This is a genomic window from Collinsella sp. SGI.178, from assembly GCF_050313495.1.
Taxonomy (GTDB): domain Bacteria; phylum Actinomycetota; class Coriobacteriia; order Coriobacteriales; family Coriobacteriaceae; genus Collinsella.
The window spans coordinates 1-47,724 of record NZ_JBNPLM010000017.1; the positions used below are offsets into that span (position 1 = coordinate 1).

50 protein-coding genes and 1 riboswitch are annotated in these 47,724 nt (G+C 58.7%); of the genes, 24 read left to right on the top strand and 26 right to left on the bottom strand.

Annotation, left to right across the window (positions count from 1 at the left end; genetic code table 11):
• Positions 1–231: 231 nt before the first annotated feature.
• Together bsh and ACQRAQ_RS06020 are read right to left on the bottom strand one after the other, a co-directional pair.
• Positions 232–1,197 carry a choloylglycine hydrolase gene (gene bsh, locus ACQRAQ_RS06015; protein ID WP_427719772.1) on the bottom strand — a complete coding sequence of 322 codons (966 nt, stop codon included), beginning with the start codon at positions 1,195–1,197 and terminating at the stop codon, positions 232–234.
• 244 nt (positions 1,198–1,441) lie between these two features.
• Positions 1,442–1,861, bottom strand: a complete 420-nt coding sequence (locus tag ACQRAQ_RS06020) for a peptide deformylase (RefSeq protein ID WP_427794243.1) — start codon at positions 1,859–1,861, stop codon at positions 1,442–1,444.
• 193 nt (positions 1,862–2,054) lie between these two features.
• Between ACQRAQ_RS06020 and ACQRAQ_RS06025 the strand changes: the two genes are divergently transcribed.
• Both ACQRAQ_RS06025 and ACQRAQ_RS06030 read left to right on the top strand, forming a co-directional pair.
• Positions 2,055–3,365, top strand: a complete 1,311-nt coding sequence (locus ACQRAQ_RS06025; protein WP_427794244.1) for an NCS2 family permease — start codon at positions 2,055–2,057, stop codon at positions 3,363–3,365.
• Positions 3,366–3,501: 136 nt separating this feature from the next.
• Positions 3,502–4,167, top strand: coding sequence for an alpha/beta hydrolase (locus ACQRAQ_RS06030; protein WP_427794245.1), 666 nt, complete (start codon positions 3,502–3,504; stop codon positions 4,165–4,167).
• 59 nt (positions 4,168–4,226) lie between these two features.
• Here ACQRAQ_RS06030 and ACQRAQ_RS06035 read toward each other — a convergent pair whose 3' ends face one another.
• The 4 genes from ACQRAQ_RS06035 to ACQRAQ_RS06050 all read right to left on the bottom strand — a co-directional run bounded on the left by ACQRAQ_RS06035 (position 4,227) and on the right by ACQRAQ_RS06050 (position 8,781).
• Complete coding sequence (locus tag ACQRAQ_RS06035) at positions 4,227–5,561, bottom strand: uracil-xanthine permease family protein (protein WP_427794246.1); 1,335 nt, start codon at positions 5,559–5,561, stop codon at positions 4,227–4,229.
• Between the two features lie 122 nt (positions 5,562–5,683).
• Complete coding sequence (locus tag ACQRAQ_RS06040; RefSeq protein WP_427794247.1) at positions 5,684–6,817, bottom strand: 5-methyltetrahydropteroyltriglutamate--homocysteine S-methyltransferase; 1,134 nt, start codon at positions 6,815–6,817, stop codon at positions 5,684–5,686.
• Positions 6,818–6,965: 148 nt separating this feature from the next.
• Positions 6,966–7,862 (bottom strand): LysR family transcriptional regulator, encoded by an 897-nt coding sequence (locus ACQRAQ_RS06045; RefSeq protein WP_427747880.1) that lies wholly within the window; start codon positions 7,860–7,862, stop codon positions 6,966–6,968.
• 10 nt (positions 7,863–7,872) lie between these two features.
• Complete coding sequence (locus ACQRAQ_RS06050) at positions 7,873–8,781, bottom strand: HAD-IIB family hydrolase (protein WP_427794248.1); 909 nt, start codon at positions 8,779–8,781, stop codon at positions 7,873–7,875.
• Positions 8,782–8,942: 161 nt separating this feature from the next.
• Positions 8,943–9,053: riboswitch (TPP riboswitch) on the top strand.
• A gap of 51 nt (positions 9,054–9,104) precedes the next feature.
• Between ACQRAQ_RS06050 and thiM the strand changes: the two genes are divergently transcribed.
• Genes thiM through ACQRAQ_RS06065 form a run of 3 tightly spaced genes read left to right on the top strand, consistent with a single transcriptional unit; the run spans position 9,105 to position 10,981 of the window.
• Positions 9,105–9,944 carry a hydroxyethylthiazole kinase gene (gene thiM / locus ACQRAQ_RS06055; protein WP_370450622.1) on the top strand — a complete coding sequence of 280 codons (840 nt, stop codon included), beginning with the start codon at positions 9,105–9,107 and terminating at the stop codon, positions 9,942–9,944.
• 3 nt (positions 9,945–9,947) lie between these two features.
• Positions 9,948–10,289 carry a thiamine-binding protein gene (locus tag ACQRAQ_RS06060; RefSeq protein WP_427719764.1) on the top strand — a complete coding sequence of 114 codons (342 nt, stop codon included), beginning with the start codon at positions 9,948–9,950 and terminating at the stop codon, positions 10,287–10,289.
• On the top strand, positions 10,286–10,981 hold the full coding sequence (locus tag ACQRAQ_RS06065; RefSeq protein ID WP_427794249.1) for a thiamine phosphate synthase: 696 nt from the start codon (positions 10,286–10,288) through the stop codon (positions 10,979–10,981). The genes ACQRAQ_RS06060 and ACQRAQ_RS06065 overlap by 4 nt, the downstream gene beginning before the upstream one ends.
• A 356-nt stretch (positions 10,982–11,337) precedes the next feature.
• Here the strand turns inward: ACQRAQ_RS06065 and ACQRAQ_RS06070 are convergent, their stop codons facing one another.
• On the bottom strand, positions 11,338–12,207 hold the full coding sequence (locus tag ACQRAQ_RS06070) for a patatin-like phospholipase family protein (protein ID WP_427794250.1): 870 nt from the start codon (positions 12,205–12,207) through the stop codon (positions 11,338–11,340).
• A gap of 258 nt (positions 12,208–12,465) precedes the next feature.
• Here ACQRAQ_RS06070 and ACQRAQ_RS06075 point away from each other — a divergent pair, with 258 nt between their 5' ends.
• The 4 genes from ACQRAQ_RS06075 (at position 12,466) to ACQRAQ_RS06090 (ending at position 15,530) form a co-directional block, all read left to right on the top strand.
• The gene (locus ACQRAQ_RS06075; RefSeq protein WP_427728306.1) at positions 12,466–13,089 is read left to right on the top strand and encodes a flavodoxin family protein; all 624 of its coding nucleotides are present in this window, start codon (positions 12,466–12,468) and stop codon (positions 13,087–13,089) included.
• Positions 13,090–13,273: 184 nt separating this feature from the next.
• Positions 13,274–13,615 carry an arsenate reductase family protein gene (locus ACQRAQ_RS06080; RefSeq protein WP_427794251.1) on the top strand — a complete coding sequence of 114 codons (342 nt, stop codon included), beginning with the start codon at positions 13,274–13,276 and terminating at the stop codon, positions 13,613–13,615.
• A gap of 86 nt (positions 13,616–13,701) precedes the next feature.
• Positions 13,702–14,832, top strand: coding sequence for a GTP-binding protein (locus ACQRAQ_RS06085; RefSeq protein WP_427747510.1), 1,131 nt, complete (start codon positions 13,702–13,704; stop codon positions 14,830–14,832).
• Between the two features lie 98 nt (positions 14,833–14,930).
• Positions 14,931–15,530, top strand: coding sequence for a tRNA (cytidine(34)-2'-O)-methyltransferase (locus ACQRAQ_RS06090; protein ID WP_427794252.1), 600 nt, complete (start codon positions 14,931–14,933; stop codon positions 15,528–15,530).
• A gap of 130 nt (positions 15,531–15,660) precedes the next feature.
• Here ACQRAQ_RS06090 and ACQRAQ_RS06095 read toward each other — a convergent pair whose 3' ends face one another.
• The 7 genes from ACQRAQ_RS06095 to ACQRAQ_RS06125 all read right to left on the bottom strand — a co-directional run bounded on the left by ACQRAQ_RS06095 (position 15,661) and on the right by ACQRAQ_RS06125 (position 25,206).
• On the bottom strand, positions 15,661–16,722 hold the full coding sequence (locus ACQRAQ_RS06095; protein ID WP_427794253.1) for a hypothetical protein: 1,062 nt from the start codon (positions 16,720–16,722) through the stop codon (positions 15,661–15,663).
• 9 nt (positions 16,723–16,731) lie between these two features.
• On the bottom strand, positions 16,732–17,403 hold the full coding sequence (locus tag ACQRAQ_RS06100) for a DUF4230 domain-containing protein (protein WP_427794254.1): 672 nt from the start codon (positions 17,401–17,403) through the stop codon (positions 16,732–16,734).
• A 214-nt stretch (positions 17,404–17,617) separates the two neighbouring features.
• A complete protein-coding gene (locus tag ACQRAQ_RS06105) occupies positions 17,618–18,433 on the bottom strand; it encodes an FxLYD domain-containing protein (RefSeq protein WP_427794255.1) in 816 nt (271 codons plus the stop codon).
• 193 nt (positions 18,434–18,626) lie between these two features.
• Positions 18,627–19,229, bottom strand: a complete 603-nt coding sequence (locus tag ACQRAQ_RS06110; protein WP_427794256.1) for a recombinase family protein — start codon at positions 19,227–19,229, stop codon at positions 18,627–18,629.
• Between the two features lie 255 nt (positions 19,230–19,484).
• Complete coding sequence (locus tag ACQRAQ_RS06115) at positions 19,485–21,998, bottom strand: excinuclease ABC subunit UvrA (RefSeq protein ID WP_427794257.1); 2,514 nt, start codon at positions 21,996–21,998, stop codon at positions 19,485–19,487.
• Positions 21,991–23,109, bottom strand: coding sequence for an AAA family ATPase (locus ACQRAQ_RS06120; RefSeq protein WP_427747512.1), 1,119 nt, complete (start codon positions 23,107–23,109; stop codon positions 21,991–21,993). Before ACQRAQ_RS06120 ends, ACQRAQ_RS06115 begins: the two co-directional genes overlap by 8 nt.
• Positions 23,110–23,202: 93 nt before the next feature.
• Positions 23,203–25,206: a GTP-binding protein gene (locus ACQRAQ_RS06125; RefSeq protein WP_427794258.1), complete on the bottom strand. Its 2,004-nt coding sequence runs from the start codon at positions 25,204–25,206 to the stop codon at positions 23,203–23,205.
• Between the two features lie 245 nt (positions 25,207–25,451).
• On the opposite strand from ACQRAQ_RS06125, the gene mscL reads away from it, so the two are divergent.
• Positions 25,452–25,877 (top strand): large conductance mechanosensitive channel protein MscL, encoded by a 426-nt coding sequence (gene mscL / locus ACQRAQ_RS06130; protein WP_154517006.1) that lies wholly within the window; start codon positions 25,452–25,454, stop codon positions 25,875–25,877.
• Between the two features lie 117 nt (positions 25,878–25,994).
• Here the strand turns inward: mscL and ACQRAQ_RS06135 are convergent, their stop codons facing one another.
• Entirely contained in the window at positions 25,995–26,483 is a 489-nt protein-coding gene (locus ACQRAQ_RS06135) for an N-acetyltransferase (RefSeq protein WP_427794259.1), read from the bottom strand.
• Between the two features lie 77 nt (positions 26,484–26,560).
• Here ACQRAQ_RS06135 and ACQRAQ_RS06140 point away from each other — a divergent pair, with 77 nt between their 5' ends.
• Positions 26,561–26,857 carry a hypothetical protein gene (locus ACQRAQ_RS06140; protein WP_427794260.1) on the top strand — a complete coding sequence of 99 codons (297 nt, stop codon included), beginning with the start codon at positions 26,561–26,563 and terminating at the stop codon, positions 26,855–26,857.
• A gap of 48 nt (positions 26,858–26,905) precedes the next feature.
• Here the strand turns inward: ACQRAQ_RS06140 and ACQRAQ_RS06145 are convergent, their stop codons facing one another.
• Positions 26,906–27,610, bottom strand: a complete 705-nt coding sequence (locus ACQRAQ_RS06145; RefSeq protein ID WP_427794261.1) for a class I SAM-dependent methyltransferase — start codon at positions 27,608–27,610, stop codon at positions 26,906–26,908.
• A 440-nt stretch (positions 27,611–28,050) separates the two neighbouring features.
• Here ACQRAQ_RS06145 and ACQRAQ_RS06150 point away from each other — a divergent pair, with 440 nt between their 5' ends.
• Complete coding sequence (locus tag ACQRAQ_RS06150) at positions 28,051–28,452, top strand: hypothetical protein (RefSeq protein ID WP_427794262.1); 402 nt, start codon at positions 28,051–28,053, stop codon at positions 28,450–28,452.
• Between the two features lie 129 nt (positions 28,453–28,581).
• Here ACQRAQ_RS06150 and ACQRAQ_RS06155 read toward each other — a convergent pair whose 3' ends face one another.
• Positions 28,582–29,397, bottom strand: a complete 816-nt coding sequence (locus ACQRAQ_RS06155) for a putative RNA methyltransferase (protein ID WP_427794263.1) — start codon at positions 29,395–29,397, stop codon at positions 28,582–28,584.
• Between the two features lie 178 nt (positions 29,398–29,575).
• Here ACQRAQ_RS06155 and ACQRAQ_RS06160 point away from each other — a divergent pair, with 178 nt between their 5' ends.
• Positions 29,576–30,958: an MATE family efflux transporter gene (locus tag ACQRAQ_RS06160; RefSeq protein ID WP_427794264.1), complete on the top strand. Its 1,383-nt coding sequence runs from the start codon at positions 29,576–29,578 to the stop codon at positions 30,956–30,958.
• 27 nt (positions 30,959–30,985) lie between these two features.
• Here ACQRAQ_RS06160 and ACQRAQ_RS06165 read toward each other — a convergent pair whose 3' ends face one another.
• Positions 30,986–31,291, bottom strand: a complete 306-nt coding sequence (locus ACQRAQ_RS06165) for a LysR family transcriptional regulator substrate-binding protein (RefSeq protein ID WP_427794265.1) — start codon at positions 31,289–31,291, stop codon at positions 30,986–30,988.
• A 61-nt stretch (positions 31,292–31,352) separates the two neighbouring features.
• On the opposite strand from ACQRAQ_RS06165, the gene ACQRAQ_RS06170 reads away from it, so the two are divergent.
• Positions 31,353–32,078, top strand: a complete 726-nt coding sequence (locus ACQRAQ_RS06170) for a uracil-DNA glycosylase (protein WP_427794266.1) — start codon at positions 31,353–31,355, stop codon at positions 32,076–32,078.
• A 50-nt stretch (positions 32,079–32,128) separates the two neighbouring features.
• Here ACQRAQ_RS06170 and ACQRAQ_RS06175 read toward each other — a convergent pair whose 3' ends face one another.
• The 3 genes from ACQRAQ_RS06175 to ACQRAQ_RS06185 all read right to left on the bottom strand — a co-directional run bounded on the left by ACQRAQ_RS06175 (position 32,129) and on the right by ACQRAQ_RS06185 (position 35,311).
• Complete coding sequence (locus ACQRAQ_RS06175; RefSeq protein WP_427794267.1) at positions 32,129–32,809, bottom strand: SDR family NAD(P)-dependent oxidoreductase; 681 nt, start codon at positions 32,807–32,809, stop codon at positions 32,129–32,131.
• A gap of 9 nt (positions 32,810–32,818) precedes the next feature.
• The gene (locus ACQRAQ_RS06180; RefSeq protein WP_427794268.1) at positions 32,819–33,541 is read right to left on the bottom strand and encodes a VUT family protein; all 723 of its coding nucleotides are present in this window, start codon (positions 33,539–33,541) and stop codon (positions 32,819–32,821) included.
• 156 nt (positions 33,542–33,697) lie between these two features.
• Positions 33,698–35,311, bottom strand: a complete 1,614-nt coding sequence (locus ACQRAQ_RS06185; RefSeq protein WP_427794269.1) for a peptide chain release factor 3 — start codon at positions 35,309–35,311, stop codon at positions 33,698–33,700.
• 471 nt (positions 35,312–35,782) lie between these two features.
• On the opposite strand from ACQRAQ_RS06185, the gene ACQRAQ_RS06190 reads away from it, so the two are divergent.
• From ACQRAQ_RS06190 to ACQRAQ_RS06215, 6 genes are all read left to right on the top strand, one after another.
• Positions 35,783–36,163 (top strand): GntR family transcriptional regulator, encoded by a 381-nt coding sequence (locus ACQRAQ_RS06190; RefSeq protein WP_370450620.1) that lies wholly within the window; start codon positions 35,783–35,785, stop codon positions 36,161–36,163.
• A gap of 23 nt (positions 36,164–36,186) precedes the next feature.
• Positions 36,187–37,068 (top strand): ABC transporter ATP-binding protein, encoded by an 882-nt coding sequence (locus ACQRAQ_RS06195; protein WP_427794270.1) that lies wholly within the window; start codon positions 36,187–36,189, stop codon positions 37,066–37,068.
• Positions 37,065–37,763 carry an ABC-2 transporter permease gene (locus ACQRAQ_RS06200; protein ID WP_427794271.1) on the top strand — a complete coding sequence of 233 codons (699 nt, stop codon included), beginning with the start codon at positions 37,065–37,067 and terminating at the stop codon, positions 37,761–37,763. The genes ACQRAQ_RS06195 and ACQRAQ_RS06200 overlap by 4 nt, the downstream gene beginning before the upstream one ends.
• A 450-nt stretch (positions 37,764–38,213) precedes the next feature.
• On the top strand, positions 38,214–39,089 hold the full coding sequence (locus ACQRAQ_RS06205) for an EamA family transporter (RefSeq protein WP_427794272.1): 876 nt from the start codon (positions 38,214–38,216) through the stop codon (positions 39,087–39,089).
• Positions 39,090–39,346: 257 nt separating this feature from the next.
• Positions 39,347–39,892, top strand: a complete 546-nt coding sequence (locus tag ACQRAQ_RS06210) for an SAM-dependent methyltransferase (protein ID WP_427794273.1) — start codon at positions 39,347–39,349, stop codon at positions 39,890–39,892.
• 14 nt (positions 39,893–39,906) lie between these two features.
• Entirely contained in the window at positions 39,907–40,086 is a 180-nt protein-coding gene (locus ACQRAQ_RS06215) for a hypothetical protein (RefSeq protein ID WP_427794274.1), read from the top strand.
• An 83-nt stretch (positions 40,087–40,169) separates the two neighbouring features.
• On the opposite strand, the gene ACQRAQ_RS06220 is transcribed toward ACQRAQ_RS06215, so the two are convergent.
• The 3 genes from ACQRAQ_RS06220 to ACQRAQ_RS06230 form a co-directional block, all read right to left on the bottom strand.
• A complete protein-coding gene (locus ACQRAQ_RS06220; protein WP_427794275.1) occupies positions 40,170–41,474 on the bottom strand; it encodes a chloride channel protein in 1,305 nt (434 codons plus the stop codon).
• Positions 41,475–41,599: 125 nt separating this feature from the next.
• On the bottom strand, positions 41,600–42,133 hold the full coding sequence (locus tag ACQRAQ_RS06225; RefSeq protein WP_427747526.1) for a TIGR00730 family Rossman fold protein: 534 nt from the start codon (positions 42,131–42,133) through the stop codon (positions 41,600–41,602).
• 36 nt (positions 42,134–42,169) lie between these two features.
• Positions 42,170–42,595 (bottom strand): potassium channel family protein, encoded by a 426-nt coding sequence (locus ACQRAQ_RS06230; protein WP_154516963.1) that lies wholly within the window; start codon positions 42,593–42,595, stop codon positions 42,170–42,172.
• A 255-nt stretch (positions 42,596–42,850) separates the two neighbouring features.
• On the opposite strand from ACQRAQ_RS06230, the gene ACQRAQ_RS06235 reads away from it, so the two are divergent.
• A complete protein-coding gene (locus ACQRAQ_RS06235; protein WP_154516961.1) occupies positions 42,851–43,330 on the top strand; it encodes a pyridoxamine 5'-phosphate oxidase family protein in 480 nt (159 codons plus the stop codon).
• Between the two features lie 96 nt (positions 43,331–43,426).
• Here the strand turns inward: ACQRAQ_RS06235 and ACQRAQ_RS06240 are convergent, their stop codons facing one another.
• The gene (locus ACQRAQ_RS06240) at positions 43,427–44,638 is read right to left on the bottom strand and encodes a MalY/PatB family protein (RefSeq protein WP_154516958.1); all 1,212 of its coding nucleotides are present in this window, start codon (positions 44,636–44,638) and stop codon (positions 43,427–43,429) included.
• Between the two features lie 112 nt (positions 44,639–44,750).
• Positions 44,751–45,488: a tRNA (N6-threonylcarbamoyladenosine(37)-N6)-methyltransferase TrmO gene (tsaA, locus tag ACQRAQ_RS06245; RefSeq protein WP_427794276.1), complete on the bottom strand. Its 738-nt coding sequence runs from the start codon at positions 45,486–45,488 to the stop codon at positions 44,751–44,753.
• Positions 45,489–45,629: 141 nt separating this feature from the next.
• On the opposite strand from tsaA, the gene ACQRAQ_RS06250 reads away from it, so the two are divergent.
• The 3 genes from ACQRAQ_RS06250 to ACQRAQ_RS06260 form a co-directional block, all read left to right on the top strand.
• Positions 45,630–46,457 carry a TipAS antibiotic-recognition domain-containing protein gene (locus ACQRAQ_RS06250; protein ID WP_427794277.1) on the top strand — a complete coding sequence of 276 codons (828 nt, stop codon included), beginning with the start codon at positions 45,630–45,632 and terminating at the stop codon, positions 46,455–46,457.
• A gap of 51 nt (positions 46,458–46,508) precedes the next feature.
• A complete protein-coding gene (locus tag ACQRAQ_RS06255; RefSeq protein WP_154516949.1) occupies positions 46,509–46,754 on the top strand; it encodes a glutaredoxin family protein in 246 nt (81 codons plus the stop codon).
• A gap of 361 nt (positions 46,755–47,115) precedes the next feature.
• On the top strand, positions 47,116–47,724 hold a 609-nt coding region (locus tag ACQRAQ_RS06260), incomplete at its 3' end, for a hypothetical protein (protein WP_427794278.1).

A 47,724-nucleotide genomic window follows, 5' to 3' on the forward strand; every position in this document is an offset into this window, starting at 1 on the left:
ATATCTTCTCGGACGAGCTTGGCAACGGCAACGAAGCCGGTAGGGACATGAACTTCGACCCCACCGAGCTGCTCGGGAGCGTCGCCGATACGCCCGAACAGCAGCAGCTCGACGGCCTCGAGAGCGAACAACTCAACGACGCCAACTTCTAACGACGTCGCGCGTCGACGACAGCGGCCCTGCGCCTCACGGGAGGCGCAGGGCCGCTTTGCATTGCAGTAAAACCGCCGGCTACGAACGACGCGGCTCGGGAACCACGAGCCTATCGGGGCTCGCGCCCTCGGCATCCATCAGGCTCACGTAGCGAATCGACGGATCCTCATACGTTGAGTAATAGTAATTGCCCGTGCGCGCGCTAAAGCATCCGGTGTAGATAGTCTTCTCGAACTTGCCGTCACCCATCTTGGACGCACCCTCGATCATCGCCACCCCCTCGAGCGAGCGGAACATGCGAATGACGTTCTCGGCCTCGCTGTCTTTTTGCGGGTAATTGGCATTGAGGTATGCCGCCTTTACAAAACGGCTCGGCGAATAGCAGTCACCCGGAATACCGCGCATGCCGGCACCCGCGCCATAGGGCTTGAGCTCGGCGCCACGCCATGTCGCCGTCTGAGGAAAATCGCTTGTGGCGGTGATATAGGTGCGCAGGTTTTCCATGTGCCACGGGAAGGTCGGCTGATTGGCAAGGGTGTCGACCGGATCGTCGTATACATGCAGACCGTCAGCCATCATCTCGACCACGATGCTGCGCCGGCTGTCGCCGATAATCCAATGGAGCAGCGACACACCCAGCCCCTCTCCGGCAGATTTGGCAACAATCACCGTGTCGCGCAGCGCAGCCTCGACCTCGTCGACCGTCGAGAACGTCGCTGCCACCCACAGGGGAAACTCATAGGCCGCGATATTGGTCTTTCCATCAACCGGATCCTCGGCATACTCGGCATAACCGGGAAAGTTGAGCCCTGCCACAGCCAGACCCGCATCGTTACCACAGTCGAAAAACATAGGATAGTTCTTGTAATCGATGCACATGCCGATTACCGCGTGTGCCGCCGACGCATCGTCGATAAACGAATACGGGATATGGAACCCGCGGGGCATCACGCGAACCTGTTGGCCGTAGCTAAAGCTCCAGTCGAGGTTGCGACCCAGATACATGTTGCCGGAATTATCGGTAAATCGAATGCTCGTGCACATGGCGCCTCCTAGCCATTCGTCCTTGCTAAGCTCATTGTTACCAAACAAATAGGCGCTAAACACAAAAGCCCGGACATGACAATAACGTCACGCCCGGACCACACAAGCAAGATAAACTCAACCAAGTCAACCCCGCAGGTCGTCTAAGGAGTCAAAATACCGCAGATTGCCACGAAAGAGGAGCGAAGCGTACTTAAGGTACGCGAGCGACGATTGAGCGGCAAGGTGCGGCGCTTTGGTCCCCTTAGACCAATTTTCCAAGACAGTGATCGATCATATGCTGGATCATTTGTGCCTCAAAGCCCGTGTAGTCGCGGCGGCACTCCTTCATCTTGCCGTCGACGATCTGGTCAAAGGCAACCTTGCACTTGATATAGCGCGTGGACTTGGTGATTTCGTCGTGCGTCAGGCAGCTCTCCTCCATCTTGCTGGCGCCCAGGCCAAACACCAGACGGGGGTTGTAGAGCACGTGGGGCTCGCCGGCGTCGTCCAGATAGACGCAGACCTTCTTGGTGACGCCAATCTGGTTGGCGGCAAGGCAGCCGGCGTCCTCGAGCGACTTGATGGTATCGATCAGATCCCGTGCGACCGACTCGTCCTCGACAGTCGCAACCTCGCAACGCTGGGACAGGATAGCCTCGTCGCGGCAGAGCTCTTTAATCATACGTTCCTCCAAAGAGTTCAATGTAACTGCTTAAGTATACGGTACCTACATATTTTCATGCGAAAAATACCGTCCGCCTGTTACAAAGCGCCGAACTTCAACATGCGAGAAGCATCGACCTTCCAAAGGCGATATAGTAGGTAAGTTCGTGTCAATCGGCCTAAACTCGGGGCCGAACAAGGAAAGGGTATGCATGGACGAACTATTTCACGTCAGCGAGCGCAAGTCCACGATCGGGACCGAACTCCGCGCTGGACTGACAACATTCCTGGCGATGGCCTACATCATCGCCGTCAACCCCGCGGTGCTCTCGGGCGCTGGCATCGATGCGGGAGCGCTCGCCTGCGCCACCTGCCTGGGCGCCGGCATCATGACCATCTGCATGGGCATCTTCGCCAACCGCCCGCTCGCCTGCGCGTCGGGCTTAGGCGTCAACGCGATGATCGCTGGAATCACCACCACCGTCTGCGGCGGTGACTGGCACGTGGCCATGAGCGTCATCTTCCTTGAGGGCGTCGTCATCTTGCTGCTCGTGCTTTGTGGCCTGCGCGAGGCCATCATGGATGCCATCCCGGTTGTCCTGCGTCACGCCATCTCGGTGGGCCTGGGCCTGTTCATCGCCATGATTGGCCTGTGCGATGCCGGCATTATCACCGCTGGCGCCGGTACACTCGTCGGTCTGGGCGACATCACCTCCCCCACCTTCATCGTCGGCATTATCTCCATCCTGGTGACAGTCGCCCTCGCCTGCCGCAACGTCCCCGGCTCGCTGCTCATCGGCATCATCGTCGCCGTTATCGCCGGTATCCCCCTAGGTGTGACCCATGCTCCGACCGGTATTATCGCCCCGCTCGACTTCTCGAGCATCGGTGGCCCCATCGCCGACGCCGGCGGCGTGCCCGCCATCGTCAAGGTCCTTACCGACCCCACGCTCCTCGTCATCTCGTTCTCGCTGCTCATGAGTGACTTCTTCGACACCATGGGCACCGCGATGGCCGTGGCCAAGCAGGGCGAGTTCCTCACCGACGACGGCAACGTCGAGAATATCAAGGAGATCCTGCTCGTCGACTCCGCCGCCGCTGCTGTGGGCGGTTTTATGGGCGTCTCCTCCATCACCACCTTCGTCGAGTCCACCTCTGGCGCTGCCGACGGTGGCCGCACGGGCCTCACCTCCGTCACCACCGGCGTGCTGTTCATTCTCGCCGCGTTCTTCTCCCCCATCGTCACCATCGTTTCCAGCGCCGCCACCTGCGGTGCTCTGGTCTACGTCGGCTACCTCATGATGAGCGAGGCCTCCGAGATCGACTGGTCCGACGTGTCGCAGGGTTTCCCAGCGTTCATGATTGTCGCCGGCGTGCCCTTCACCTACTCCATCTCTGCCGGCATCGGGCTGGGCTTTATCGCCTACGTGGTCGTCGCGCTCTTTAAGGGCGAGGCCTCCAAGATCAAGCCGCTCATGTGGATCGCAGCACTCGCCTTCCTCGTCTACTTCTTTGTAGCGTAAGGGCAAAGCTGCCAAAGCAAAACCTCAAGGCGCAGAGTCGTATCAAGCGGCTCTGCGCCTTTCTTTTAGCGACGGTCCCTACGCCGACGTGCGACAATCGTATTTGTAGATGTCGAAATGCAGAGAGAAGCTTGTCATGGAAGCGCGTCAAAAGCAGATAACCATTCATTCAAAGCATGTCGAAAGCGCGCCCGTCATTTACCTTCCCGCGGCCATGGGTGATGGCACCGAGGTCTATAGCCGTTGTCTTGAGCTTGATTGCCCGCCATTCACCCTGGTCGCCATTGGCGGGCTCGATTGGAATCGCGAGCTGAGCCCTTGGGAATGCGACGGAACCGTGCGCGATGCCGAGCCCTTTGGTGGACAGGCGTTCGAGTTTCTCGATGAACTGCTGAATCGGATAATCCCAGAGGTCGAGCCATCACTTCCCTGCCCGCCTACCTGGCGCGGCATTGCCGGTTACTCATTGGCGGGCCTCTTTTCGCTTTGGTCGCTCTGGCAGACCGATGCCTTTGACCGCGCCGCAAGCGCATCGGGGTCCCTATGGTTTCCCGGATTTCTCGATTACGCACACGGGCACACGATGCCAGCCGCGCCCAACGCCGTTTATCTATCACTCGGCAAAAAGGAGACCAAGACGCCCAACCGCATGATGCGGCACGTACTCGACGACACGCGCGCAATGGAAAAACTACTCGGCGACCGAGGCATCCCCGCGACCTTCGAGCTCAACCCCGGTAACCACTTTGCCCAAACCGGTCTGCGCATGGCCCGCGGCATACACTGGATACTGACGCATTAAAAATGGCGCCCACGCGTACGCACGGGCGCCATTTTTTTTGATTTAGCTGAACACAACTACTACTCGACAGTCTCCTCGAGTTCAGAAACGGCGAACTCAAAGTCGTTGCCGGGCAGAATCGCGTTGAGCACGATGCCCACCAGCGAGCCCACGGCAAGGCCCGAAAGCGAAATCGTCACGCCGCCCAGCTCCAGCACGATGGCACCGGCGGCGCTGTAGGCAATGCCGAGTGAAAGCACGAGCACCAGAGCGGCCACCAGCACGTTGCGGTTGTTCTGGAAATCGACCTGGTTCTCGATGAGGTTACGGACGCCCACGGCGCTGATCATGCCATAGAGCACGAGCGACACGCCGCCGATAACGCATGCCGGCATGGCGGCGATCACGGCAGCGAACTTGGGGCAGAACGAAAGCACGATGGCGCAGCACGCGGCAATGCGAATCACGCGCGGGTCAAACACGCGCGTCAGGGCGAGCACGCCGGTGTTCTCGCCATACGTGGTGTTAGCCGGAGCGCCAAAGAGCGAAGCCAGAATCGTGGCGAGACCATCACCGAGCAGCGTGCGATGCAGGCCGGGATCGGCGATGTAGTTGCGCTCGCAGGTGGAGCCAATAGCGGATATATCGCCGATATGCTCAATCATGGTTGCAAAGGCCAGCGGCATGATGGTGATGATGGCCGTCGTGGCAAGGCCGCTATCGAACTGCGGCCCAAAGAGTGCAAACACCGTGTTGTCCCACACGACAGGCAAGCCAAGCCAGGGAGCGGCTGCGACGCCGGAGAAATCGACCTCGCCCAGCGCAGCCGCAACGGCATAGCTCACCACGACGCCCAGTAAAATCGGCACGATCTTGACCATGCCGCGACCCCAAATATTGCAGATGACGATTACGGCGACGGCAACCACGGCAACGAGCCAGTTAGTCTGGCAGTTGGCAATAGCGGAACTCGCCAGGATCAGACCGATCGAAATGACAATGGGGCCAGTCACCACCGGCGGGAAGAAGCGCATGACGCGCTTGGCGCCAAACGCGCGGAAGAGCGCCGCAAGCACCGGGTAGAGCAAACCGGCGCAGGCAACGCCCAGGCAAGCGTAGGGCAAGAGCTCGGCCTCGCCGTTGGGCGCGATTGCGGCATAACCGGCAATAAAGGCAAACGATGAGCCCAAAAATGCGGGGACCTTACCGCGTGACAGGAAGTGGAATAGCAGCGTGCCCAAGCCGGCAAACAAAAGCGTTGCCGATACCGAAAGGCCGGTGAGCACGGGCACCAGCACCGTGGCACCAAACATGGCAAACAGGTGCTGCAGACCGAGCAGGAACATGCGCGGGCAGCCGAGCGACGAAGCGTCGTAGATGGCATCGGTGACGGCGGGCGTCGAGGACTGGGACATGGATGTCCTTTCGAATGGAAGGGCGCTCGGGCATAGCGGATAACCTGCCCGAACGATACGGTCCGAACCATTGTACGCGATACACCATGTCTCGCACGCGCCGTCACTTGCAAACGGTACCGCTATTTCCAAACATGTTCGGCAATACGCTTGACCAGCGCGATCTTTGCCCACTGCTCGCCTTCGGTCAGCTTGTTGCCAATCTCGCAGCTGGCAAAGCCACACTGCGGAGACAGATACAGATTCTCAAGCGGCACGTACTTTGCTGCCTCATGAATACGCTCGACGATCGCGTCCTCGTCCTCGAGCTCGGCTGCCTTGGTGGTCACCAGGCCCAACACGACCTTCTTACCGGGCGCAACATACCTGAGCGGCTCAAAACCACCGGCGCGCGGAGTGTCGAACTCAAGATAGAACGCGTCAACGTCCTCATGCGCAAACAGGTACGGGGCGATGGGATCATAGCCGCCCTCAAAGGCATAAGTAGAGTGGTAGTTGCCACGGCATACATGCGTATTGATCACCAAGTCGTCAGGCTTGCCCGCGATGGCAGCATTGTTGAGCGCCACGCCCAGCTCGCTCACCTTTTGCAGGTCAACCGGGCTCATGCCGGTCTTGGACACAAAGTCAGTATCGCAATAGATGCCCCAGGTGCAGTCATCAAATTGGATGTTGCGGCAACCCGCGGCATACAGATCGGCGATCACGGTGCGGTATGCTGCGGTGATGGCATCGGCGAGCTCTTCGTCGGTCTTGTAGACGGCGCGCAGGCTCTCCTGCTGGCCATCGCAGCGGTCGAGCGTGACTTCGGAGAACGTCTGGATCGGCGCCGGAATGGTTTGCCGCGCAACCTGGCCCTCGCCCTCAAGCGCCTTAACAAACTTGAAGTGCTCGACGAACGGATGGTTCTCGCCGCTAATAGGCCCGGTCACCACGGCGGTGTCGGCGGTAGTCTCCTCATCGTGGAACATATAGCCCGTACGCGAGGTGCGGCGCTCGATGCCGTTGAGACCCCACATAAAATCGAGGTGCCAGTAGCTGCGGCGGAACTCGCCGTCGGTGATGACCTGCAGGCCGGCGGCCTTTTGCTTTGCCACCAAATCGCGAATGGCCTCGTCCTCGACTGCCTTAAGTCCCTCGGCATCAAGCGCGCCTGCCGCATAGGCAGCGCGGGCGTCCTTTACGGCCTGCGGACGAAGAAAACTGCCGACGATATCGGCGCGAAACGGCGCTTTGAGCTGGGTGGAATTGCTCATAGGAATCTCCTTTTGCATGGACTGCTTTAGCGAGAAAGAGTATGAGCGCACTCCTGGTTATCGTAAAATATGCGTTTATATATGTTTGCCATATAGTTTTCCTATATCCATTTCGACAGCTCAAGACAGCAACATCAAACGCTACCGGTTAGATATGCCTCCGGATGGCCTCGACATAAGCCTGTCCATAGCGCGTGAGCGTCGTATTCTTGCGCGTGATAATGCCAATCTCCATGTATTCATCCACATCGAGCGGAATCGAGATAATACCGGGGCCATTAAGCTCGTGGCTAATCACGCCCGAACACACCGTGTAGCCGTTGAGACCCATGGCTAGGTTGAACAACGTCGCACGGTCGCGCACGCGGATATTCTTGCGGCGCTCAAACGTCGAGGTCAGTTCCTCGGAATAGTAAAACGAGTTGTAGCTGCCCTGTTCATAGGATAGGAACGGATAGTCTTCCAAGTCCTCGAGCGTCACGCTGGCGTGGTCCGCCAGTGGATGGTCGGCGCATACAAAGACGTGCGGCGTGGCGCAGAAGAGTCCTTCGAATACGAGCTCGTTGGCCGCCAGCATGCGCTCGATAACCTCGCGGTTATGTTCGGATAAGTACAGAATGCCCAGTTCACTCTTCATGTGCGCGACATCTTCGATGATCTCGTGAGTCTGTTCCTCGCGCAGGGTAAAGTCGTAGCGCGCGGCATCGAACTCACGGATCACGTCGACAAACGCATTAACGGCAAAGGAATAATGCTGACAGCTCACACTAAAGTGCGGCACCTGCTCGGATGCACCCTTGTACTTATCCTCGAGCAGATCGGCCTGATCGAGTACCTGGCGCGCGTAGCCCAAGAATGTCTCGCCTTCCTCGGACACAATGACGCCCTTGTTGGTGCGCTCAAAGATGTGCACACCCATCTCGTTTTCGAGATCGCGAATCGACGCGGTAATCGAAGGCTGCGACACAAAGAGCCGGCGCGAGGCCTCGGTAATGCTGCCGCATTCGGCAACCTTAACAACATACCTGAGCTGCTGAAGCTTCATGACTTTCTCCCTAGACGTTCGCGACGCCATGACCCGTCGCGTCCACCTGGCGCATAAACGACGGCATCGCCCCCGTCGCGGCGCAGGCGGCAATCTCATGCAGAGCCCCGGCAACCGCATCGTCTGCCGCAGCACCGATATGCCAACGCGCGGAAGCCGTGACGGCCTCATTGGCATTGGCGACTGCAACGGAGTTGGGAACGGCATTAATCATGGGCAGATCGTTATCGGAATCGCCGAACACCGCCACCTCGTCGGGCGTTAGGCCCAAAGCACGCGCCAGCTCCAGCGTGGCACAGCCCTTGTCCCAACCAGCCGGAAGAATGTCAAACAGGCGCACTCGGTTGTTGGGAAACACAAGCGAGAGTTCCGGCACCTCGGCGGCAACGCGCTCGCGTAGCTCCGCGAGCCCTTCACGCGAACGGGCACTCCAGATATTCGCCTTGAACACCGGCGCGTCACCGACAACGGGACGGCACGGGGCCTCTTCGCCTTTGAGCCACGCGTTGCCGCCCGACTCCATAGCGCGACGCACGCGCTCGGGGTCGCTCGTCACGCAATAGGCGTCATTGTCCCAATAGTCATCGCCCAGGCTGTAGACCTTCAGATAGGTATCATCGGTCTCTTGCTCCAAGTAGTCAGCCAAGCGAATAAGGGCGGCGTTATCGGTCGCATGCGAGGCTACCACCTCGCCGTCGACAAACATGACCTGGCCGTTGCAGAACGCACCGGTCGAGAAGCACTCGGAACGATTACGAAACATCCAGCCCATCGCGGAAGGCTGACGGCCCGAAACCGGGCCAAAGTGCAGGCCCGCCGCCTGCATGGCATGAATGCCCTCGATGGCGTAGTCGCTGGCGCCGTCATGCCCGGCTGGAATCAACGTATCGTCCATATCGGTCAGCACAAGTTTGATCATAGAGTCCCCCAGTCATTTTCACCGTATCCATTGTAGCGACCTGCCAATAAGGGACAGGTTTATTTTGGCAGGTTTTATCTGGGAAAATGCGACACCCCAGTTGCCACCTACCAAAATAAACCTGTCCCTTTTTGGCAGGTGCGCTAGTATAGGGAACAACAGATTCGATGCGGGAGTGCCGGCGGTGCAAACCACAAGGCTGAGAGGGCATGGGGCCCAATCCTTTGAACCTGTCAGTTAATGCTGGCGTAGGGAGCATGCCGCCTTTACAGGGGCGCTGTCTATGCACAGCGCCCCTTTTCTATGCCAAGGAGGCATGTGCAGTGATTGATTCGAAACAGCTTAAACAAAATGTGGTCAAGGCCGTGGAGGAGATTCGCGCCACCAACCCGATGGCCGGCTCCATCACCAACACGGTGACGATCGACTTTGTCGCCAACGCGCAGCTCGCCGTAGGCGGTTCGGCCGCCATGGTCTATCTGCCCGACGAGGGCGAGGCGCTCGTTGCCGGCGGCGGCGCCATCTATCTCAACATGGGCACGCTCTTCCCCATCTACGAGCAGACGATTCCCCGTGCGGCCAAGGCGGCACACGACGCCGGCAAACCCTGGGTGCTCGATCCGGTGGGCCTGGGCATCGGTAGCCTGCGCACCCAGCTGGTAAACGAGCTCAAGCAGTACAAGCCTGCCATCGTGCGCGGCAACGCCTCCGAGATCATCGCGCTCGCCGGCCTGTGGGGTCTTGAAGGCGAGGCGGCTGACCTGAGCCGCGTGCGCGGTGTCGATACCACCGATACGGTCGACGCCGCCCGCGGCGCTGCCGTGGCACTCGCCCGCTACACCGGCGGCGCCGTAGTGGTCTCGGGCGAAGTCGACCTGATTACCGACGGCACGACCGTGGCCAAGTCCCACGGCGGCAGCCCGCTCATGTCCAAGATTACCGGCTGTGGCTGCTCGCAGGGCGGCGTCCTGGCCGTGTACGCTTGCGCCGCCGATCCGTTTACGGCAGCCATCTGCGGTACCGCTGTCTACAACGTTGCCGGCACGCGTGCCGCCGCTGTCGCTGATGCCCCGGCAAGCTTTAAGGTCGCCTTTATCGACGAACTCTACCGCGCGACCGCTCAGGATATTGCGAATAACCACCTCGAGCTCGAGGAGGCATAAGCCATGTCCGAACCCGCAACCGCTGCCGACATGAACACGCTCGTCGCCGTAGCCATCGCCCCGTGCGGCACAGGCGACGAGCTGTCCGCCGAGGTCGCCGAGGTCGTGCGCGTCATTCGCGAGAGCGGCCTTCCCAACCGCACCACCTCGATGTTCACCGAGATCGAGGGCGACTGGGACGAGGTCATGCAGGTCGTACGCGACGCAACCTTTGTGTTGGCAAGCAAGGGCATCCGCACCGAAGTCGTGCTCAAAGCCGATATTCGACCCGGTTTTACCGACACCATGACCGGCAAACTCGAGCGCATGGAAGCGCAGATCAAAAAGCAGGAGGAAGCACGATGAGCATCCGCGACAACCTTGATATCTCGGCCTATCTGGTACTCGGCCCCGAAAACACGCTGGGACGTCCCGTGGGCGATGTGGTAGCGCAGGCGCTCGATGCCGGCTTTACCTGCATCCAGGTGCGCTCCAAGGTGGCAAGTGCCCGCGAGATCATCGCGCTGACGGGCGACGCCGCGCAGGCTATCGCTCGCGCCGGCAAGACCGGCAAGGTCGCCCTGCTTATCGACGACCGTCTGGACTGCGTACTCGCCGCACGCGAACAGGGTATCTCCGTCGACGGCGTGCATGTGGGCCAGAGCGATATTCCCGTCGAGGTCTGCCGCAAGCTTCTGGGCCCCGATGCCATCGTGGGCCTCTCGGCCCGTTGCGAGGAAATGCTCGAGTACGTCAAGACCGCCGACATGAGCCTAGTCGACTACCTGGGCATCGGCCCGCTCCACGAGACCGAGACCAAGCGCGACTGTGGACGCGCGGCAGATGGCTCCATCATCACCAAGAGCTTTGAGGACCTGGCTGCGCTCCATGAGGCAAGCCCCGTTCCCATCGTGGTCGGCGGCGGCGTCAAAAAAGCCGATCTGCCGCAGCTCAAGGCCACCGGCGTCGACGGCTTCTTTGTGGTGAGCGCCGTCTGCAGCGCTGACGACCCCCACGCCGCAGCCAAGGAGCTTGTCGACACCTGGCAGCAGGCATAGGCATAGGCCGAGCAGCTGATTCGCAGCCTCATATCTTCAATAGCGGAAAGCGCATCCCAGTTTGGACCTCCATTCTGGGATGCGCTTTCCATATAGAGAGTCAGCGGGAAACTGTGTCCCAGTCTAGACGTAGATTCCGGGATGCACTTTCCGGAATCCGCCGTCTGGGAAACTGTATCCCGTTCTGGGCGCAAATTCTGGGACACGCTTTCCGAAATCCGCCCAACGGGAAACTGTGTCCCAAACTACGGCCGAAAAGTGGGGCACGCTTTCCCGAGCGGTCTCCATGGGAAACTATGCCCCATTTCGAAGGCTCATTCTGAGATGCACTTTCCGCCGAGTCAGCGACCGTGGCTCTACCCTGCCAGATACACCTCTAGTGCGGGCAACGTGGCCTCCGCATCACGACGACCGACCTGGTAGATACGTTCGAGCTCCTCTGGCTCACGACACAGCGATGGCACCTTCACCGATTCGCTCGGACGCACCACAAAAACCTCGTCGCCGGCCTCGCGACGCGTCAGGTCATCGAGCGTGGCGTTATAAACCTCGTGCCGGTGCTCAAGCGCCGCGACAAACTCTGGATAGCGGCGAAACACGCGGCGCAGCATAGGCATCAAGCTATTGGGTTGTTTCACAAAGCCCGCCGGCTGCGTCAGCACCACGATGTTACGGTCATACCCCTGCGCAAACAGCCATGCGCTGGGAATAGAATCGGCCACACCGCCATCCAGATATCGATGTCCATCAATCCAGACGGGCTTGGTCGCCACGGGAATCGCCGACGATGCCCGAATCCACTCGATATCGCGCTCGTCGCCATACGGCAGATCGTGATAGACGGCCTTGCCCGTCTCGATATCGGTACACACGCACGTAAATCGCATGGGGCAGGCGCGATACGCCTCCAAGTCGATGGGATCGCGCTCGATAGGCACCTCGTGATAGGCAAAATCGGCATTGAACATATCGCCGGTTCGCAGCCAGCTGGTCACGCTCGCATAGCGCTTGTCGGCACAATAGGCTTTGTTGTAGCGAATGGCGCGGCCGATCTGGCGCGATTTAAAGTTGTAGCCAAACGCCGCGCCCGCCGAGACACCCACCATATGATCGCAGGTCAAACCGTGCTCCATCCAAACGTCGAGCACGCCCGCCGTATACATACCGCGGTAGCCGCCTCCCTCGAGCGCAAGCCCCACCGTGCGCGTCGTATCCGGCTGTGCCATGCAACCATCTCCGTTCCCATGCTTTTGAACTCAACAAGTATATCTGTCAACGTATGCCGTCAAAAACGTGTTTATAAGCATTTATCGAACGTTTCCCAATGCATTCCCCATGCCGTACCGCAATGCCCCTAGATGGCCTTAGGCATGAACGCCCTTAAGAACGTTGCGGGATAAACATCGCCCGCACCATGCCAACGTCATCGCACGCAACGTGAGATAATTCTCAGCAGAAGTCACCGACAGCAGAGGGAGTTTGTGATGAAGGTTCTTTTGGTCAATGGCAGTCCCAAGGCAAACGGCAACACCGCCCGCGCACTCGCCGAAGTCGCCGAGCAGCTCAATGCCGAAGGCATTGATACCGAGGTGTTTCAGCTGGGCGCCAAGCCCATTCGCGATTGTATCGGTTGCGGCCAGTGCGGCAAGCTTGGCGGTCGCTGCACCTTTGACGACGACGTGGTGAACGAGCTCATCGCTGCCGCTGAGCAGGCAGACGGCTTTGTCTTTGGCTCACCCGTCTACTATGCGCACCCCAGCGGACGCATCCTTTCGGCCCTCGATCGCGCCTTCTATGCGGGCGGGCACGCCTTTGCGCACAAGCCCGGCGCCGCGGTCGCTGTCGCCCGTCGCGGTGGCACGTCGACCACCTTCGATGTGCTCAACAAGTACTTCACCATCAACCAGATGCCCGTAGTCGCCTCCACGTACTGGAACAACGTCTTTGGTCGCGTGCCCGGCGACGCCGATGGGGATGCCGAGGGCCTTGCCACCATGCGCAACATCGGCAAGAACATGGCCTGGCTCCTGCAATGTATCGAAGCAGGACAGGCCGCCGGCATCAGCGCGCCCGAAGCCGATCGCGAGCGCACCAACTTCATTCGATAAGTCCAGCGGTGGTCACCTCGATGTTCTATCAATGTCAGCGAAAAGCCAGCTGATGAGGCGAGGTGCCTTGAAAGAGGAGGGCGCTGGGCTGTTGCCCGCGCCCGACGATTGAAAGGCAGATTGCCCATCAGATGGCTTTGCAGCGTCGAGGTGACCGCCGTTCGTTAGAACGGCGGAACATGCTATGAACGTGCAAATCTTCGGCACCAAAAAGTCCTTCGATACCAAGAAGGCCCAGCGCTATTTTAAGGAGCGCCGCATTAAGGTGCAGTTTATTGACCTTAAGGAAAAGGAGATGAGCAAAGGCGAGCTCACGAGCGTGATGCAGGCGGTCGGCGGCATCGACAAGCTGCTCAACCCCAAAGCCAAGGACGAGGAGGCACTCGCACTTATCCAGCACCTCACTCCCAGCCAGCGCTTTGATAAGCTGCTCGAGAATCAGCAGGTACTGGCCGAGCCCATCGTGCGCAACGGCAAAAAGGCCACCGTCGGTTATTGCCCCGATGTATGGGGAGCCTGGGAGTAGCCTGTGTTATTTGCCGGCACGTGGGTATAAGAGCAGGCGTTTGGCATATGATTTTACTGTAAGCCATGTCTAACAAAGGAGGGCACATGCCCAACAAACCCGTGAAGATCATCATGCTTACCGGATACCTCGGTGCCGGCAAGACCACGCTGCTCAACCATATCCTCGCCAACGACGGCGGTATCCGCGCCGCCGTGATCGTCAACGATATCGGCGAGATCAACGTCGACGCCAGCCTTATCGCCGACGGTGGCCTTTCTGAGACCGACGACCTCATCCCGCTCACCAACGGCTGCATCTGCTGCACGCTTTCGGACGACCTGGCCAACCAGCTGCAGGGCATTGCCGATTCGGGCAATTTCGACTACATCATCATCGAGGCCTCCGGTATTTGCGAGCCCATCCCCATCGCCTACACCATCTCGAGCTTCTGCGACGAGGCCAAAGTGGGCGGCGAACCCAAGCTCGCGCTCGACAACATCGTTGCCGTGGTCGACTGCGCCCGCATGTACGACGAGTTCAACGGCGGTCGCGACCTGCTGGCCGAGGATATCGACGAGGACGACATCGAGAGCCTGCTCATCCAGCAGATCGAGTTTTGCTCCACGCTGATCCTCAACAAGACCGATACCGTGAGCCCTGAGCAGATCGCCGAGCTCAAGGCCATCGTGCGCAGCCTGCAGAAGGACGCCGTGATTGTCGAGGCTCAAAACGGCGAGGTCCCCATGGAGGAGCTGCTCGATACCGATCGCTTCGACTTTATGCGCGCCTACAACTCCGCCGCCTGGATCGAGGCCATGGAGCATCCCGAGGAGCACGACGACCCCGAGGTGCTCGAGTACGACATCGAGACCTTTGTGTACTCGCGCCGTAAGCCGTTTGACCTGCAGAAGTTCACCGATTTTGTTGAGCAGGAGTGGCCCGACGAGGTCATTCGCGTCAAGGGTCCGCTGTGGCAGACCGGCGATCCGGACATGTGCTACATGTTCGAGCAGGCCGGCCGCCAGATGCGCCTGATGGAGAACGGCCTGTTTGTCGACTCGGCGCCCGAGGGCGAGAAGCAGAAGATCATCGACGAGAACCCCGAGATCATGCAGATTTGGGACGACGAGACGGGCGACCGCATGACGAGCCTGTGCATCATCGGCCGTCACATGGACAAGGATGCGCTCATCGCCGCCCTTGATGCCTGCCTGACCGACTGGCACCGCGCTTAGGTTATCCAAGTGGGCGTTTTCCGCCCACGTAACCATCAAACCACCACGAAGGCGACTGCCCCTTCGTGGTGGTTTTTCGTTCTATGCCAAGGAGATTCATGTTCAATATCGTGCTGTATGCGCCCGAGATTCCGGCCAATACGGGTAATATCGGCCGTACCTGCGTGGTCACCGGCGCCCGCCTGCATCTGGTGGAGCCACTGGGCTTTTCGCTCGACGACAAAACGGTGCGTCGCGCCGGCCTGGGCTACTGGCAAAACTTGGACGTGACGACCTATGCCAGCTGGGAGGGTTTCCTTGCGCGCAATGACCTTTCCCCCGCCGACGACCGCTTGCATCTGCTGACCAAAAAGGCACGCCGAACCTATGCGCAAAGCACTTACCGTGACGGCGACTATTTGGTCTTTGGCAGCGAGAGCTCGGGCATTCCCGAAGGGCTGCTCGCCGCGGCGCCCGAGCGCTGCGAGCGCATCCCGATGCTGCGCGATTGCGATTCGCTTGGCAACGCCGAGGCATGGGAAGCCCACGAGGAATCACTCGGACATACCGAGGACGGCCATGAGGCCATCCTTCGGCAGGATATCTGCGGCAACTTCGTCAATCCGGACGACTACCGCATCAGCGCACTCAACCTCTCCAACAGCGCCGCCATCGTCCTCTACGAAGCCCTGCGCCAGACAGGCTTTGCCGGCATGTAAAAACCTGCCATTAGGGGACGGGGCAGAAATGGTAGACTTTCAAACTCTCTAGTCCTTGACAAAATGGTTTTGACATCAAATGCGGCAAAGGGACAGTCCCTTTGCCGCATTTGGCTGCTAGCAATTCACGTCAGAATTCAACTTCAAATACAAATGACTGCCGAAGTTCCCGCTTAGCTTGGCTTGTCAGGCTCGAATTCGCCCTTATGTTCAGCTTGCTGCATGCCTCATCGATAGCCATAGCAAGCGATACGGACATGGTCATGGTCGTCTCGCTTTTCAATTCAACCCGATAGCTCTTCGCCTTGTTTTTATCCTCTCCACCGCATCTCGTTTCGATTAACAAGAGAATGTCAGAGTCATGGGCATACCAATGGAGTTCAGGGCGCTGTGGAACCATGTCTCCCTCAAATTCCTGTGTAAACAGGATTTTCTTCTCATTTCTCGTTAAATCGCTCAAAGAGCCGTTGATTCGAGCCGAGCCCTTCTTTCCCGCTTTGGCATTTCCCTTAACCTGGTGGCCTCTCCGAGTTTCCTCGTACTCCGTCACCTCCAACTTGCAGCGCTTCGCGCCAAGCATGAACGCAATCCGTCTCAACTCGGCCATCTTGTCTTGTTGCATGGTTGCGAAATAAGAGTCAAGATCAACAAAGCGAGACCGATCAAAAGCATCTATGTAATATGTGGAATAAAGAGATGGTTTAGGGTAGAAAGACAATTCGCTATCCCCGATTGCCTCGCGGTACAGATTGAAAATCTGCGTACCCTTAACGGTATCCAGCCAACCAATGGCATCCCTACAGGCGTCGATGCCCCGACGCTCATTTCCGTCAACAATTCGAATCATATTCGGCAAATAAAATGAAGGACTCTGATAGGTCTCCTTGGTTACCGGCCTGTATCTATTAAGCTGCTGCTGGTATGCCCAATCGTTGATGGCGTCACCGATATCCGCAGCAGCACCTGCCGCACCATCGGCCGCATCAGCAATAGCCGCCAAGGCGTCATCGACCATCGGAGTTGCAGCACACATTACACCATCGGCAACTTTCTGTACGGTTGCAACCGCGCCCGCCATCGCGCTTCCGGCGCCATCAACCAACCCGGCAGCGGCCTTACGGATATCAAAGCTCTGCTTATGTCGCGACAGCTCCTCCCTTTCGACAACAGCTAGATCGTCTTTATCCTCCATAGTGACCTCCTATTTCCGATAGTCGAAATCAACCGTATATTCATCGCCAAATGCCGAGTTGAACATCGCACGGATATTTGCTTCGGCGTTCACTCGAGCCTCTTCGAGCAGCTTGCCATCCTTGATGGCCTCGCTTTCACTCCGCTCCTTGCACTGCGCTTCAAACGCCGTGACATCTTTGACCTCAATGGGGTTGAGGATGTTGTTGCGTTCCTCGAGAGCACCCGACTTATTCATATCCGGCGTGTTCGAGATTACATAAGGCTCATCCATCGTAATGGTCAGCTTTTTCTTGTTTGTATGTATCTCTGCCGTCTCGAGATTCACACCCGCCTTAATGGTTCCCACATAGCGGTACCAAAAGCTGTTTTCCGTAAACGGGATATCAAACCAATCGAAGAACCTCTTGGTATCCGTCACCTTATCGACAATCGCATAGTTCTGCGATGCAGAAACCATCTCGTTCTGGGAAGCGATGCGTTCAAACACGACCGACGGGGAAAGCGTATTGGGGGTCGTTTCTTTCGCGCCCGCAGCTTTGCCGTTACTAAAGATGGTAATGAAAAGTACAGCCACAATCACTCCGCCAAGCGCCAGGCCCGCAAAGAATACCTTGGGCTTTGTCAGGATTCTCCCGAGTTTCGCTTTCAGCGCCCCCATGCCTTCCTCCATCTCATCCATCCCCTATTCCTTTCAAAATCCCTGTTATTTAAGAAACTGCCGTGGGTTATACCTCATGCCTTAATTGTCGTTTTCAGCATGTCTTTAGACGAGGGCAGTTGTTTGCAATCCGAAATAATACACATTCGTTCGCAGCACTTGTTGCTCAATATTTGGCATAAAACGGGCAGGTCAACCATTCATTGCCGATTAACCCGCCCCTTCCGTGCAGAACTTATTTATTTACATCGTAGCTGGAAACAGATGCGACAACGCGCGCAGCGTCAACATCGGACATTGCCTCGAACTTGACTTTCTCACCCGGCGCCCACGAAGAAGTGTCCGCATAGGTCTCCTCCGCTTTGATGTCATCTGCATCATAGAGAGCAAGTGTCAGGCTGACGTTAGAGAACGATATACCAGAGGTGTTCTCAACTACCGCCGTATACGTATACAGACCGTAACCGTCATCCGATTTTTCGAAATTTGCTCCCTGAATCAAACTGTTGATGGCATCCTCATAGCAGGTCTTCTCTGTTACGGACTTTCCATTCTTAATTAAGTCGTTGAAATCATCCTTATATTTTTCCCCTACTTCCAGCCCGTAATTATCAACAAGCTTCTTGAGTTGCGCAGACCGCTTATCGTAGACTTTATTCCACTCTTCGTAATAATCCGCAGACGATTGCGAGTAGTCCTCGGTCACCTTAAGCTGGTCATCAAGCAGATTCAGATATGTGATTACGTCTTGTTGCATCTTGGAATCCTTAAACCTAGCGTTCTTGAGTTCCTTGTCGTTCTTGATTTCGGCCTCAATAGCTTCCTGGATGTTCTCGGTTGAATGAGGATCATCATCGTTTGCATTAGATTCAATGACGTCGAACCTTCTCTCGAACCCGGCGGCGATAACATTCATCGCCTTATCGTCGACATATTTCGACTTTGCAGCGTTTGCATCATTCTGTGAACAGGCCGAAATGAACCCCAGAGAACAGGTGAGCAGAACAAGCAAACCCATCATGGGCATCTTTTTAGTAATATTTCGTTTCATGACTATTTCCCTTCGATTGACGTTACAGCTCATAACCCCTCGTCAAAAAGCAGACGAATTGGCAACACGGTGGCACTATTTGGTTCCAGGGCGTGAACTGGATAAACATCGAGGGAAGGAGTGGCTCTGTGCAATAAACTCCCCTCTTCAAAATGTCTAGTTAAAGAGGACGGACAGACGGCGAACGGTCATATCAGTTCGTGTCCGCCCGTCTCCAACGATCGAACGTCGATACGCTGACGTTCAGGGGCGTTGCGGCCTCTCGCCTCGTAACTTCATCCCCTTCGAATGATTTGATGACATCGTTATAGCCATCCGGGCGTTCGAGCGCCGGCCTCCCAAATCTCACGCCACGCAGGCGCGCCGACGCGATACCCTCCGCCTGGCGCTGCTTGATGTTCTCGCGCTCCAGCTGCGCCACGTAGCTCAAGATCTGAAGGACCAGATCCGCCATGAACGTTCCCGTGATGCCATCGGGTTGCTCGCGCGTATCGAGTAACGGCATAACAAGCACCACGATGGCAGCACGCCTATCCACCGTGATGCGTCGCCATTCATCGAGGACTTCACGATAATCGCGACCTAAACGGTCGATACTTTTGATCACGAGAACGTCACCCTCGCGCAACCTGCGAAGAAGACGCTGGTACTGGGGACGTCTAAAGTTCTTACCGCTTGCCTTGTCAGCGTAAATCTGACCCTGTTGAACGGGAAACCTTCCCAGTGCGTCTAACTGGCGGTCCAAGTTCTGGTCCGCGGAAGAGACACGCACATACCCAAAGATTCGATTGTCCATAATTGCCCCTATCGGCCGCCTCTTGGCAGCATCGGCTCAAGCGAGAACCCACTCACTATAGGGCGTGCAAATTTCGCGAATGGGCTGAGGTCATTTTGGCCCTCGGACACAAGCTGTTCAAGTGCTACGTCGACAACATGCTAGCTTTTAACGGTAATTAACTGCTTTTAACTAGAATTGGCTAGAAAAGAAAAGCGTGATGCTGACAGGCTTTGCCGGCATGTGACAAAGGGACTGTCCCTTTGTCACATTCGGTTATAGGTAGCGACCGGTGATGCTCGCGGAGCAGGCCACGATGTCCCCCGGCGTACCGGCGCAGACGACTTGCCCGCCCGCATCGCCACCGCCCGGCCCCATGTCGATCACATAATCGGCATTGCGGATAAGGTCGAGATCGTGCTCGATCACGATAACCGTGGCGCCCTTGGCGACGAGGCCGTCAAACACGTTCAGCAGCACCTGAACATCGAGCGGATGCAGGCCGATCGTGGGCTCGTCGAATACGAATACGGCATCATCCTGCACACGGCCCATCTCGCTCGCAAGCTTTAAACGCTGCGCCTCGCCGCCCGAAAGCGCCGGCGTGGGCTCACCGAGTGTAAGATAGCCCAAGCCCAGGTCGTGCAAGGTCAGCAAGCGCGCCTGAACCTTCTTGAGCCCCACCGTGGCGTCGAGAGCCTCGTCCACGCTCATGTCCATGAGCTGCGGCAACGTAAGCTTGCTCCCGTCCTTGCCCTCGCGATGGATATGCGAAGCCGTGTCTGCATAACGCGAGCCTCGACATGCTGGGCAGATGATCTCGACGTCGGGCAAAAATTGCACGTCGAGCGATATCGAGCCCGTGCCATCGCATGTAGGGCAGCGCAAGGCGCCAGTGTTGTAGCTAAAGGCACCCGCCTTGTAGCCGGCTGCCTTGGCCTCGGGCGTACGGGCGAAAGCGCGGCGCAGCTCATCATGGATGTCGGCATAGGTCGCTACCGTCGAGCGCACGTTGGCGCCGATAGGTGTAGCGTCAATCAGGTTTGCGCGTGCGATACCCTCGGCGTCGACCCAGCGCACATGGCTTGGCAGGCGCTCGCCAGCTGCCTGGGCCTTAAGCGCCGGGATGAGTGTCTCGAGCACCAACGTCGTCTTACCCGAACCCGAAACGCCCGTCACCGCAACGAGACGGCCGCGCGGGATATCGACTTCGAGCGGCTTGACGGTATGGATGGCATCGGTTGCCATGCGGATGTGGCCCTGGTCGAACATTTCGTCGTCAGTCACCTGCGAGCGCATACGCTTGGACTCTGCGCGCAAAAACGGGGCGATGCGGCTGCCCTGTGATTGTTCGACCTCGTCCACCGTGCCAGCGGCAATCACATTGCCGCCGCCAGCTCCGGCAACGGGGCCCATCTCGACCAGATAGTCGGCTTCCGCCAGTACGCGCGTATCGTGGTCGACAACAACCACGGTGTTGCCGTCATCCACCAGATCGCGCATCACGCCTACCAGACCATCAACATTGGCAGGATGCAAGCCAATCGAAGGCTCGTCCAACACATAGAGCACGCCCGTCGATCGGTTGCGCACCACGCGGGCGAGCTGCACGCGCTGACGCTCGCCCGTGGAGAGCGTGGCACCGGCGCGTTCGAGCGAAAGGTAGTCGAGACCCAGATCGACCAGGCGACGGGCCGCGCTCAAAAACGAATCGCAGATATCCATCGCCATGGGCCGCATCTCGGGCGGCAAGGATGCGGGCACCCCGTGCACCCACTCAACCGCATCACCAAGCGTCATGGCCGCGGCCTGCGCCAGATTGATACCGCGCACCTGGGGCTGGCGCGCAGCCTCGGAGAGGCGCGTGCCGCCACAGTCACGACATGGCCCCTCGCGCAAAAAGCGCGCCACGCGTTTTAAGCCCTTGTCGTCCTTAACCTTGGCGAGCGCATTCTCGACGGTATAGACGGCGTTGTAATAGGTAAAGTCGAGCGGCGTGGCGCCCTCGCCGTTTTTGGGAGCGTAGAGAATGTGCTTCTTAACCGCCGGACCGTGGAACACAATGTCGCGCTCTTGAGGCGTGAGCTGGTTAAACGGCACGTCGGTACGCACACCCATCTCGCCTGCCACTTGCTTCATCAGATCCCACATGAGCGTGCCCCAGGGAAGCACCGCGCCTTCGTTGATGGTCTTGGACTCGTCGGGCACCAGGCTCGCCTCGTCCACCTCGCGCATGACACCGGTGCCGCCGCAGGTGGGACACGCGCCGCTGCTGTTAAAGGCAAGGTCCTCGGCACCCGGCGCGCAGAACTCACGGCCGCACTCGGGACACGTGAGCGACAGGCCCGCGGCCACGTTAAGGCTCGGCTCCACGCGCGCCCCGCAGTGCGGGCACACGTGATGGGCGCAACGGCTAAAGAGCAGACGCAGGCTATTGTTGAGCTCGGTCATGGTACCAAAGGTCGAGCGCACACCCGGCACGCTGGGGCGCTGATGCAATGCGAGCGCCGCCGGTACGTGCAGTACCTCGTCCACCTGGGCATGTTCGGCCTGCGTCAGACGACGGCGGGTATAGGTGCTAAGCGCCTCCAGGTAGCGACGCGAGCCCTCGGCGTAAAGAACGCCCAGTGCCAGCGAACTCTTGCCCGAACCCGATACGCCAGCAATACCCACGAGCTTTCCCAGCGGAATATCGATATCGATGTCCTTGAGGTTGTGCACACGCGCGCCACGTACCTCTATAGCCTGCGGGCTCATCTTCTGTTCCGTCACCTTTATCACCCTACTCATGCCATAAAACGCGGTCGCGGATGTACTCGCCCAGCATGGGCACGGTAAACCGGACGAGGCCGTATCCGGCAGCCTCGATGACGCGCTCGCGAATCAGGCTTGCGCGATATTTACTCGCCCAGCTTTGGGTGCGGTCGCAGCGCTCAATGATGTCAGCCATGCGCGTCGGCTTGCCCCCATCAGCCGCCATGGCCTCGATAAAGAGGCGCTGCGGACTGCGCAACCCGTAATACAAAGGGGCGTCCACTGCTTCATAGAACTCGGAGATGGCATCGGCGTAGCCAGCCTCGACATCGCACACTTCAATGACCCGCGAGTCACGCCGGACAGCAGACCTCCACATGTAATATCCCACCAGCTGAACCATATAGGGATACCCCATGCTCTTGCGCGCCGCAAGGTCCGCCGTCTCCGCATCAACGCAAAGACCAGTGCCTTTGACCGTCTGGATATATGAATCGCGCACTTTGGGCAAAGAAATCGCCCCCAGCGTACGCTGCTGGGCGCGGCGCAAAAACGTTACGCTCGGCTCTTCGAGCAAGTCATCAACCATGCTGGGCAAGCCGGCAAAAACCAGCGCAAGACCGCGCTGGTCGCTATCGGGCAAGCCCGTAGCATCCTGGTCTCCGAGCACCTGCTGATAGAGAACGGCCAGCGCCGCCAGCTCCTCGATAGATGCCGATTGGGCCTCGTCAATCGCAAACAGTAAGCCCTTTCCCGGCCCGAGTTTCTTGAGGCGTTCGTTGACTAACCCGCGCAACGTCTCGCCTTTTGCCCGCGCCGCCTCGACCGACATTCGGCCAAACGACGGACCAAACTCCATTGACGTCACAACGGGTTTATTCGAGCGAAGCGCGTCGGCCAAGCGGTCGCATAGGCCAAGCGAGGCGGAATCGGAGACAACCGCCCATCCGCGCTCGCTAGCTAAACGCTGCAGCTCCCGCAAGAGAACTGTTTTGCCACAGCCGCGGTTTCCCGTAATGAGCATGAGCCTGCCCGGCGCTCCGGCGCCGTTATCGAGCCCTTCCTCGAAATCTTCGATGACCGACTCGCGGCCGATGAGTATCGGAGGCCGCTTGCCAGCCGTGGGCTTAAAGGGATTTGGATTCATGTCGGCCTCCTCGGATTGGCAAACCCTGGTAACAGTTATACCAACTTATACCGAGTTATACCAACAGGATGCGACAAAGAGACTGACCCTCCATCACCTATGGCGGAAAAACTCGACGTCCGCCGCTCGCCAGGGGCGGAAGGCGGCGGGATCGACCTTTACGTGGGCTGCCTCGGGGACGTCGTACCACTTGACCGTGTAGCCAGCGCCGTGAGAGCAAAAGACCGAGTCGGGCGTGTTGGGTAGATCGGCCTCGGGCTCATAGGCGACAGTCTCGATGACGCGCTCGGCATCATGGCATGCCGCATAGCCGGCAAACTCCAGGTACAGATGCCCGCGACCGCTCGTGTAAGCGGCCACCTCCAGCGCATAATCCTGCACCTCGGATGCCGGCACGCGACCCACAAGCTTTGCCCGTCCGCCCGCCATCGTCGGCGGCTCGTAGTCGGCTCCCATACGCGTGGCGTCTGACAACGCCCTGCCCACACACTCCCCCGGCACCTCGAGCTCAAAGCGATACCACGGCTCCAACAGCACCGCCGCGCCGGCCTCACGCGCCTGCATGAGCCCCTGGCGAATCGCGCGGTACGTGGCCTGGCGAAAGTCGCCGCCCTCGGTGTGTTTGGCATGCGCACGGCCACCTGTGAGCGTAATGCGCACATCGGTGATGGGCGAGCCGGTCAGCACGCCCAGGTGATCGCGCTCCATGGCGTTTGTAAGCGCCAGGCGTTGCCAGTTAAGATCGAGCTCGTCGGTCGAAGTCACGGTGCCAAACTGCACGCCCGAACCCGCTGGCAACGGCTCCAGGCTCAGATGCACCTCGGCATAGTGGCGCAGCGGCTCAAAGTGGCCCACGCCCTCGAACGGCTGCGAAATGGTCTCCTTATAGAGAACGCCGCCGGGCTCAAACGAAATCGAAAGGCCAAAGCGATCGGCCAACACCCGCTGCACGACCTCGAGTTGCACGGCGCCCATCAGCTGCAGGTGAATCTGATCCAGATGAGTATTCCAGCTTACGCCGAGCATGGGGTCTTCGTCCGCCAACTCAGTCAGCGCTTTAAACACCGCATGGACATCGTGTTCACCCGGAAGCACCGTATAGGTGAGGACCGGAGCGATGACGGGCGCATCACACACGGGCTCCGCACCCAAGGCGTCCCCTGGGCGAACGTGCGCAAGACCCGTCACGGCACAAATACCGCCAGCAGCAACTTCTTGGGCAAGCTCATACTTTTCGCCGTTATAGATGCGCACCTGATCGACCTTCTGCTCCCATGCCTCGGCACCGGAACGTCCGCTGATCATCTGTTTTGCACACAGCGTGCCGCCGGTCACTTTAACCCATGCCAAGCGCTCGCCGCGATCCCCGCGGCTGACACGATAGACGCGCGCGGCAAACTCCGGAAGCCATATCTGTTCGCGCATCAGCACGCATATACCATCCAGCAGCTCGCTCACGCCCTGGTCCTTGAGCGCCGAGCCGGCAAAGCAGGGAAAGAGCTTGCGCTCGGCAACCATGCGCGACAGCGTTGCGACGGAAAGCTCGCCTGCCCCAAGAAACTCCTCGAGCGCCGCCTCGTCCAACGCAGCAGCGTCCTCCTGAACGGCGCCGCCCTCCAGCAGTTCGTTGGCATCCAGGCAGCCTTCGGAAAGACGCCGCCCAAGTTGTGCCAGCAAAACATCGCGGCCGGGATTCTCCAAATCGATTTTGTTGATATAGATGAACGTAGGAATGTCATAGCGTGCAAGCAGGCGCCACAGGGTTTCGGTGTGCCCCTGCACGCCGTCGTTGGCGCCCACAACTAAAATCGCGTAGTCGAGTGCGCGCAGCGTGCGCTCCGCCTCGGCAGAAAAATCGACATGCCCCGGTGCATCCACGAGCATGACGCGGGTATCACCGTGGTCGAGCACGGCCTGCGACGAGAAAATCGTAATGCCGCGCTCGCGCTCGATCGCGTTAGTGTCCAGATGCGAATCGCCATCGTCCACGCGGCCGCGCTTACGAATGCGACCCGCATCGAACAGCATGGCCTCGGCCAGCGTGGTCTTGCCAGCATCGACATGCGCCAAGATTCCAACGACCGCTTGCTTCGACATGACTCTCCTCTTATTGCAAGCCCGTCGCACGCGGCAACGGGCGCTCTCGTTCCACACTGGATGATACAATTTACAGGCCGGCGGGCGAAGCGGGCCCTATCCCCCGACCGAGCTCATCGCCCCGCGTTGCCGCGCGGCGATTTTCGTAGGTTCGCGCCTTGCGAAAGCCGGCACCTCCCCTTTTTGCCTACCCGGGCTCATCCGGGGCGGTAACAACGCTAACCCCACAACAGCGAGGAGTCACCATGAAGACATTGCTCAACGAGTTCAAGGAATTCATCAATCGCGGCAACGTGATGGACATGGCCGTCGGCGTGATTATCGGCGGCGCATTCACCGCCATCGTGACCTCACTTACCGATAACATCATCAACCCGCTTATCTCCGTGATTGCCGGCGGTAGCGCTACCGAGATCTCGGGGCTGGTGGTGCCGGGCACTAATATCGACTTTGGCGCCTTTATCGGCTCGTGCATCAATTTTTTGATTGTGGCGGCAATCGTCTTTGCCATCGTCAAGGCATTTAACAAGGCGCAGGAAATCGGCGACAGGCTCGCCGGTGCCACCGCCGAGGAAGCCGCACCGGCGCCCGTCTGTCCGTATTGCCTGGAAGAGGTGCACGAAGGCGCGACCAAGTGTTGCCACTGCGGAAGCGAGCTGCCCCGAGCGTAGGTGCCTTAGAGCCGACAGCGAGCGACATCTACCACCTTGCAAAACGGCGCAGCGATCAAAATGGCCCCATCCGGGGCCATTTTTGCTTACATGGAGCGTAGATACGCGCCCCCGCTCTTATGCCTCGCGCAGCCAGTCAAACGCAACACGCGGCGTGCCGTCCGACACATACACGACGCCGGCACGCTCAAACCCCGCTTTAATACTTGCGCCCTGCATGGGCAGGTTGTCCCGATGCGTATCGATACGCAGGTGGTCGGCACGCTCTTTGGCAAAGGCGAACATCGCAGCCGCGATACCGTGCACGGTGCCGTCGGACGCCACACGGTGCAGCACGGCGTACGGAGTGTCGCTACGCCATTGCCCGTCCTCAATTACGTCATAGCACTCATCCGGGCCCGATAAAAAGGCAAACGTCGCCACCACGCGGCCGTCGACTTCGCACACATAGCTACCGCCGGCGGCGATATCGGCAGCCAGCTGCTCGGCAGAAGGCGTGCCCTCGGGCCACTGCGTGGCGTTGCCATGCGCGCGCATAAAGGCACGGGCCGCGTCATAGATAGCCATGACGGCGGGAATGTCGGTATCGAGGGTTTTTCTGATCATCACGCGGCGACCTCACGTTTATTGGTATCACTTTGATTGAGCAATGATACCAGCGTTTGAAGAGGGGCGAGAAGCAGATGGGAAGCAAAAAGCGAGCCGCCTGGTCAAAGGCCAAAAGCGAGTTTTTGGGCGCTGCCACCGGTGGTGCTATGAGCGACCTGTTTGCGCGCGAGGACGAGCGCCGCGACGCCCTGAACGCCGAGCGCGATGAAGCCTGGCGCTACAAGTCGTGCGAGCGCAAAAACCGTTACGGCACACGCGCCGAGGCCGAGGCCGTTATGGCCGACTGCGAAAGCCGCGTGCGGCGTGGTTTGGCCTGCTACAAATGCGAATACTGCGGCGGCTGGCACCTGACGTCGCACCCTTGGAAATAGGCCCCGCATCGGCACGGCACTGACGGAGCGCCAACCATCGCACGCAAGCTACGGGCGCGGCGGCACCAAAACATCGTAACGAACGGCCTTGCCCGCAAGTTGATAGCTCGGCTTAACGCCGGCAAGCAGCGGCCCCTTCACCGGCCGCTTGATAACGACCTTGCGCGGGCGCACCGCAAGCGCAGCTTCGACCAGCGTCTCCTCATCGGCACACGGCTGTTCCAGATGATGCAAGAGTTGGAACTTCTTTTTAACCGCCGCGCTCTTTGTGCGCTCGGGAAACATGGGGTCCAGATACACCACGTCGGGAGCGGTGAGCTCGCCCTGCCCGATCAACTCAGTTATATGGTGAAGGCCGGCAATGCTGTCCTCGCCCGCATGTAAGCGCATGCGGGCCACGGCAGTCGCAAGCGCCGGATTATCTGCCGCGCGATCCAAGGCATCCTTGAGGAGCGCCGCGATAACGCAATCCTGCTCATACAGATCGACGGTAAAGCCCGCAGCCGCCAGCAGCAGCGAATCCTCGCCAAAGCCTGCCGTGGCATCAATCGCCCATGGGCACTCGACGCCTTTTGCGCGCGCAGCCTTTACCAACAGCTCTTGCTGCAGACGACCCTGTTTGAGCCGTGGCAGCATGCGGACAAAATCGGCACGCAACTCCATCGTGCCGTCGGTGAGCGTGAGGCCCGCGGACTTCCCGATCAGCTCAAGCCCCGCGGCCCGAGCAACAGAAAAGGGATCGACGACGCCCATGGGTACTCCTTAACAAGCAAAATGAATACGTGAGCGCCGTTTATGCCAGCACCCAACCGTCCGCTATTGTCCCACATGCGACATGGCCCACAGCATCCCAATGCAAAGCACCGCCATCAATCCCGTGCACACGGCAGCGATCACAGAATCGCCCATGCGCCTTCCCAACGACCGCGGCTCATGCACTCGCCCTGCTCCGTACATCATGGCTCCTCCTTAAGAACAGCTCCTTGTTACGGTCTCATCATCGCAGCGCCGCACATGAGCTGCCATCGATTTGGCTTACGTCCAGCTTTCCTTTTTGAAAGGTCGGATTGGGCTGCGCGGGCTCAAAGCGCTTTCAGGCGCACGCATCGCTGCGTTGAACTACAATGTGCTTCACCATATGTGCAACACATGGGCTACGCCAGATCGGCGTACTCGTATCGAAAGGACCAGCCATGAGCTCCGCTCGCAAGACTCTCAAAATCCTTGCCCTCATCTACTTTGTTTTGGGCATCGCCAGCCTCGTCATCGCCGGCATCGGTATCGCCAGGGGCAGCCTCGATTCCACGTACGGGTCGAACGCCATGCTCGCCGCGGTCGTGCTTGTCGTCAAGGGCATTGTCGATCTTTCCGCAGGTGTTGCGGGCATCAAGGGCGCCAACAAGCCCTCGCAGGTGGATAGCGCGTTTAAGCTCGGCATCGTTGCCGCAATCGCCACGATTGTGCAGGCCGTGCTCACGCTTCCCGCACTCGGCGGCAGCGCCGTCAATATCGGTGCCTTTGTCATTGTGGTCTACGACCTGTTCTTTGTTCAGCAGGCGCACGCCGTTAAGGCCGAGAACAAGGACCGCCTGTAGGCACTCGCTTCTCATAACCCCTGCAGCCAAGCAACTAACATGGGCCGATCGCGCAGTAACGCGGTCGGCCCTTTACATTTGCCCAGATAAAACCTGCCAAAATAAACCTGTCCCTTTTTGGCAGGTTGGTTAGCTGTGGCGGTACTCGGCAATGATGAAGTCGATGTCGGTTTTAAGGGTGTCCAGGTTTGCCAGGCGCTCTTTGTCGGTAGGGCGTGTGCGGTAGTAGTACGGCGTCATCTGGAACACCGCCTCGATGTCGGCCTGGGTCTGGAGCGTAATATTCGCGGACACCCGCTGCGTGCCGACCAGTTTAAGCTCCATCGTCTTCGGAAGCTTTTCGTCGTTGAGGTACGGCGTGTCGTAGAGCACCTCCTTGAGCCCAAAGAGATGACGGGCACCCGGCACCACGGTGTAGAGCGAACCCTCCGGCGCCAACACGCGGGCAAACTCGCGCTCGTTAAAGGGAGCAAAGAGCTCGGTCACCATATCGAAGGCGCCATCGGCCACTGGGATGTCTTTCATGTTGGCCACAAAATAGGTCGCATCGCCGCGCTTGGCGGCCAGGCGTACCATTTCTTTGCCCAGGTCAAAGCCATAAGCGTCCACGCCCGGCACCGCGCCCATGGCGCTGGTGTAGTAACCCTCACCGCAGCAAATATCGAGCAGCGTCATGGGACCGCCTATAGACGCAGCACGCCCAGAAACCCGTTTGCGCACCAGCTCGACCATTGCATCGCGCAGCGGCGCATAGTAGCCACGGTTCAAAAAGTCACGACGGCTGCGTGCCTGCGACTTGGGATCGCCCATGGAGTCGCCGCTCTTGGACGAACGTAGCAGATATAGATAACCCTCGCGCGCACGGTCAAACCGGTGTCCGCCCGCGCATGCAGCACCGCGCTCGTCGTCCACCAACGGCTCATGGCAAACGGGACACAACAACATGGCAACTCCTTAGCGCGAACAACACAACGTACACCATTGTCGCACGCCTTCCCCACCTAGTCATTGGGGACGTTCTTGAATGACTAGTCGTTTAAGAACGCCCCCAATGACTAGGTGATTAGGAGTATCATCGTCTGCGCAAATAAGCACGAAATAGCACGTTAGAAATTGAGAGCGTATGGCTGATACCGCATCTAAGCACATCGACATGACCACCGGCTCGCTGTGGCGCAATATCCCCCTGTTCGCCTTGCCCGTGGCCGCCACGAGCATCTTGGAGCAGCTGTCAAACCTCATCGCCACGGTCATTATCGGTAACTTCTCGGGCGACCAGGGAACCCTCGCCATGGCGGCAGTCGGCTCCAATGTTCCGCTTACCAGCCTTATGCTCAACCTGTTTATTGGCATGTCGCTTGGCTCCAACGTGGTCATCGCCAACGCTATCGGCCGCAACGATCAGAATATGGTCAAACGCGCCGTCCATACCTCGATTTTAATGGCGCTCGTGGGCTTTGTCGTCATCGCTCTGGGCGAGATCTTTGCCGAGCCCATGCTCGCCGCGCTCAACGTTCCCGCCGAAACCATGCCGCTCGCTTCGCTCTATCTACGCGTCTTTTTGCTCAGCATGCCCTCAATCTTGCTCTACAACTTTGAGGCCGCGATCTTCCGCTCCGTCGGCATCACCCGCATGCCGCTGCAAGCGCTTGCCGTGTCCACCGTCCTCAACATTGGCCTGGACCTCATCTTTGTCCCCGTGCTCCACTGGGGCGTCGCGGGTGTCGCCATCGCCACCGTCATCGCCTACACCGTCAGCGCCGCTACACTCTTTATCCGCCTGCTCAAGACCGACTCCGTCGTCCGCGTCACCCCGCGCGACCTTGCTATCGACCCCGTCGCCCTCAAGCGCATCGTCAAGATCGGCCTGCCCGCCGGCATCCAAAGCGCCGTCTTTGCCGTCGCCAACATCATCATCCAGTCCGCCATCAACAGCCTGGGCACCGAGGTCATGGCGGCCTCGAGCGCCGCCATGAGCCTGGAGTACGTGTGCTACAACCTGCTCAACAGCTTTAGCCAGGCTTGCACCACCTTTGTGGGGCAAAACCACGGTGCCCGCCAGATCGACCGCTGCACCAAGACCCTTAAGGTCTGCCTGGTCGAAGGCGGTATCGTCGCGCTCACCACGATTATTGTTATTGTCGGCCTGGGGCGCGAGATCTTGTCGTTGTTCAACAGCGATCCCAACATCGTCTCAATCGGCTATATCCGCGTGTGCTCGATCTTCCCTGCGTACGCCTTTAGCATGTTCTACGAAAACATGTCCGGCTACCTGCGCGGCTTTGGTATCTCGCTCATACCCGCCCTTATCACCATGATCTGCGTCTGCGGCATCCGCTTCTATTGGGTATTCTGCGTGTTCCCGCACTTCCGCACCTTTGCGAACATCATGATGGTCTACCCCATCAGCCTGGGCACCACGGCGTTCTTTATGGTCGTGGCGGTACTACTCTGCCACCCGACACGCACCTATCGCGCCACCCAAGCCAAAGCGACAGCCTGCTAAACACCGCACTCAACGCCACGCCAGTCATTAATTGACAATATGCGAGCTCATATAGTCGATAAAGCGCCTCGTGGCGATAGGCATGGTGTCCCAGCTGCGCCAGGCCGCCACTACGTCGCGCGAGGGGGCGTGCACGATGGGACGTACGCGAATATCGGCCTGCATGCCCTCAACGGTACGGTGATACAGCATGCTCACGCCCAGGCCCTCCTCCACCATCGCCATAATGGTGTAGTCGTCGGTGACCTCGCTCGTCACGTGCGGCGACAGGCCATGCGCCGCAAATGCATCGAGCGCGCCTCGTAGACCCCGCTCTTCATGCAGCCGCGGCATAAAGGCAACCGGTGCGCCTTTACAATAGATGCCAACATAGCATTTGCCATAAAGGAGCTCCATGGACACCGCAACTCGCGACCGCAACATAGCAACTTGGTTGGGCGATGCGCCGCAGCCGGTACGTGACACTACGAACCAGCTGCTCGAGCGCATCGCCCTTTTGCGTGCCGAGCAGACCATCTACCCGGCACAAGACGACATCCTCAATGCCCTCGCCTACACGCCGGCCGACCAGGTCAAAGTTGTCATCTTGGGCCAAGATCCTTATCACGGGCCCAACCAGGCCATGGGGTTATCGTTCTCGGTCCCCGCGACGCAAACCAAGTTGCCGCCAAGCCTGCGCAATATCTATAAGGAACTCAAAGCCGATCTGAGTTGTCCCATTCCCGCCACGGGAGATCTGACGCCATGGGCACAACAGGGCGTCCTGCTCCTCAACACTACGCTCACCGTGCGCGAGCATGCCGCGAACTCACACGCCAAGCTGGGCTGGAGTACGCTCACCGACTACGTTATCGAACGCTGCTGCCAGCTACCCCAACCGGTAGTCTTTTTGGCATGGGGCCGCTTTGCCCAGCATATGGTTGAGGGCAAGCTCGCCGCAATCGACGCGGGCAAAACAACCGGCAAGTTCTGCCTTGCCTCCACGCACCCCTCGCCGCTTTCGGCCAACCGTGCCACGGCAGAACTCCCCGCTTTTATGGGGTCGCGACCCTTCTCGGCAGCCAATCGGCTACTCGAACAGCACGGCTCGACCCCCGTCAACTGGACTTGTCTCGGCTAAAAATCGATACATCAAAAATGCGCCCGACGGCTTTCCATCGGGCGCGTTTCCTATTCGGGCCAAATAAATTGTGTGCGGCCGGCCTCGCCACCATCAATGAGCAGGCTCTGCCCGGTCATAAACCGGTTGGTCACGCCCACAAAGTAGATCCATTCGGCGATCTCTTGGGCGGTTGCCCAGCGTTTAAGCGGTGTAAGCTCCATAATCTGGTTCCACAGGTGTTCGTCTTCCATCACGCAACGGTTGAGCGGCGTGATAACGCCACCCGGGTCCACACTGTTGGCGATGGCCTGCGGTGCCAGGCGGTTTGCAAGGTTCTTGGTGTAGGCGATAACGCCGCCCTTGCTGGCAGCATAGGTGGGAAACTCCGATCCCGTATGCCCGCTCGCCGACCCCACATTGACCACGGATTTGATAGCGGGCGCCGGCTTGGCAGCAAGCCCCTCCCCCACAAAGGCGTAGCGCTCGGTCACGTTGATGGTGCCACACAGGTTGGCGGCGATGTCGTCAGCCGAATCCTGCGTACCCGCAACGTTCACGATTACCTGGGGTTCAAGATCGCCTGGAAACGAGTCAGGCTCGCGTACATCAACAATCAGATGGCGATAGCGCTCGTGTTCGATCACCGCCGGCAGCAGATCAAAGCCCACGACCTCGTGGCCCTCGTCCAAAAAGCGCCGCACGCACGCGGCTCCGATACCGCCCGAAGCGCCCGTAATCAAAACCCGCATACTTGCTCCTTAGGCGGTTGCGTGGCGCTCAAGGTACTCGGCGCCCACATTCTCACGCTCCCAGCCGCGCACGACCTTGTAGCCCACGGGGCTCAGGAAGACCTCGCACAGCAGCTCGGCGACAGCGCCGGTCAGCGAGCACATAAGGACCTGCACCCAGGTCCAACCAAAGAACGTGTGACTCACTACAATGGCAAAGACCAGGTTGTCGATAAACTGGCCAACACCCGTGGACACATAGGAGCGGAAGGCGAAGCTCGCAAAGTTATTCTTTTTGAGCATACGGCCGAGCGACTGGTTGAGCGTGGAGTTAACCACGGCAGAAGCGAGCATTGCCAGCGAAGAGCCCAGCACCACGTACCAGGTGCCGCCGATGGTGGCGTTAAGGGCGGTGTTGACCTCGATCATGCCCGTATCGTAGTAGGCGCCCCACATACCGGGTGTGAGCGAGCACGCCCAAAAGCACAGGCTCACGGCAAGGTTGACCGCCAGTGCGAGGATAGAGATTTTGATGGATGCCTTGGCGCCAAAGCGCTTGCAGATCATGTCCTGGCACAAAAACGAGACCCAGCTCACCACAAAGCCGCAATCGAGTGCCAGATACGGCAGGCTGATGAGCTCTTTGTTGGCCAGCAGGTTCATCATGATGACGCTCACGAAAAACAGCGAAACCGTTGCCGCGGGAATGCTCCGCAACAGGACCTTGTAGTCCTCCATGACCTTCTTGATCATTGTGTACTCCTTTGGTTTTAGGTTTAACGAGCAGGATATCGGACCCGAACTGCTCGGACGCCCCGGTCTTGAGGCGACGGTGGGCATGATAGCCGCTCATGCGGCATCAGGCAAGCAGGCAGCGCGGCAGCCCCGCAGGGCCACCGCGCCGATGCGTTAAAAGACTACGTTGCCAAACTCCGACAGGATAAGGTCGGGGTTGTGGTCGGTTGCCCAATCCACGTTCCACGGGCTCGTAAACAGCAACAGCTTGCCACCGCGCATGTCCTCGACGCGCAACGTGTCGCGCGTGAGCGAAAGGCCCGGGATATCGATGGTGTCGGGGTCGTTCTGGATCCAGCGAATGTCCGTATAGGGCAGCGGCTGGCGACGAACCTCAACACGGTACTCGGCCTTGAGGCGGCGCTCGAGTACCTCAAACTGTAGCACGCCGACCACGCCCACGATGACGCTCTCCATGCCGGCACCAAGCTCGCGGAAGATCTGGATGGCGCCCTCCTGGGCAAGCTCCTCCATGCCCTTGACGAACTGCTTGCGCTTGAGCGTGTCGACCTGCGTAATGCGAGCGAACATCTCGGGGGCAAACGTCGGAATCTGCGGATACTGCACATGGCGCTTGCCGGAGCACACGGTGTCGCCGACGCTAAAGATACCCGGGTCGAACAGGCCCACGATATCGCCCGCGTACGCCTCGTCCACGATGGCGCGGTCGTCGGCCATCATCGACGTGCCCGTGGCAAGCTTAAGCTTGCGGTTGCCCTGCACGTGGAAGGCATCCATGCCGCGCTCGAACTTACCCGAGCAAATGCGCACAAAGGCGATGCGGTCGCGGTGGTTCTTGTCCATGTTGGCCTGGATCTTAAACACAAAGCCGCTGAAGTCGTCGCGGCAGGGGTCGACCGGTTCACTCGTAAGCGTATCGGTATAGGCACGCGGCGTCGGGGCCAGACGCAGGAACTCCTTAAGGAAGGGTTCCACGCCAAAGTTGGTAAGCGCCGAGCCAAAGAACGCCGGGCTCAGCTTGCCGCAGGCCACGGCATCCAAGTCGAGCTCGTCGCCGGCGCCATCGAGCAGCTCGATGTCGTCCATCAGGTTCTTATGGTTCTCCTCGCCGATGAGCTCATCCATAGAAGAATCGCCCAGCTCGGCCTCGACCTCGGCGACCTTCTTGGTGGCGTTGGCGTGACCGTCGCCCTCAAAGGCAATGACGCGACGGGCCTGACGATCGAACACGCCGCGGAAATTGCGGCCGCTGCCAATCGGCCAGTTCATGGGATACGTATTGATGCCCAGGACATTCTCGATCTCTTCCATGAGCTCAAACGGATCGCGAGCCTCGTGGTCGAGCTTGTTCACAAAGGTGAAGATGGGAATGTGGCGCAGCGTACAGACCTTAAAGAGCTTCTTGGTCTGGGCCTCGACGCCCTTGGCGCCGTCGATGACCATGACTGCGGCGTCAGCGGCCATAAGGGTACGGTAGGTATCCTCCGAAAAGTCCTGGTGACCGGGGGTATCGAGGATGTTGACGCAGGCGCCGTTGTAAGTGAACTGCAGCACCGAGGAGGTGACGGAAATGCCGCGCTCCTTCTCGATGTCCATCCAGTCCGAGACGGCATGCTTGGCCGAGCTCTTGCCCTTGACCGAGCCGGCGGTCTGGATGCTGCCGGTATAGAGCAGCAGCTTCTCGGTAAGCGTGGTCTTACCGGCATCCGGGTGGCTGATGATCGCGAATGTGCGGCGCGACGAGATTTCATCCGACAGGCTTGCCATGCGGATCCTTTCTTGCATTGAGTGCATTACGTCGTTGTAGCCGTACTATTGTAGCCGCGAAATTCCGCTCTAGGGCGCCTATCAGGACAAATTCATCAGTTGGGGCCTGTGTAGCAGTCGATGACGGCACTCCGCAGCAGTTTGTCTCGATCAGTAACATCTAGACGGTTTTTGAACCTCTACCTGTTACAGATTTAGACAAACAGGTGGGCGTCCCAGAAAGATCTCGATCTGTAACATCTAGCAGCCAAAAACTTCTCCAGTTGTTACAGATTGAGACAACCAGGTGGGGCCCACCAGCAAAATCTCAATCTGTAACAGGTAGCCGTCCAAATCGGTTCCAGATGTTACAGATTGAGATGAATGAACGAGCGGACAATCCTTATTTGCCTCTTGCATAACTGTGCATAGTGTATATATACTGTGCTTACCGGTTATATACACGTGTAGCCCAACAGCTAAGGAGCCGCTGTGGACATCATCCTATCCAATTCGAGCGACAAGCCCATCTACGAGCAGATAACCTCGCAAGTCAAAGCTCAGATCTTATCGGGCACGCTCGCTGCGGGAGCCAAACTCCCCAGCATCCGTGCACTCGCGAGCGACCTGGGTGTGAGCGTCATCACCACCAAGCGCGCCTACGCCGACCTAGAGCAACTCGGGTTTATCTGCACCGTGCAGGGCAAGGGCTGTTTTGTCGCCGAGGGCAACCAGGAGCTCTTGCGCGAAAACCAGCTATGCCATATCGAAGACCTGCTTGCGAAAGCGGCGAGCCAAGCCGAAGCCTTGGGCGTCACGCGCGACAAACTGCACGAAATGCTCGACCTGGTAGCCCCCGAAACCATGCAGTAGCCATCTGCAAGAAAGGCTATACCATGCAAAACTTGCTTGAACTCAAAGGCATCTCACGCGCTGTAAGCGACCGCTTTTCACTACGCGATGTCACGCTCGCCGTGGAGCCCGGCCAGATTGTTGGCTTTGTGGGCGCAAACGGCGCCGGCAAGACAACGACCATTCGCGCCGCGCTCGGGCTTATAAAGCTCGATGCCGGCGAGGTACACCTGTTTGGGCAGTGCTGTGGCGCCGACGTACCCGGTGAAGTGCAGCGCTGCTTGCACGCCCGTATCGGCCTCGTGCTGGACACATGCCCCTTCCCTTCCACACTCAAGGTGACCGAAGTTGAGGCACTCGTAAGCCCGGCGTACCCCACCTGGAGCCACGACACCTTCGCCAGCCTCATCGACCGATTTGGCTTGGATCCCAAGGCGAAGGTCAAGGACCTCTCCCGCGGCATGGGCATGAAGCTGCAGCTTGCCTGTGCGCTCAGCCACAAGGCCAAGCTGCTCGTTTTGGACGAAGCCACCGCGGGTCTTGATCCCATGGCACGCGAGGAGCTGCTTGATGAGCTGCTTGCCTTTGTCGCCGACGGCCAGCGCAGCGTGCTGCTCTCGAGCCACATTACCTCCGACCTCGATCGCGCTGCCGACCGCATCATCTGCATCGATAACGGCTCGATTGTGTTTGACCTGCCGCGCGAGGACATTACCGACCGCGCCGGCATCGCCCACTGTACCCAAGCGCAGGCCGCCAAGCTTATGGCTTGCGTCGAAGGCGCCCGTGCCGCCCACCACGCTTATAGCGTGGACGTGCTCGTGCCCAACCGTCGCGAAACGCTCGAGGCCTTCCCCGAGATTCCCTGCGATCGGGCAACCATTGACGATTATCTACGCCTCACGCTGAAAGGGGCTTCGAAATGAAACGCGCCTTTATGTCCGAGCTCGCCATCGTTCGCACGCTTGTCCCAAGCATAGCGGGCGTCGGCCTGTTCATATTCGTTGTGCTGACCCTCGCCAACACGTCAGGTGGCGACTCCGGCATGAGTGCCGGCGCCTGCGCGCTCAGCGCCATGTCGCCTATCATGGTCATGAGCTCGCTGGCAGGCTTCGACAATCAAAACGGATGGGAGCGTTATCGGGCAACGCTGCCCCTCACGCGCAAAGACATTATTTGTGCCCGCTACCTGAGCATCGTTGTCTTCTCGGCCGTCATGACGTGCGCCGCCACGCTTTTGAGCATCGCCTCCATCCCGCTCTTCAACAGCGCGGGCATTCCTTCGACGGGACAGACGGTCTTTGAAATCGCAATCGCCTCGGCAGCATCGATGCTCATCTCCCTCATGATGGTGTTTTTGGCGCAGCCGCTGTTCTTTCGATTTGGACACATGGAGGCGCTGCGCCTATCCGTTGGCCTGTTTGCCCTGCTCGGATGCCTTGCCATGGCCACGCTAAGCTCCTCCAACCCCATCAGCAACTGGCTTATGTCGATTGCCGGGGCGAATCCCGATCCCGCCGTTCTTGGCTGTCTGTGTGCAGGAACTGCCGTACTGGCGCTCGCACTATGTGTAATCAGCTGCGCTGTCAGCACCAAGGTTTATCGAGTACGCGATCTGTAATCGACGGCTAAAAAAGCTTAGGTGGTACCCCGCTTATTTTTTCAATGAGACGAGGCGGCATAGCGTCACCACCGCCCTTCACAGCAGGCCGTCTAGTTCTTGGCAACCAAAAAGACACCGTCAGCATATCGAAGGTGAATACTTTTCCGAGAAGTGAACGAGTAAAAACAGTGCCCTGTAGCATCGACATTTTTAAGGACTCAATTCCTTCGGTTTTTGTCTAAGAATCCTGTAGTTTTGTTCGAAAAAAGTGTGCATGTTCCAGGGGTCCAGATTTACTCGTTCACTTCGCGGAAAACCATTCACCTTCGATTCGAGCCTTAACCAAATGCCCTCTCGAACTATGGCCCCTGTCTCACCACAGCGATATCAAAGCTTCATGGCGGGACGGTATCATCGGACGAGCGCCGTAAATCTGGCGCGGTCGTTCTTTGGGGAGGCATTTCACCCGTGTCGTGGGTCGCAGCAGCATTTGTGTCGGCTTTCTTTGCCGGCGTCACATCAGTCCTGGCCAAATGCGGCATCAAGCAGACCGACTCCGATGTCGCGACGGCCATTCGCACCTGCGTGGTGCTCGTTTTCGCCTGGGCAATGGCGGGCATTTCTGGATCCATTGGAACCATCGGCAGCATCGAACCCAGATCTTGGCTCTTTCTCGTCCTCTCGGGACTCGCTACCGGTGCTTCGTGGATCTGTTACTTTAAGGCGTTGGGCATCGGAAACGTCAATAAGGTCGTACCGGTCGACAAGATGAGTACCGTACTCGCTGCACTGATCGCCATCGTGCTTTTTGGCGAGACGAGCAACCTTGCGGTTAAGCTCGTGGGAACCGCTGTCATCACCCTCGGTACGTTTTTAATGATCGAGAAGAAGCAGTTTGCCGGATCCGAGCGGCAGCAAGACCGGACCTGGCTCGCTTACGCCCTCGGCGCCGCCGTGTTCGCGGCGCTCACGTCCATCCTTGCCAAGGTTGGCATCGAAGGCGTCGAGTCCAACCTGGCCACGGCAATCCGTACCTGTGTGGTACTGGTTATGGCATGGGCAATCGTGGCAGCTAAAGGCAAGATGGACCAAGCCGTGCACGTAGACCGCTACGAACTCGTATTTCTCGCGGCATCGGGCATTGCGACTGGCGCATCGTGGCTGCTGTGCTACTACGCCATCGCCACAGGCCAGGTGAGCGTCGTGGTGCAGATCGACAAACTATCGATTGTCGTATCGGTACTATTTGCGCGCCTGGCATTCAACGAAAAACTCTCACGGCGCAGCGCCATCGGTCTCGCCTTCATCGTCCTAGGCACCTCCGCGCTCGCGATTTGGAAATAGCGCCGATGCCAAGCGAGATCTAGACGCTCGCAAATCCGTGACAAACGGCATATCCCGGCACGCCCGTGACGTTTTACAATATAAACGTCACGGGCCTCGGCTCAGTCTCGATCATCCAAGGGGATGTCTTTTTGGTCATTGTTCTTTAGGGAACGGTCAATCGCATAGAACCACGAAAACGGCCGTCCAACGGCCGTGGTTTGTTGCGCCGTTCCGCCTCCGTCATCTGCCATTTTTGCACCTGATAGGAAAGAACAATGCAAACCCAGGAATCTCAATCCTTCCCAAAAGCAACTAGCTTCGGCGCGACACTCGTACGCTCTAAGATTATGGGCCCCAATCCCCTCAAGCTCTGCGAAGAGCTGCTTCGCGATGTGCATATCCCCTGCGGCGTCCGCGTCTGCGACCTTGGATCGGGCACCGGTATCTCCAGCGCCCTACTCGCCCGCGAATACGGGTTTGACACCTACGCTGTCGATCTGTGGAGCGACCCCGTCGAAAACCGTGCGTTCTTCGATTCGCTCGGTATCTCGCGCGACACGATTCACCCTGTTAAGGCAGACGCCTCGCAGGGGCTGCCGTTTGAGCACGACTATTTTGATGCGGTCGTAAGTATCGACTCGTACAACTACTACGGCCGTGACCCACACTATCTGGGTGAGCGCCTACTCCCCTACGTAAAGCAAGGCGGGATGCTCTACTTAAGCATCCCCGGCATGGTTCGCGACTGCCACGACAACCTGCCCCCGTTTGCCTGCTCAAATCCTGGACACCCGAGCAGCTCGACTATATGCACGACATAGCCTGGTGGCGCGCCATGATCGAGCCGACCCCCGGCGTCGAGATTGTCTCGATGCAGCCTATGCTCTGCACGGACGAAGCATGGAAAGACTGGCTCGCCTGCGACAACGAGTACGCAGCAGGCGACCGCGCTGCCGTTGAAGCCGGTGCGCTCGAATGCCTCAACACCATCGCCATTGTGCTGAGGAAGCTCTAAACATTAGCCGCGCGAGGCCGTAAACAAATGGCCTCGCGCGGCTTCTTCAAAACGAGTTCTGGACAAACGCAAAGCGCAATATGCTACTTGCGCAGCGGCTTGGGCAGCGGAATGCCGGCGGCGATGGCTGCGGCGATGATCATGCAGACGATGCCCTTGAGCGGGAAGCACATGAGCAGCAGGCCCACAACCATGACAGGCTGGCGCATGACGGCGCCCATCGTCGATGCCGTGCAGACGGCGACGCAAAAGACCGGATCGGCGCCGGTGAGGATGGCAAGACCATAGCCCAGGCTTACGCCCGAGAAGATAACCGGGAAGAAGTGACCGCCACGCCAGCCCATATTGATGAGGGCGGGGGTCAGCATAGCCTTGACAAGACCGGTCGCGATAAGCACGCCGGCGGGAATGGTCAGATAGGTTTCCATGAGCACATCGGCCTGGGTCTCGCCGGCAAACATGGTGTAGGGCAGGAGCGTGCCACAGATGGCGAGCGCCAGACCGGCCATCATGGCCTTGACGACAGGACGCCCCCCTATTGCATGGGACAGCGCCTCGCTCGCGTGCTCGGAGACAAAGTACAGCCAACCGCAAACGGTGCCGAGCAACGCCAGCGGAATGAGCCAGGCAAGCTCCAGGTTGCCCACCTCGGCGGACTCGAACCTGGGCATGCCCATGCCGCCGCCCACGAGCTGGCCAAGCAACAGGTAAGTGCCCAGACCGCCGGCAATCGCAATGCCATAGACCACGGTCTTTTGCGCCTTGGGCAGCTTGATGGTGATCTCGTCGGACGCGGACTCATCGTCGGCATCTTCGCCCTGGCCGTCGGCGCTACCGGCGAGCGGCGCCACAAAGCCAAACACAGGCGCGGTAAAGAGCGCCGTCAGGGCAGCCTGGGTACCCAGCAGCGTGAGCTCCCTAAACTCGGCGCCAAAGCGACGCATGCGGTCGCCGACCCAGCTGCACAGGCCCGCGATAACGCCGGTCAGGCCGGCCTCCGGTCCAATACTTCCGCCAAACAGCAGCGGCAGCAATGCCGCAAGCGAAAGCTTGCCCAGATTGTCGTACGGGTAGCGCCCATCTTGCTTGACCTTAGCCATCACCTGATTGAGGTTATCGGTCTTGGTGTCTGTCATCTTTTCGTACAGACCGATTAACAGGCCGCCCAGCAGGCAGACAAAAAACGGGTACGGCAGAAAGCCAAACGGGCCGCTGGCGAGCTCGGGCGAAGCGACGCCCAGTGCGTGCGGAATCTCGGTCCATAGATAGTCGATGCCGTGCTCCATCACAAAAAAGAACAGCCAGACCGCGGCACCTGCGAACGCACCGGTCACGGCAACGCTAACTAAAAACAGCGCGCGGTTTGTAGGTTTAGCGAGCTTATCCATCGGGTCCTCCCGCGGTCAAAGTCGACATAGATACGTTTTATTGTAGAGCGAGTGTGGCCCAGACGAGCCAACCGTCTGCGCTGCAAACGGAGCCACCGGGGACCACAGCGGGACAGGCTCAAGGCTTATCCGTTGATAATTGATGCGATTTCGTACAGATCCTCGGCAAAGTAAATGCCTTGCTGGCGCCGTGGGCTTGATAAACCCTTATCAATCATGTGTACGAGCAGCGCCTTGAGGTCGTTGTAGTAACCGTCCAGGTTATACAGGATGCACGGAGCACTCAGGTGCCCCAACGACACCGCGGACATAACCTCGGCAATCTCCTCGAGAGTGCCCGTCCCACCGGGAAAGGCAATGAACGCATCGCCGAGCTCGATCATCTTTGCCTTACGCTCCGCCATATCGCTCGTCACGATGAGGTCGTCGATACCGTCATGCTGAAACTCGGCCTCGATAAAAAAGCTCGGCTCCACACCCGTCACGTGCCCGCCGGCATTAAGCACGCTATCGGCGAGCGCGCCCATCAGGCCCGATTTGGATCCGCCGTACACGAGCGCGTGCCCGTTGGCGCCAATCCAGTTGCCCAGCTCCTGCACCGCAGGCAGAAACGCCGGGTCATTGCCGATACTGGCACCCAGATACACGGTGATATTCAAATTCAGTCCCCCTTATCGTGACGCGCGGCGCCCGTTTTAGCGCTGGCGCCGGCGATATTCGCGCACGCGGCGCGACAGATCGGCGAGCTCGTCACGATCAAGCTCTTCCAAATGCTCAAGATCATCCATAAAGCGCGCCATAGTGTCCTTTTGATGCATCTTGATGAGCATATTGCAGTAGCTCACCGCCACGCCCGTGAGCATGGCAATGTAAAAAATGCTGATAACGCTCAGGACGACCGTGATGACACGGGCGACCGGCGTTTCGGCCGGAATGTCGCCAAAGCCGATCGTCGATACGGTCTCAAAGCTAAACCAAAGGCCATCGCCAAACGTAAGAGTTGTTGGCTCAGAGAGCCAAACAGCCATTGAACACAGAAGATAAAAGACGAGAAAAAGGCCCGTGATGCGCACGAAACCGGCTTGACGCAACACATCGGCCAGCGTCCTCAGCTTTTTCATCGAGACCCCCTTTTTCAGGACAAGCAATCGCTTTTGGTCGGTATTGTCCCACGCCTCCCCCGCAAACGAAACCAGCCATCGAGAATGCCCCTAGACGACGAGTTGTGAGGGACAATCCTTCCACAACAAAAAAGTGCGTTTCAATCTGCGACAAATAGGATGTTCCCGTCGGCCTCGCAGCCTGAACTAGTATCTTGATATAGACATACCACCCACCGCCGTGCACGCAACACGCGGAAAGAAAGGAAACCCACGATGTTTAGACCTCTTCGTAGAAAGAAGCGTGCTATCACCGATCAAGAGGCACGAGAGCTGCTCGTTAATTGCAAACGCGGCATTTTTGCCGTCAACGGAGACGACGGCTATCCTTACGCCATTCCCGTTAACTACTACTTTGACCCCGAGCACGACAAAATTTACTTTCATGGAGCCAAGGCGGGGCATAAGGTCGATGCACTCAAACGCAGCGACAAAGTCTGCTTTACCGTCTATGGCAACGATTGGTACAAAGACGACGACTGGGCACCCTATGTTCAGAGCACTGTGGTTTTTGGCCGTTGCCGCCTCGTGAACGATGACCCGGCGTTTGTCGAAGACAAAGTCCGACAGTTTGCCCTCAAGTACTATCCTTCTGCCGAAGAGGTCGAAGAGGAGATCAAGCAAAGTATCAGGGGCGTCCAACTGTATGAAATTACGGTTGAACACCTTTGCGGCAAGCAAATTCAAGAAAAGTAGCAAACGTGGAAAACGTGCTCGCAACCCTCTGCGCCCTATGCGCCCACGCACGTTGACGACACGGGCGCAAGCCGCAGTACCCGAATCGTGCGACCCCTATACCCCAAAAACGTAACGGTCTAGGCGGTCGCACGCTTCCCTTACGCGCGAAAGCGGCAGCGCCAGATTCACGCGAATGTGACAGGGGCCATGGAACGGACGTCCATCCTGATACCCCACGCCCACGCGTGCCCCCTCGTCGAGCAACCACTGAATATCACGGCCATGCTCGCGGCACCACTCGGTGCAGTCCAGAAACACCATGTACGTGCCCTGCGGACGCGAGTAGGACACGCCCTCAAAATGCTCGTCCACGTAATCGCAGAAGTACTCGATATTGTCGGCAAGCACCTGGTTGAGTTCGTCCACCCACTCGTAGCCCTGCGGTTGGTAGGCACCGATAAGCGCATGCATCGAAAGGACATTCATCTCGTTGTAATGGGTCTTGTTAGACACAGCGCACATGCGGTCGCGCAGCGTCTCGTTGTAGACAATGTGGTAGCTGCCGACCAGACCCGCCAGGTTAAACGTCTTGCTCGGCGCATAGAGGGCAACCGTGCGCATGCGGGCATCCTCGCTCACCGACTGCGTCGGGATGTGCTTGTGTCCCGGCAGAATGATATCGGACCAAATCTCGTCCGAGATCACCACGCAATCGTGCTCGCGATAAATGTCCATGGCGCGCTCGATCTCGTCGCGCTCCCATACGCGGCCGCAGGGATTGTGCGGTGAGCAGAACACTGCGGCATGGATGTGATTTTGGGCGAGTTTGCGCTCCATGTCCTCAAAGTCCATGCGCCACACGCTCTGGTCGTCGAGCTGAAGCGGGCTGTGGACAATGCGATAGCCCGCGGCCTCGATGGACTTGGTGAAGCCGATGTAGGTGGGGCTGTGGACCAACACCGCATCGCCCGGCTGGACATACGCGCGCAGCGTCGACACGACACCGCCCAGCACGCCGTTTTCGTAGCCGATATGCTCAGGCGCCAGGCCCTCGACGCCATTACGGCGGCTCTGCCATTCGATGATGCGGTCGAAGTACTCGGAACGCGGATTGAAGTAACCAAACATGGGGTGCTGGGCGCGCTGAATGATGTGCTCCTGGACTGTAGGCACCGTGGCGAAGTTCATGTCCGCCACCCACATGGGAATGCGGTCGAAGCCCTCGTCGGGTGCGTTCGGAGCCATACCGGGGATCTCACCCCAAGAGTCAACGGCGATGGAGTCCATGCCGTGGCGGTCGATGATTGAAGTGAAGTCGTATTTCATGCTGAGCCCCCGTGCAGAGCGGAATGATTCGGTAGGCGTTATTGTCCACCAGCGTAGGCGATTTTGGCATGGGGTTTGGCGCTTAATTTGACGGGTGCGGACGAATGGCTGGCTAGTCTCGCGCGTCGTTGATGGCGGTTACCGTCAACCTGGCCCCGTCAACCGTAAACGATATGTCGAGTCCGGCGTAAGCCAAGTGGTAAACGCGGTTTGGCTCGTGCTTGCTGCCCGCGCGGCGCGGATCTTGGCGAAGAACCTCGACCAGACCGGGGAGCTTTGCGGGCGGGACCATGTCTTGAAGCGCTTGCGGGAACTCAACATCGAGCTCTTGCCACGGAGCATCCTCAATCCAGCCGCCGGTCGCATCCGGGTGGCAGTCCGCAAACGGGATGTAGGGCTTAATGTCGTAGATGGGCGTGCCGTCACGCAGGTCGGCCCCCAGTACATGGATGATGGGGCCGTCGTCGGTGCGCTCAACGCGGCTGAGCTTGACGCAGGTAAGACCGATGGGATTGGGGCGAAACGGACTCCGCGTGGCAAACACGCCCACGCGTTCGGCTCCGCCCAGACGCGGCGGGCGCACAGTCTTCGACCACTTGACGTTGGTGCCGGACCTGTCCTGCGTCTTGGCATCGGCAGCTATATCCTTAGCCGTGCCGCCGGGCGTTCCGTTTTCGAAGCGCCACAGCAGCCATAGGTGAGAGAAGGAGTCCAGACCCTCAACTGCTGCGTTGGAGGCAAATTCCGGCTCAAAGACGATGCGTCCCTGCAGGTGGGGCGCCAAAAAGCTGTTGCGCGGAATGCCGAACTTCTGCGGCAGGTCGGTATGTATGTGTGCGATAGGTTCCATGCCGGTCATTGTACGGCATGGAGGTGTGGGGTGCAGCGCGCAATTCTTCGCCGCGGTCTCCCGTCGTGCAACCAACGGTTGCTTGGAAGGGAGCCGGCCGCCGCGTATGCTTAAGCCATCAACCAGCAGAAAGGAGTCGCTATGGCCTTTGCAGAAAAGCTCATTGCCATTCGCCGCGCCCATCACCTTACCCAAGAGCAGCTCGCCGCCAAGCTCTTCGTCACACGCCAAGCCGTCAGCCGTTGGGAACGCGGCGAAGTCACCCCGGGCATCGACATGATGAAGCTCATTGCCGCCGTAACCGGAGAACCGCTGTCCCACCTGCTCGAAATGCCCGAGCACTATTGCCAGAGCTGCGGCATGATACTCACACCCGACGACTGCGGCACCGATGCTGTGGGCGCCACGACCGACCATTACTGCAAGTGGTGCTACGACCACGGCCAGTACACCTACGACACCACCATGGAGGCGATGATCGAGGATTGTGCCCCGCGGCTGGCGCAAAACACCGGCATGTCGCTCGACGAAGCCGTCTCGCTCATGGGCGCCGTCCTGCCGCAACTGGAACGCTGGCGCTCCGTGCAGGAAAACGAGGAGCGCTACGGTGCCGAGGCGCGGGCGCGCTATGGCGACGAGGCGATCGACGCAGCAAACGAAGCACTGCTGGACATGGACCCCGAGACATGGAACGACATGAAGGAACTTGAACGCGCTATTCTGGGCCAGCTTTCGATTGCCATGGGCGACGGCGATGCGGATGGAAGCGAGGCCCGCAAACTTGTCGCGATGCACCGTCGATGGATTGGCCTTAACTGGGGGCACAAGCCCCAAGACGAAGCATACCTGGGCCTCGCCCACGGCTATCTTGCTGACCAGCGCTTTATCGACTACTACGACAAGCCCTGCGGCACCGGAGCCACGGCGTTTCTGGTACAGGCCATCGAGTCGTCGTCAGCTCATGCATAGACCGCGGCGGCTTTGGGTATTTCAATCAAAACCTCAACCGATTGGAGACCTATGGCTACTAATCATGAGCTCACGCTGTACGTTATGACCGGCTGCCCGTATTGCATGAAGGTCAAGCGTTTCCTTGCCGATAACGGTGTGACCATCCCCGAGCGCAACATCTCGACCGACCCCGATGCCGAGCAGACGCTCATCGCCGTCGGCGGAAAACGCCAGGTTCCCTGTCTGTTCATCGACGGCAAACCACTCTACGAATCGAGCGACATCATCGCATGGGTACAGGAGAACCTGCTCTAGCGTGCGAGTACTCATTGGGGACGTTCTTAAATGACTAGCCGTTAAAGAACGTCCCCAATGACTAGCTAACCGTAGGTACTCATTGGGGACGCACTTAAATGAGTGGGTAGGGCTTCGGTTTCTCATATTTATAGAACATATGTTTGCTCTCTGTGTTATACTCATCTCAAGGCATGAGACTGGTCGAGAGCTCCTGCGGAGGTCCCCAATGACACGCTGGAGCGAGCTCGGTAAGTAAGATCGGTGGTTACCGCACTCGCCCATCTCAGACAGGCTGCGCTCCTGTTCGCCGTCGCCATCAAAGAACGGCACTCACAATCAGACTGTTTCTTTTCCGTGAGTCACACAGGAGCGCATCGCTATGGCAAAAAAGATACCAACCCTTTCACCCGACATTATTTCAAACACCTGCTCGGATATCAGCAGGATTGTCGAGGCCAAACACCTCGGTCAGAAAGGCACCGACCATGAGGCCTCTTCGGAAGGGGCTCTGCTCATCGGGCGCCGTCTCGAGCAAGAGATTGCCGGATACCCCATTTCCAATCTAAATGGCCTACTCTCGCCCATCGCTTGCCACCTCAAGCAGCACTTTAGCCCAAGCCTGGGCCCGACCTATCTCAAGCGTTGCATAAAGCTCGCACGAACTGTTCCGGAAGACATGAGTTTTCGACCGGAGCTTGATCTAGAACACTATCAGTCGCTCGCTCGCATCGCCGACAAAGATCTGCGCTTGGATCTGATGAACGTTGCCGCTGATAACCGTTGGAGCGCATCGCGCATCGATCGTCATGCCCGCTATCGAAGTCCGCAGGACGTTTTGGATGCTTGGGAGCGCCGTGCGCTTGAATCAAATCAAGAAGTACGGCGCTTCGCCCGCGCCTACACAGATGCCTGTGGAATCATTTCACTCGATGAACTTATTGAGCTCTACAACTCCTGTGCCCCCAATCCAGTCTCGAGATTTGAGATA

What these genes read in the sequence shown, in the direction of transcription:
- bsh (WP_427719772.1), bottom strand. Translation starts at nt 1,197, where the DNA reads ATGTGCACGAGCATTCGATTTACCGATAATTCCGGCAACATGTATCTG.
- ACQRAQ_RS06020 (WP_427794243.1), bottom strand. Translation starts at nt 1,861, where the DNA reads ATGATTAAAGAGCTCTGCCGCGACGAGGCTATCCTGTCCCAGCGTTGC.
- ACQRAQ_RS06025 (WP_427794244.1), top strand. Translation starts at nt 2,055, where the DNA reads ATGGACGAACTATTTCACGTCAGCGAGCGCAAGTCCACGATCGGGACC.
- ACQRAQ_RS06030 (WP_427794245.1), top strand. Translation starts at nt 3,502, where the DNA reads ATGGAAGCGCGTCAAAAGCAGATAACCATTCATTCAAAGCATGTCGAA.
- ACQRAQ_RS06035 (WP_427794246.1), bottom strand. Translation starts at nt 5,561, where the DNA reads ATGTCCCAGTCCTCGACGCCCGCCGTCACCGATGCCATCTACGACGCT.
- ACQRAQ_RS06040 (WP_427794247.1), bottom strand. Translation starts at nt 6,817, where the DNA reads ATGAGCAATTCCACCCAGCTCAAAGCGCCGTTTCGCGCCGATATCGTC.
- ACQRAQ_RS06045 (WP_427747880.1), bottom strand. Translation starts at nt 7,862, where the DNA reads ATGAAGCTTCAGCAGCTCAGGTATGTTGTTAAGGTTGCCGAATGCGGC.
- ACQRAQ_RS06050 (WP_427794248.1), bottom strand. Translation starts at nt 8,781, where the DNA reads ATGATCAAACTTGTGCTGACCGATATGGACGATACGTTGATTCCAGCC.
- ACQRAQ_RS06060 (WP_427719764.1), top strand. Translation starts at nt 9,948, where the DNA reads ATGTCCGAACCCGCAACCGCTGCCGACATGAACACGCTCGTCGCCGTA.
- ACQRAQ_RS06065 (WP_427794249.1), top strand. Translation starts at nt 10,286, where the DNA reads ATGAGCATCCGCGACAACCTTGATATCTCGGCCTATCTGGTACTCGGC.
- ACQRAQ_RS06070 (WP_427794250.1), bottom strand. Translation starts at nt 12,207, where the DNA reads ATGGCACAGCCGGATACGACGCGCACGGTGGGGCTTGCGCTCGAGGGA.
- ACQRAQ_RS06075 (WP_427728306.1), top strand. Translation starts at nt 12,466, where the DNA reads ATGAAGGTTCTTTTGGTCAATGGCAGTCCCAAGGCAAACGGCAACACC.
- ACQRAQ_RS06080 (WP_427794251.1), top strand. Translation starts at nt 13,274, where the DNA reads ATGAACGTGCAAATCTTCGGCACCAAAAAGTCCTTCGATACCAAGAAG.
- ACQRAQ_RS06085 (WP_427747510.1), top strand. Translation starts at nt 13,702, where the DNA reads ATGCCCAACAAACCCGTGAAGATCATCATGCTTACCGGATACCTCGGT.
- ACQRAQ_RS06090 (WP_427794252.1), top strand. Translation starts at nt 14,931, where the DNA reads ATGTTCAATATCGTGCTGTATGCGCCCGAGATTCCGGCCAATACGGGT.
- ACQRAQ_RS06095 (WP_427794253.1), bottom strand. Translation starts at nt 16,722, where the DNA reads ATGGAGGATAAAGACGATCTAGCTGTTGTCGAAAGGGAGGAGCTGTCG.
- ACQRAQ_RS06100 (WP_427794254.1), bottom strand. Translation starts at nt 17,403, where the DNA reads ATGGATGAGATGGAGGAAGGCATGGGGGCGCTGAAAGCGAAACTCGGG.
- ACQRAQ_RS06105 (WP_427794255.1), bottom strand. Translation starts at nt 18,433, where the DNA reads ATGAAACGAAATATTACTAAAAAGATGCCCATGATGGGTTTGCTTGTT.
- ACQRAQ_RS06110 (WP_427794256.1), bottom strand. Translation starts at nt 19,229, where the DNA reads ATGGACAATCGAATCTTTGGGTATGTGCGTGTCTCTTCCGCGGACCAG.
- ACQRAQ_RS06115 (WP_427794257.1), bottom strand. Translation starts at nt 21,998, where the DNA reads ATGAGTAGGGTGATAAAGGTGACGGAACAGAAGATGAGCCCGCAGGCT.
- ACQRAQ_RS06120 (WP_427747512.1), bottom strand. Translation starts at nt 23,109, where the DNA reads ATGAATCCAAATCCCTTTAAGCCCACGGCTGGCAAGCGGCCTCCGATA.
- ACQRAQ_RS06125 (WP_427794258.1), bottom strand. Translation starts at nt 25,206, where the DNA reads ATGTCGAAGCAAGCGGTCGTTGGAATCTTGGCGCATGTCGATGCTGGC.
- mscL (WP_154517006.1), top strand. Translation starts at nt 25,452, where the DNA reads ATGAAGACATTGCTCAACGAGTTCAAGGAATTCATCAATCGCGGCAAC.
- ACQRAQ_RS06135 (WP_427794259.1), bottom strand. Translation starts at nt 26,483, where the DNA reads ATGATCAGAAAAACCCTCGATACCGACATTCCCGCCGTCATGGCTATC.
- ACQRAQ_RS06140 (WP_427794260.1), top strand. Translation starts at nt 26,561, where the DNA reads ATGGGAAGCAAAAAGCGAGCCGCCTGGTCAAAGGCCAAAAGCGAGTTT.
- ACQRAQ_RS06145 (WP_427794261.1), bottom strand. Translation starts at nt 27,610, where the DNA reads ATGGGCGTCGTCGATCCCTTTTCTGTTGCTCGGGCCGCGGGGCTTGAG.
- ACQRAQ_RS06150 (WP_427794262.1), top strand. Translation starts at nt 28,051, where the DNA reads ATGAGCTCCGCTCGCAAGACTCTCAAAATCCTTGCCCTCATCTACTTT.
- ACQRAQ_RS06155 (WP_427794263.1), bottom strand. Translation starts at nt 29,397, where the DNA reads ATGTTGTTGTGTCCCGTTTGCCATGAGCCGTTGGTGGACGACGAGCGC.
- ACQRAQ_RS06160 (WP_427794264.1), top strand. Translation starts at nt 29,576, where the DNA reads ATGGCTGATACCGCATCTAAGCACATCGACATGACCACCGGCTCGCTG.
- ACQRAQ_RS06165 (WP_427794265.1), bottom strand. Translation starts at nt 31,291, where the DNA reads ATGCCGCGGCTGCATGAAGAGCGGGGTCTACGAGGCGCGCTCGATGCA.
- ACQRAQ_RS06170 (WP_427794266.1), top strand. Translation starts at nt 31,353, where the DNA reads ATGGACACCGCAACTCGCGACCGCAACATAGCAACTTGGTTGGGCGAT.
- ACQRAQ_RS06175 (WP_427794267.1), bottom strand. Translation starts at nt 32,809, where the DNA reads ATGCGGGTTTTGATTACGGGCGCTTCGGGCGGTATCGGAGCCGCGTGC.
- ACQRAQ_RS06180 (WP_427794268.1), bottom strand. Translation starts at nt 33,541, where the DNA reads ATGATCAAGAAGGTCATGGAGGACTACAAGGTCCTGTTGCGGAGCATT.
- ACQRAQ_RS06185 (WP_427794269.1), bottom strand. Translation starts at nt 35,311, where the DNA reads ATGGCAAGCCTGTCGGATGAAATCTCGTCGCGCCGCACATTCGCGATC.
- ACQRAQ_RS06195 (WP_427794270.1), top strand. Translation starts at nt 36,187, where the DNA reads ATGCAAAACTTGCTTGAACTCAAAGGCATCTCACGCGCTGTAAGCGAC.
- ACQRAQ_RS06200 (WP_427794271.1), top strand. Translation starts at nt 37,065, where the DNA reads ATGAAACGCGCCTTTATGTCCGAGCTCGCCATCGTTCGCACGCTTGTC.
- ACQRAQ_RS06210 (WP_427794273.1), top strand. Translation starts at nt 39,347, where the DNA reads ATGCAAACCCAGGAATCTCAATCCTTCCCAAAAGCAACTAGCTTCGGC.
- ACQRAQ_RS06215 (WP_427794274.1), top strand. Translation starts at nt 39,907, where the DNA reads ATGATCGAGCCGACCCCCGGCGTCGAGATTGTCTCGATGCAGCCTATG.
- ACQRAQ_RS06220 (WP_427794275.1), bottom strand. Translation starts at nt 41,474, where the DNA reads ATGGATAAGCTCGCTAAACCTACAAACCGCGCGCTGTTTTTAGTTAGC.
- ACQRAQ_RS06230 (WP_154516963.1), bottom strand. Translation starts at nt 42,595, where the DNA reads ATGAAAAAGCTGAGGACGCTGGCCGATGTGTTGCGTCAAGCCGGTTTC.
- ACQRAQ_RS06235 (WP_154516961.1), top strand. Translation starts at nt 42,851, where the DNA reads ATGTTTAGACCTCTTCGTAGAAAGAAGCGTGCTATCACCGATCAAGAG.
- ACQRAQ_RS06240 (WP_154516958.1), bottom strand. Translation starts at nt 44,638, where the DNA reads ATGAAATACGACTTCACTTCAATCATCGACCGCCACGGCATGGACTCC.
- tsaA (WP_427794276.1), bottom strand. Translation starts at nt 45,488, where the DNA reads ATGGAACCTATCGCACACATACATACCGACCTGCCGCAGAAGTTCGGC.
- ACQRAQ_RS06250 (WP_427794277.1), top strand. Translation starts at nt 45,630, where the DNA reads ATGGCCTTTGCAGAAAAGCTCATTGCCATTCGCCGCGCCCATCACCTT.
- ACQRAQ_RS06255 (WP_154516949.1), top strand. Translation starts at nt 46,509, where the DNA reads ATGGCTACTAATCATGAGCTCACGCTGTACGTTATGACCGGCTGCCCG.